This is a genomic window from Shewanella frigidimarina, assembly GCF_003797125.1.
Classification (GTDB): Bacteria; Pseudomonadota; Gammaproteobacteria; order Enterobacterales; family Shewanellaceae; genus Shewanella; species Shewanella frigidimarina.
In genome coordinates this window covers 230,685-271,416 of record NZ_RKKE01000005.1, presented here as the reverse complement: position 1 = coordinate 271,416, position 40,732 = coordinate 230,685, and the positions used below count along the sequence as shown (strand labels likewise).

Below are 40,732 nucleotides of genomic sequence, written 5' to 3'. Positions count from 1 at the left end.
CAAGTAAAAACCAGCTGGTCATGATATGACCCAGAGCTCTTCTCTTGTTAATTCAAGGGTGTGAAACTCATTTGGGTTGTATGGTTAAGTGACCAAGCGTATACGGTGGATGCCTTGGCAGTCAGAGGCGATGAAGGACGTAATAACTTGCGAAAAGCGTTGGCGAGCTAGTAATAAGCATTTGAGCTAACGATATCCGAATGGGGAAACCCACATGCATAAGCATGTATCACAACATGAATACATAGTGTTGTGAGGCAAACCCGGGGAACTGAAACATCTAAGTACCCGGAGGAAAAGAAATCAACCGAGATTCCCCTAGTAGCGGCGAGCGAACGGGGATTAGCCCTTAAGTCTATGGGGTGTTAGTGGAATGTGTTGGAAAGCACAGCGGCACAGGGTGATAGCCCCGTACATGAAAACTAACCATAGATGAAAACGAGTAAGGCGGGACACGTGACATCCTGTTTGAATATGGGGGGACCATCCTCCAAGGCTAAATACTCCTGACTGACCGATAGTGAACCAGTACCGTGAGGGAAAGGCGAAAAGAACCCCTGTGAGGGGAGTGAAATAGAACCTGAAACCGTATACGTACAAGCAGTGGGAGCGGTTCTTGAGACCGTGACTGCGTACCTTTTGTATAATGGGTCAGCGACTTACATTTTGTAGCGAGGTTAAGCGAATAGCGGAGCCGTAGGGAAACCGAGTGTTAACTGCGCGTTTAGTTGCAAGGTGTAGACCCGAAACCGAGTGATCTAGCCATGGGCAGGTTGAAGGTTGAGTAACATCAACTGGAGGACCGAACCGACTTATGTTGAAAAATGAGCGGATGACTTGTGGCTGGGGGTGAAAGGCCAATCAAACTCGGAGATATCTGGTTCTCCTCGAAAGCTATTTAGGTAGCGCCTCGAGCGAATACCATTGGGGGTAGAGCACTGTTAAGGCTAGGGGGTCATCCCGACTTACCAACCCTTTGCAAACTCCGAATACCAATGAGTACTACTCGGGAGACAGACAGCGGGTGCTAACGTCCGTTGTCAAAAGGGAAACAACCCAGACCGTCAGCTAAGGTCCCAAAGTGTATGTTAAGTGGGAAACGATGTGGGAAGGCTTAGACAGCTAGGATGTTGGCTTAGAAGCAGCCATCATTTAAAGAAAGCGTAATAGCTCACTAGTCGAGTCGGCCTGCGCGGAAGATTTAACGGGGCTAAACATACCACCGAAGCTACGGGTGCATTTCATTAGAAGTGCGCGGTAGAGGAGCGTTCTGTAAGCGGTTGAAGGTGAAGGGGTAACCCACACTGGACGTATCAGAAGTGCGAATGCTGACATGAGTAACGATAAAGGGAGTGAAAAACTCCCTCGCCGGAAGACCAAGGGTTCCTGTCCAACGTTAATCGGGGCAGGGTGAGTCGACCCCTAAGGTGAGGCCGAAAGGCGTAATCGATGGGAAACAGATTAATATTTCTGTACTTCCGCTAACTGCGATGGAGAGACGGAGAAGGCTAGGCTAGCGCGGCGTTGGTAGTCCGCGTTTAAGGTGGTAGGTTGATTTCTTAGGCAAATCCGGGAAATCGTACTTTAATGTACAGGCTGAGAGCTGATGACGAGTCACTACGGTGATGAAGTAGTTGATGCCATGCTTCCAGGAAAATCTTCTAAGCTTCAGGTTAGTGGGAATCGTACCCCAAACCGACACAGGTGGTCGGGTAGAGAATACCAAGGCGCTTGAGAGAACTCGGCTGAAGGAACTAGGCAAAATGGTACCGTAACTTCGGGAGAAGGTACGCTGCTGTTGGTGATGGGACTTGCTCCCTAAGCTGACGGCAGTCGCAGATACCAGGTGGCTGCAACTGTTTATCAAAAACACAGCACTGTGCAAAATCGCAAGATGACGTATACGGTGTGACGCCTGCCCGGTGCCGGAAGGTTAATTGATTGGGTTATCTTCGGAGAAGCTCATGATCGAAGCCCCGGTAAACGGCGGCCGTAACTATAACGGTCCTAAGGTAGCGAAATTCCTTGTCGGGTAAGTTCCGACCTGCACGAATGGCGTAATGATGGCCACGCTGTCTCCAGCCGAGACTCAGTGAAGTTGAAATTGCGGTGAAGATGCCGTATACCCGCGGCTAGACGGAAAGACCCCGTGAACCTTTACTATAGCTTGGCACTGAACATTGAACCTACATGTGTAGGATAGGTGGGAGACTTTGAAGCTTGGACGCTAGTCTGAGTGGAGTCAATCTTGAAATACCACCCTTGTAGTTTTGATGTTCTAACTCTGGCCCCTTATCGGGGTTGAGGACAGTGCCTGGTGGGTAGTTTGACTGGGGCGGTCTCCTCCCAAAGAGTAACGGAGGAGCACGAAGGTTGGCTAAGTACGGTCGGACATCGTACGGTTAGTGCAATGGCATAAGCCAGCTTAACTGCGAGACATACACGTCGAGCAGGTACGAAAGTAGGTCATAGTGATCCGGTGGTTCTGAATGGAAGGGCCATCGCTCAACGGATAAAAGGTACTCCGGGGATAACAGGCTGATACCGCCCAAGAGTTCATATCGACGGCGGTGTTTGGCACCTCGATGTCGGCTCATCACATCCTGGGGCTGAAGTCGGTCCCAAGGGTATGGCTGTTCGCCATTTAAAGTGGTACGCGAGCTGGGTTCAGAACGTCGTGAGACAGTTCGGTCCCTATCTGCCGTGGGCGTTGGATGATTGAAGGGAGCTGCTCCTAGTACGAGAGGACCGGAGTGGACGAACCGCTGGTGTTCGGGTTGTCATGCCAATGGCATTGCCCGGTAGCTACGTTCGGAATCGATAACCGCTGAAAGCATCTAAGCGGGAAGCGAGCCCTAAGATGAGTCATCCCTAGAGCTTTAAGCTCTCTAAAGGGCCGTAGGAGACTACTACGTTGATAGGCAAGGTGTGTAAGCGTTGTGAGGCGTTGAGCTAACTTGTACTAATGACCCGTGAGGCTTAACCATACAACCCAGATGGGTTTTACTGACCTTAGTGTTAGAATGAGGCGCTTAAACAGTGTGAACTCAAGACTCTTAATAAGAGTAAAAGCAATCAGCTTTCCGAATTATTATTTAATGCTTAATGAAGAATTAGTGCGTTAGATAAACAAATTTGTCTGGAAACCATAGAGCTGTGGCACCACCTGATCCCATTCCGAACTCAGAAGTGAAACACAGTATCGCCGATGGTAGTGTGGGGTCTCCCCATGCGAGAGTAGGTCATTTCCAGGCGCCTAATTATCTCGTTAAGAGATGCTCGAAAGAGCAAGTCTCCTAGTTATGACATACTAGCGACTTAAAAAGCATTTAGCATCGTGCGCAAGCAATTTGCTAAAGGAGCGGTAGTTCAGTTGGTTAGAATACCGGCCTGTCACGCCGGGGGTCGCGGGTTCGAGTCCCGTCCGCTCCGCCAATTACATAGGAGCCTCGTCTAACGACGAGGCTTTTTTGTATCTGAAGCTTACCAATCTTGCCCGAACAGATATCAACAGCCACAAGCGCTGCATTAATTTAGTTGGTCCAACAACGTTCCCGGTATTGCTTTGCATTCATCCAATCTATTTGGACGGTAGACTCTCAATAAACAGAAAGTGACCAGTCACGCCGGGGTTTAGGTCCACTCTTATTATCATTGTCTGCTTTGTCATGACATCAAAGTCTCGTCTAACGACGAGGCTTTTTTTGTATCTGAGATTTACGTGTTATACCAATCTCATTAAATATCTGCTCAGTTCAGAGTCTCTCAGGTTTTTCAATTCAAGGCGCATTGATGTAGAAATGATTGTTCTCTTTTAAATCGATGCAAAACAGAAGTGGAATACCTGAGAGACTCCATTCTGGCGGGTTTCAAAGTCCTTTATCTTTCGTTAGATGTTTTCAAAATACGACGGAATGGTCTATTTTATTCCATAACAAACCATCCATGGCGGTCAGATGCTGGAGGTAGAGTAACGCAGGAGTTTATTACCGAGAATCACTATTCGCTTCAATCATCTGCCTTGCCTACAGCACTTTAACTCCCGCTGAAAGATCACATATTTAATAGGATTGGTATTAACTCCAAATTGATATATATAGCTAAAAGCAGAGTGTTAGTTAAGTTAGATTAAAAGTTTATCGAGTTTGTGTGCTATTTATTATGGGTGTGGATTGTTTAGATAATAAGTAGCTTGCTTGCCTGAGCCGAGGGTTCATTGTTTATTGCTGTAGCTAGTTTGTATGGAATATTAATTGGTTACTATTTAAGCAGAGGAAAAGAGTTGAATGTTACGCTTGCTCGGTATTAGTACTGCAGATAGCGAATAAGATATTAATTGTTATCTGCAGTTATTGCCATGCAGGTTACTTTTATCTGCATGGCATGAGTTTGTTAGTAATCGCTTAGACGTTCTACGATAAAGTCGACAAAACCTGTTCGGTTAATATTAAACAATACTTTTGCATTATGTGGTTTACCGGTTAATTGATAACGATCAACTACAGTCATTCCCTGTGTATATTCACCTTTAGTTTCAACGCCCACCCAACAATCAACTGCAGTAAACAGTGATGGATTAAGTAACCATGCAATGGTGCAAGGATCATGTAGTGGTGCACCAGTGAACCCCCATTTAGGGTCACGGTGATAAATCATAAAGAAGTCGAGTAGTTCAGCAACACATTGCGCAATAGGATTATTAATGCCCCTAATTCGCTCGATATCCTCATCCATTATCTGAGCTTCGTGGGTAACATCTAGTCCACACATTACTATTGGTAAGCCTGATTTGAATACCATATCAGCGGCTTCTGGGTCGACAAAAATATTAAATTCAGCAGCTGGTGTCCAGTTACCTACTCCTGCCGCTCCGCCCATCAGTACTATGCTATCTATGTTTGAATGTAACTCAGGATGAGCAGCTAGAAAAAGTGCAATATTAGTTAACGGTCCCGTTGGAACAAGTGTAACGGGCTGCCTACTGTTACGCACTTTATCGGCCATCAGTTCAATAGCCGTTTGCTCTACAGGTGCAAAGGCTGGATCGGGTAATTTTGGTCCATCCAGACCACTCTCGCCGTGTACATTGTCTGCAATGATCAGTTCACGAGCTAAAGGCTTAGGGGCGCCACTTGTAACGGGTATATCATGTCGACCCAATAGTGTTAGTACACGTAAAGCATTGTTTAACGTTTTGTCTGGTGTTTGGTTGCCTGCACTGGTAGTAACAGCTAACACATCAAGCTTTGCTGAACTAAGTGCTAAAATAAGTGAGATGGCATCGTCATGACCGGGATCACAGTCGAGAATTACAGGACGTTTCATGGGTAATTTCCTTATTCTATAAGAGGGTATAATGTACCACTATGACTGTTGTAGGCTTAATGCTTAAGAACTAAAAATGTGATCTAATATACAATGGCATAGTGGTTGAAGAAATGCTCGAGGGTAACTTGCCTTAGCTTGGCGACTATTTCAATTATTCTCGATATCAATAATGTAATTAAACATGTCGTTATGAGTGCATTCTTGTAAAATAGAGTGCTTTTTATTTAGTGGGTAAAGTTATGGATTGTCGTTTGGGTTGTGGTGCCTGCTGCATTGCGCCTTCTATCACCAGTGCAATACCAGGCATGCCGATGGGGAAACCTGCTGGGGTGCGTTGTATTCAATTAAACGCTGATAATCTTTGTATGATTTTTGGTCAGCCAGAACGTCCAGATGTTTGTGCTGAGTTTAGTGCAAGTATTGATGTGTGCGGCACGACAAATGAACAAGCTTTATGGTTGATCACTGATTTGGAGTCTTCAACATGCTAATCTGCGCTTATTACTTACCTTGGATATTTTAGATCATGCAATTAACCCGATATACAGATTTTGGTATTCGCATTTTGATGTATCTTGCAGTGCAATCTGAACGCGAAAGTTTATTTCGAATAGCTGAAGTCACCAGTGTTTTTGACCTTTCTTCAAACCACGTAGCCAAGATTATCCATCAATTGGGTAAAATGGGATATTTGCAAACTGTCAGAGGTAAAAGCGGTGGTTTTAGATTGGCAAAAGCTGCTGATGAGGTGTTAATTGGACAATTGGTCCGTGATTTAGAGCATTCATTATCTCCTATTGACTGTGAATCTCCTTATTGCCGATTTACGCCAATATGCCGATTAAAAGGCGTGTTGGGTCAGGCTGTTACGGCTTATCTTGCTGTGCTTGATCAATATACTTTAGCTGATATTGTATCCAATAAGTCTGATATTTTATCTACACTACCAGACTTATCTATTTCAGTGTTGCAGTTGGATTAGGATGACTTGCTACTGCCACATTCACGTCATCAAATAATTGAGATGTTGGTACTAATGTGATGTCATTATCGTTTAAACGAGCTAAATTAGCGTTTAAAAATCGAATGGTTTCTGGGTAAGGATGCGCAATAACAACCAGCTTACCTTGTTGTTTCGACAGCGTAATCATTTGTTGGAATTGCCGTTCAAGTGCACGCTCACCAATGTCGTTATCTAAAAATATATGTCTTCTCAGTGATGGCACTCCTAGCTGCATAGCTTTGCTGCTGGCTTTGGTGTATTTAGTGGTAAAGCTATCGACAAAAAATAACTGCTGTTGTTTTAAACTTTGCATTACCCATAACATCGGTTCATCCATTTGAGTCAGTAAACTGCCCATATGATTATTCGCCCCTTTAGCAAATGGGATATTAGAGAACGCGCTTTGTAACTGTTGTTTAATTTGTGCCTCATTCATGTCATTGGTTAATCCTCCTGGTCCTAACGCTTTGCCATTTAAGGCTTGCATTGGCAGGTGTAACATTATTTCATGACCTTTATGATAACCATCTTGCGCAAGTTTTTGTCCTAGCGGAGTATGAGGTAATACCGATAAAGTGATCGAGCTTGGTAATGACAATGCTGCTTCGTCAGTTAGGCGATAACCAATATCGTCAATGATAATGGCTAATTTAGTCGCTGTAGCGGGCATGATGCTACATAGGCATAGTAGGAGTAATAGTAGGTTTCGCACGAATTTAGCTTACTTGGTTGTGTGAGTTTTATTGTTCAATGATATCTACATAATGGCGTGATTATAAACACAGTTATTGTCGTTGATATAGTGTTAATTAATCGGGCCGTTTACCGCTTTCTTTGGCAAGGCATAGCGCTATACCCTGTAATACGTTTAACCATTAAATATCAGTGGTGAGTGTTTTGCTATTAACGACAATAATAGGCTGGATCGACTGCCTTACCTTTATTGCGAATTTCGAAATAAAGCCCTGGTTCACTTTGTCCCCCAGAACGACCAACAAGCGCAATCGACTCGCCAGTTTTCACCATATCTCCAGGTTGTCTTAATAGTGTTTGGGCGTGACCGTAGAGGCTCATATAACCCTTGCCGTGATCAATAACTAACACCATACCAAAACCACGTAACCAGTCGGCATAAATAACTTTTCCTGATGCCACTGCATTAATATTTTGTCCTTCAGGTGCGGAAAGCACTGTCCCTTTCCAAACAATTTGTCCTGAGCGGTTGCTACCAAATCGTTTGCTCACTCTGCCGTTAGTTGGCCATTTTAATTTGGCTTTTTGACTGACTAATCCATCCATTGTTGGATTGGCTTTTGCGGCAAGCATTGCTTGTTGCACTATACGTTTTAAACTTGCCTCTTCTATTTGCAGTTGCTCTAATTCTGCCCCTTTGCTAGATAAGGTTCTTTGTAGTTGAGTCAATGTTTGTTGGCGTTGGCCTTGCTCTTTGGTTAATTGCAGCGCTTGTTGCTTTTGATCTATCACTAAAGCATTGAGTTTTTGCTTTGCTGTTACTTGCTGTTGCTTAACTTTATTAAGATCAATGCTAGTTTGCTTGAGTTGTTGAATAGCTTTTATGCGGGCATTGTTGAGAAATTGATAATACGCCAGCATGCGCTCAACAGTGGCGGGGTTTTGCTGGTTAAGCATCATCTTAGTGTAGTCATGATTACCCGCTAAATAAGCGCTAGATAACTGCTTTGATAAGGTGTCTTGCTGACTTGTTTTTAGCTTGGCTAAATCAATCTGCTGTTTATCTAAAGCGTTAATTTTGACGTTAACTTCAGCCAACGAATTTTGTGATTGATTGACTTTTTTAGCAGCTTTTGCAATCGCTTGCTCGTCACTTTTTAGTAACGCAATAAGCTTCTCGCGTTGCCTTGAGGTGTCTTTGAGCGAATTTTGTTGTTGGTTTATTTGTGCTTGAATAGACTTCAAAGCCGACTGGCGTGAAGACAAATCAGCACTATTTGCCGTAAATGAAAAGATTAGAAAGCCAGCAACAATGCTGGCTTTAATAAATAAACGAGTTATCACGAGTTAATGTTTACTCTTTAAGGTCAATGATACAGCGTCCACTCATTTCTTTCGGGATGCTTTGGCCCATCAAGGTTAACATAGTTGGCGCAATATCGCTCAAGCGTCCACCATCTTTTATTACGGCATCACGACCGACATAAACGAACGGTACCAAGTTACTGGTGTGAGCTGTAAATGCTTGTCCGTTAGAAGGATCTTTCATTTTTTCGGCATTACCATGATCGGCAGTAATCAAGCATTCGCCATCCACTTTAGCTAATGCTTCAACGACACGACCAATACATGCATCAACCGCTTCACAAGCTTTAACTGCGGCATCAAAGTTACCGCTATGGCCGACCATATCACCATTTGGATAGTTACAAATGATCACATCATATTTTGTAGATTCTATCGCCGCGACCAATTTATCGGTTAATTCAGTCGAGCTCATTTCAGGTTGCAGATCATATGTAGCGACCTTAGGCGACTGAATTAAAATACGATCTTCCCCTTCGAATGGCTCTTCTTTACCGCCATTGAAAAAGAATGTCACATGGGCATATTTTTCAGTTTCTGAAATACGCAGCTGGGTTTTATCCAAGTTTTGCAGGGTTTCACCTAAAGTATTCACTAAATCACTTGATGGATAGGCTACCGGAGCATTAATGTCTGCAGCGTAGTCAGTTAACATCACAAAGTTGATTTTTGGTGTTTTATTACGTTTAAAACCGTCAAAATCTGGATTCACGAAAGTGCGAGTGATTTGGCGAGCACGATCTGCACGGAAATTCATAAATATCAGTGAATCATTATCGCTTAATACGGCAGCTTCGCCTTGCGCATCAACAATTGCAGATGCTGCAACAAACTCATCGTTTTCATCACGAGCATATGCCGCTTCAAGCGCTTCTGGTGCAGAAGCATAAGTAAACTTTCCTTTAGCTTCGGTAATTAATTCGTAGGCTTGCGATACGCGATCCCAACGATTATCACGATCCATGGCAAAGTAACGACCGATAATTGATGCTGTTCGGCCATGACCTAATGAGGCAAATAGCTCATCAAAATGAACCAAGCTATTTTTAGCGCTACGGGGTGGCGTATCACGGCCATCTAGAAAGGCATGTAAATACACTTTCGTTGCGCCGCGTTCAACAGCCATACGGCACATAGCTTCAATGTGCTCTTCATGGCTGTGTACACCACCGGCAGATAATAGTCCCATAATGTGCACCGCACTGTTTGCGGCAATGGCTTTGTCTACAGCATCGCAAAGTGCAGCGTTTTGTTCAAACTCATGGTCTGCAATTGCTTTACTGATGCGGGTGAGTTCTTGATAAACAATTCGGCCAGAACCAATATTGATATGGCCAACTTCAGAGTTACCCATTTGACCATCGGGTAATCCGACGTCAATACCAGAACCTGAAATAAGACTGTGAGGGTATTGTGCATTGAGCTTATCTAAGACAGGAGTGTTTGCATGAAAAACCGCGTTATCTTGCGTGTCTTCACTGTAACCCCAACCATCAAGGATAAGTAATGCGAGTGGACGTTTTTTAGCCATTTGCAAGTACCTTATTAAGTTAAAATAGAAGTGTTATAAAATTTCAATTGTATGAATATTACTACTTATCGATAGTGTGCAAAAGGCATATAGGTTTGAAGATATAACTAAAGCAGCTGATAACGAGGGGCGAGTCACGAATAACTCGGCGTAAACCGTTTATTTTAGGTGTTTCTTTAATGAAAACTGCCGAGCAAAACGATATACTCGAGGCCATCTCATCTTAGTCATCGTCAGAGAAATCAGTAATTATGCAAGAATATATGGAATTTTTTAAAGCGAACCCAATGTTAAGCTTAGCGTGGGTCGGCTTGTTTGTAGCACTTGTTGTTAGTGTCATTAAATCTGGTACATCAAAAGTGAAGAATGTCAGTCATCAAGAGCTAACACTCATGGTGAATAAGCAAGATGCCAAACTCGTTGATGTGCGTGGCAAAGAAGAATTTAAGAAAGGCCATATTGTTGATTCACTCAATGTGACCTTATCAGAAATTAAAAATAATCAAGTCACTAGCCTTGAAAAGTTTAAAACCAGCCCCATTATATTAGTATGTAACTCAGGTATGACATCAGGCCAAGCAGCTCAACTTCTTACTAAACAAGGATTTGAAAACGTGTTTAACCTTAAAGGTGGCATGGGCGAATGGCAAGGTGCTAATTTACCAGTCGTTAAAAGCAAGCGTTAATATCGTTGCTTAATGGTATTCAGTGTTAACGAATTTGGGTATGAGTTAACACGGTTTATTATCAAGATCCTGTTCGTTATTATTTATCGAGCTGGATCAACTTTACGGGATAGCACTAATGCTAGATTAATTCTTTATGCATTGAGTGAAAGCCCAACACAATTAGCTTCACAGAAAAGCTAAATAACATTGATAGGTAGGAAATTATGGCTGAAGTAGCAAACAACGAAGCACAAGCACCACAGTTCAACATTCAGCGTATTTATACAAAGGATTTGTCTTTTGAAACGCCAAACAGCCCAGCTGTTTTCCAGAAAGAATGGAACCCAGAAGTAAAATTAGATTTAGATACTCGCAGCAACAAATTGTCTGATGACACATATGAAGTGATTTTATCACTGACAGTTACCGCTAAAAATGGCGAAGACACTGCATTTTTATGTGAAGTTCAGCAAGCGGGTATTTTCTCGATTGTTGGTTTAACTGAGCAACAACTTGCCCATTCTTTAGGTGCATATTGCCCTAACGTATTGTTCCCATACGCACGTGAATTAGTTGGCAACTTAGTTGGCCGTGGTACTTTCCCACAACTAAACCTTGCTCCAGTGAATTTTGATGCTCTATTTGCTCAGTACGTTCAACAGCGTCAAGCTGCTGCAACTGAAGAAGCAACTGCATAATTTATGAATAACGCTGCCGAAATTACGGTATTAGGGGCGGGGTCTTATGGCACCGCCCTTGCTATTTCTTTAGCCAGCAACGGCCATAAGACATTGCTTTGGGGTCACGATCCTAAAAGCATGCAAGTGTTAGCGGAAAGCCGCAGTAATGAACGTTTTTTGCCTGGCATTCAGTTTCCTGATTGTTTATCAATCGAAGCTGATTTAGGCAAAGCCTTAGCCGCTAGCAAGAATATTTTGGTTGTTGTACCAAGCCATGTATTTGGTGACGTGCTTAAGCAAGCAAAACCATTATTGCGTGACGACGCACGTATTGTGTGGGCGACCAAGGGCTTAGAGCCTGAAACTGGCCGTTTATTACAAGATGTTGCTCGTGAGCAATTAGGTGAACATTATCCACTCGCTGTGTTGTCTGGGCCTACGTTTGCCAAAGAATTAGCCGCTGGTTTACCTACCGCTATTTCGGTTGCGGGTACATGCCCACAGTTTACCCATGACTTGGTCGAATTGCTTCATAGTCCAAAACGCTTGCGTGTATACGCAAATGACGACTTTATCGGCATACAATTAGGCGGAGCGGTTAAAAACGTGATTGCCATTGGTGCAGGTATGTCCGACGGTATTGGTTTTGGTGCAAATGCACGCACCGCACTCATTACTCGTGGTTTAGTGGAACTGAGTCGCTTAGGTGAAGCTATCGGCGCCGATGCATCTACTTTTATCGGTATGGCTGGTTTAGGTGACTTGGTACTAACCTGTACCGATAATCAGTCGCGTAACCGTCGTTTTGGTTTGGCTTTAGGTCAAGGCAAAGACGTGATCACCGCCCAAGAAGAAATCGGTCAAGTAGTCGAAGGTTATCGAAACACTAAAGAAGTGTTTACCTTAGCCAAACGCCTAGGGGTAGAAATGCCGATCACCGAGCAAATTTACCAAGTGTTATACCAAGGTAAAGCACCCGTTGAAGCAGCAAAAGAGTTACTCAGTCGAGACAAAAAATCTGAAACACTGAAAAAATAGTGCAACAGAGCGGCTAAGTTAACCGTGAGTAGATACCAAAAAGGATGCTAAAATAGCATCCTTTTTTGCATTTAATATTTATCAATTAAATACAAAACAACCCATTTAAAGTGTGGAGTAAAACGTGAAACATCATGACGTAATTATTATCGGCGCCGGCGCGGCAGGATTAATGTGTGCTGCAACCGCGGGCTATCGAGGTCGTGATGTATTGGTGCTAGACAACGCCAAACAAGCGGGCAAAAAAATTCTTATCAGTGGTGGCGGACGTTGTAACTTTACCAACCAAAAGGTTGAGCCGCACCAGTTTATTTGTGGCAATCCACACTTTGTAAAATCAGCATTAGCTCGCTATCGTTCAAGCGATTTTATTGAGCTGGTTGAACGTCATGGTATTGAATACCATGAGCGCGAGCATGGGCAGTTATTCTGTAATGACTCAGCCAAAGAAATCGTCACCATGTTAATGACTGAATGCGAATGGGCCGGCGCTAAAGTAAAGCTGCGTACTGAAATGCTATCTGTTACTAAAACAGATACAGGATTTAATTTAACTACCTCAAATGGCGACTTTAGCTGCGAGTCGTTAGTGATAGCGACTGGCGGTTTGTCCATGCCCAAATTAGGTGCTACGCCTTATGGCTATAAGCTGGCAGAGCAATTTGGTTTAACTGTGTTATCTACCAGTGCTGGTTTAGTTCCATTTACGTGGCATGCCGAACAAAAAGTGCGCTTTGAGCCGTTATCGGGTATTGCTGTGCCAACAACCATTACCGCCCAAGATGGTACTCAATTTAGCGAAGCGTTATTGTTTACTCATCGAGGTCTATCAGGCCCAGCAGTACTGCAAATTTCTAATTACTGGCAGCCAGGTGAAGCAATTTCTATCGATTTATTACCGGGTGAAAACGCGTTAGATAAAATTGAATTTGCACTAAAACATCATCCAAAGCAAAGCCTACGCAATACCTTAAGCCAGTGGTTACCTAAGCGTTTGGTTGAAACACTATTTGACGAGTCTCAACTCGATAAAGCATTAAACCAACTCGGCCACGGCGAGCGAGAAAAACTAGCTAACGACTTAAACGACTGGTCTATTACCATGAATGGCACCGAAGGTTACCGCACCGCAGAAGTCACTTTAGGCGGCGTTGACACCAATGAATTATCATCTAAAACCATGCAAGCTAATAAGGTCTCTGGATTGTACTTTATTGGTGAAGTAATGGACGTAAGTGGTTGGTTAGGTGGATTTAATTTTCAATGGGCTTGGTCATCTGGTGTCGCAGCTGGATTGGTTGTTTAATTGTGTGTAGAGACAATAAAGTTTGCCCGTAAGCACTCATTACCCGTAGCGGCTAACTCGTTGTTTTTAATAATTCTACAAGCTGGACTGAGGCCGACGCTAAAACGAAAAACTGATCAAAAGAGCGCCCTTACGGGTAAACTCTTTGTGATGATTTCGATCCTAAGAGCATTTTTATTGTTCTGCACAAGATCTATCGCTCAAAAATTACTTAATCTCTTATCCTGTAACATACTTTTTTTACTTAATCGTGTAAGTTAATCATGTAAATCAATTGTGAATTTTTTTGAGTCTTTAATCAGCAGGCTCTCACAATTGTCGTTAGCTTAGTGAGGGGTTGTTGGAAATGTTAAAGTTGAACGTTATTTTTTATTCTGCGCTATTGGCTTGCTTTGCTACATCTATAGCTACTGCCGATGAATCAAATTCTTTCGATCTAAGTCTGCAAGAGTTGCTGAATGTTGAGGTGACTTCGGTATCAAAACAAAAGCAGCCTTTATCGAATTCACCCGCTGCAATCTATGTCATCACAAGCGAACATATACGTAATTCTGGTGCTACTTCTATTCCGCAAGTACTTCGAGATGTACCAGGGCTGCATGTAGGGCAGATTGACTCTCAAAAGTGGGCCATCAGTAGCCGTGGTTTTAATGGGCGCTACAACAACAAATTACTGGTATTGATGGATGGCCGAACCCTTTATTCTCCAATATTTTCAGGTGTCTACTGGGAGGTTCAGGATACTCTGATGGCTGATATTGAGCGCATTGAAGTTATACGCGGGCCCAGCGCGGCAATGTGGGGCGCCAATGCAGTAAACGGTGTGATTAATATTATTACCAAACACAGTGCTGATACATCTGGTGGTTATGCAGAATTGGGGGCTGGCGATTATGAGCAAGGATTTGCAGGTTTTCGTTATGGTTCCACATTATCAGATAATGCAACATCAAGAGTGTACGTAAAAGGCCATAGCAGAGACTCGCTTGAGTATAATTCGCAAGATCTCGATAGCGGTCTTGCGGAGCAATTAGCCACTGTTGATAAAGACAACGATTGGATGCATCTTCAAGTGGGAGGCCGCGTTGATATGGAGCTTGATACGGGCACAAGCCTTATGTTGAGCAGTGATGTGTACCGCACTGAAATGCAGCAGACCTCTTATTACCCTTCATTAGTTGGTCCGTCATATCGTGACTTTAATAGTAATGACATCAGCAGCGATGGCTTTAATTTATTATCAAAACTCACCAAAGCGTTATCACCAACCTCTCAATACAGCCTTCAAGCTTACTACGATTATGCAAAAAGAGATGATGATTGGTATGGTTTTAGTAGTGAAACGGTTGATGTTGATTTTCAGCATCAGCTACTTGTTGGACAAAATCATAATATTATCTGGGGACTCGGTTACCGCTTTATTCAAGATGATTTCGACCAAAGCACTATTATTGTAAGTAGCGAGTCAGAATCAACTCGAACCAATTTGTGGAGCGCATTTATTCGTGATGAAATTACGTTAGTTGATGATGAGTTGTGGTTGACGTTAGCATCACGTTTCGAACACTATGACTACACAGGCTTTGAGGTTCAACCGAATGCTCGCCTGATGTGGCAGTTGAATAAAAAAAACAATCTGTGGGCCTCTGTTGCACGCGCAATCAGAACACCGTCGCGGATAGAAAATAATCTATCGGTGAACTCACAAATCATACCGCCTTCAGTTCAGTCACCATTGGTTAGTATATGGGTGGCTGGTAACGAGGATTATAAATCTGAAGTCATCATTTCGTATGAGGTGGGTTATCGATTTACGCCAGCGAAAAAATGGTCATTTGATTCAACAATTTTTTATAACGATTATGACCAATTGCGCAATGCTCCAGCCGGTGCAACAGATTTCAGCACATTTCCCAATTACATTTCGCAATACTTAACATTCAGTAATGATCTTGATGGATATAACTATGGATTCGAGCTCTCATCTCAGTGGGCTGCAACTGATACTATCCAATTCAAAGTAAATTATAGTTTTACTCAAAATGAATTTGGTGTCAGTCAAAGTCAAAATACTGATGCCCCAGAGCATATGATATCGACAATGATGGATTGGAGCATTAGCGATAATGTTGATTTTAATCTAGTTTGGCGTGTTATTGATGAAGCTTACGTATTGAATATCAATGACCTTAGTACTAAGGAAATTGATAGCTATAGCGGAGTTGATTTAGGACTGCACTGGAAGGTTAAGCCTGATGTCATGTTATCAGCATTCGGGAAAAATTTACTTCATCCTGCAAACCTTGAGTTTGAAGGAGAAAGTTACCAACTCCCTTATCGTGTGGGACCAAGTTATTATATTAAAGCTACTTTGACCTTTTAGGGTAGCAACATTGAAAAACTCAAATTTAAGTCGACAGTTACTGTATTCATTATTGGTCGTGGGAGCTATTTTGCTTCCGCGAGTCTCTATGGCGCAGAACGCATTCGAGTTAAAAGCGGCATTAACCTATAATTTTGCTAAGTTTACTCAGTGGCCTGAAGCGCGTCTTAATACCTCATCTGCATGGAAAATATGTTTTTTCGGAAATCAATATCACGACAGTTTCATGGGACTTTCCGATAAAACGCTGGGAACTCAGTCTGTGATGGCCATTGAGTTATCTGGAATAAGCCAAATCGATCAGTGCGATGTTGTATTTGTAGACACTAACTCTAGGGAGTTAACCCATAGATTGTTAGTGGCTGTCGATAATAAGGCTATTTTAACGGTTTCGGATATCACAGGTTTTGCAATGCAAGGCGGGATGATTGAAATCGTCGAGCAAGATAAGCGATTGTATTTTAAAGTTAATATGCAAGTGGTAGCAAAATCTGGATTAACTATCAGCTCTCAAGTATTGAAATTGGCACTTGAGGTTAAGCGATGAAAGTAATGAATTTGTCATCGAAGTTTATCGTTTAACATAATGCTTAGCGATATTATCGCGAGTAATAGTCTATCAGCAATTATGTTTAATCCTTTCGAGGTAGTCAAAAGAGGTTAACTTGCTAATGATATTACTGGATTGGCCGATAGTCATATTTATGTCATCAAAAATTAACAGAAGATTAAAATTGAGATGTTTGACGATTCATTTTTGGTAGGTTGTTGATAAAATGTTAATGGATTTACCATTGAACATACTTTAAACTTAATCGAATAAGTTGTTTGTGTGATTTAATTTTTTGAAAAATAAATTGGCATTGCTATCTTTGGCTTGGTGAAGGAATTATTGAAAATGTTAAAGCTGAAAATGACTTTTTATTCTGCATTATTTGTTTTTTCTGCGAGTTCTACAGCTATAGCCGCTGATTCAGACTCTTTAGATCTCAGTCTACAAGAGTTAATGAATGTTGAAGTGACTTCTGTATCAAAACAAAAGCAGCCTCTATCCAATTCACCAGCAGCAATTTATGTTGTTACAAGCGAGAGTATTCGTCGCTCTGGTGCGACCTCAATTCCACAAGCGCTTCGCGATGTGCCAGGGCTGCATGTAGCACAGATTGACTCACAAAAGTGGGCCATTGGAAGTCGTGGTTTTAATGGGCGCTACAATAACAAATTATTGGTATTGATGGATGGCCGAACCCTTTATTCTCCAGCATTCTCAGGTGTCTATTGGGAAGTGCAAGACACGCTTATGGCTGACATTGAGCGTATCGAAGTCATCCGTGGTCCAAGTGCTGCTTTGTGGGGGGCGAATGCGGTTAATGGTGTGATTAACATTATCACTAAACACAGTGCCGACACATTAGGAGGCTATGGAGAGCTAGGTGCTGGAGATTATGAGCAAGGCTTTGCTGGTTTTCGTTATGGATCAACATTGTCTGACAAGGTCACGTCGAGAGTATATTTGAAAGGCCATGAAAGAGATTCGTTTGAGCTTGACCTAAATGATCTTGAGAGTGACTTACTGGTACCATTTGCCGATGCAGGCAAAGATAATAGCTGGCAGCATCTGCAATTAGGTGGGCGCATTGATATTCAGCTAGAGACAGACACAAGTCTCACGTTAAGCAGTGACTTTTACACATCTAAAATGCAGCAAGCACCTAATATTGCATCAACAGAAGCGCCGCTATATCGAAATTATTATACTGACGAAGTCAAAAGTGATGGCTTTAACTTGTTATCAAAGTACACCAAAGCATTATCGGCAACCTCTGAATATAGTGTGCAAACTTATTACGATTATGCCAACAGAGATGAAAATTTGTATGGTTTAAGCAGTGAAACCTTTGATGTTGATTTTCAGCATCAGCTAATTATTGGGCAAAATCATAATGTGGTTTGGGGATTAGGATACCGTTATATACAAGATGAGCTCGGATCCAGCCCTATTTTAGAAAGTAGTGAGGCTTCCTCGACAAATACTGATTTGTGGAGTGCGTTCATCAGTGACGAAATTATGCTAGTTAAAGACGAGTTGTGGCTTACTCTGGCTTCGCGTTTTGAACAAAATGACTATACAGGTTTTGAAGTTCAACCCAATATTCGTCTTAGGTGGCAGTTAGATACAAGAAACAGCGTATGGACTTCTATTGCTCGAGCAGTGCGAACCCCATCAAGATTAGAAAACAATATATCTGCAAATGCCCTTAATATACCGCCTTCTGACGTGGCCCCGCTGGTTAAGGTATGGGTGTCGGGTAACGACAATTTTGAATCCGAAGAAATGGTCTCATACGAGATAGGATATCGTTTTATTCCGGCAAGCCAATGGTCTTTTGATACTACCGTATTTTATAACGATTATGGCAAACTGCGCAGCGTGTCAGAGTCTGACAGTACAATTGATTTCAGTACATTCCCTAATTATATTTCGCAATATGTCTTATTTGGCAATAGTTTGGATGGGTATAATTATGGGGTTGAATTATCTTCGCTGTGGGTTGCAACGAATGCGCTTCAGTTAAGAGCCAATTACAGCTTTATCCAAAGCGAATTTGGTGGCAGTTTAAATCAGAATACTGATGCACCTGAGCATATGTTGTCGACAATAATTGATTGGAATATTACCGATGATATAGATGTTAACTTCGTATGGCGTTTTATCGATAACACTAACGTGATAAGCCAAAACGGCACAAGTATGAAGACAATTCCTAGCTACCATAGTGTGGATATTGGGCTACGCTGGATGGTTACGCCGGATGTCTCATTATCGGCGTTCGGGAAAAATTTGCTTCATCCTACCCACCTTGAATATGAAGGAGAAAGCTTACAATTTCCTTATCGGGTGGGACCAAGTTACTTTGTTAAAGCGACGTTAAGCTTTTAAGGTCGCCACAATGAAAAAAGCTAATTTGAGTCGACAGATACTGTATTTATTATTGGTTGTATTTGTGCTGCTTCCGCGTTCATCTATGGCTATATCCCAGGACTCGTTTGATTTAAAAGCGGCGTTTACCTATAACTTCGCGAAATTTACCCAGTGGCCAGAATCGCGACTTAATACACCATCTGCGTGGAAAATATGTTTCTTTGGAAATCAATATCGCGATAGTTTTATGGGGCTTGCGAAGAAAAAATTGGTGACTCAATCAATCACGGCTATTCAGCTATCAGAAACAAGTCAAATCGAACAGTGTGATGTGGTATTTATCGATGCTAACTCTAGGGATTTAACTCGTCGTTTGTTTTTGGCTGTCGATAATAAACCTATTTTAACGGTTTCAGATATCTCGGGATTTGCGGTGCAAGGAGGCATGATTGAAATCGTTGAAAAAGATAAACGATTGTTTTTCAATATTAATATTAAAGTGTTAGAGGCTTCAGGGTTGGATATCAGTTCACAAGTATTGAAATTGGCACTTGAGGTTAAACGATGAAAATAATGAATTTTGCATCAATTCGAACAAAATTGATTTTTTCAATGCTAGCGATCGCTATTCTTGTCATTGTCATTATCTCAGCATCATTAATCACTAAGCAATATGCAGTGACTAAAGAGAAAGCTGAGCAAGGTTTAGCTGTGCTAAGTGATATTGTGGCGAGCAATAGTCTGTCAGCGGTTATTTTTAATGATCCATCGTCAGCCGAAAAGACTTTATCCGCGCTCATTGCTCAGCCAGATATCATCCACGCGACTATTTATGATCCTGCAGGTAATCCATTTGCTGCTTACCAAGGCCATGGGGTTTATCAAGGCGTTATTGATCAGCAGGAATTATTGAATCTTATTTCTTCGAAGAAAAAGCTGACGCAATTTAACAATGATGGAGTGCACTCATATACCCCTTTGCTTTTTGAAGGTGAGGTGGTGGGCTTGTTACATATTACGGATAATATGAACGCACTCACTAAGCAACTGGATGATTATTTAGTGTTGGTTACTTCAGCCAGCATATTGGCTTTTACGGCGAGTTTATTGGTGATGTTTTGGTTGCAATCTTTATTCACCAAACCACTTAATACGCTTTTGGAAGTTATAGAACATATCTCAAATAAAAAAGACTATACGCAACGAGTCAACCTCAAATCGAATGATGAATTTTCTCAGCTGGCGCACAGCTTTAATGTGATGATCGGCGAGGTTGATGCCCGAGGAAGGCAATTAGAAACGATTAATCATGAACTCGAAAATCGTGTTTCAGAGCGCACGTTTGAACTGCAACAAACCCTTGAAATTGCCAAAAAAGCCAGTCAGGCAAAGTCTGAGTTTTTAGCGGTGATGAGTCATGAGATTAGAACGCCACTGAATGGTATTGTTGGTTTTTCTGATTTACTGACTTCTTTTAAATTAAATAAAGAAGTGTCTAACACGGTACAGATGATCAACGAGTCTGCGCAAACATTATTGGTGTTGCTGAATGAAGTGCTGGATTTCTCGAAAGCCGATGCCAATAAAATGGATTTAGACATCAAAACGTTTAATTTACCTGATCTTGTCACCTCCACATGTCATTCGCATAAAGTGTCGGCAGGGAAAAAGGGTCTTGATTTTGAGGTGGTCATATCGCCATTGAACCACGAAAATTACTTGGGTGACGCTGTCAGAGTACGGCAAATTATTAATAACTTTGTCTCAAACGCGATAAAATTTACCCGCCAAGGTGCTATTTCTATAGCGGTGAGTGAGCACATGGAGGCGTCTGATACTTATATTACCTTTACAGTTAAAGATACCGGTATTGGCATTGCGGCATCCAAATTAGAGAGCATTTTCACCCCCTTTATGCAAGCCGATAGTACGATTACCCGTGAGTTTGGTGGAACGGGTTTAGGTTTGGCTATTTGCCAACAGTTAGTCGTATTGATGAATGGCCGTTATGGTGTTGAAAGTACTTTAGACGAAGGCAGTCGTTTTTGGTTTAGCATTCCCCTTGTGCCACAAGACAACTCAATATCAACAGCTACTGTAGACGTTGAGCCAGATTATCATGTTCAGGCAGTATTCCGACAATCTATAGTGTTAGTTGCAGAAGATAATGTGGTCAATCAGTTGGTGGTAAAAAGCTTGTTAGAGTCTTTAGGGCATCAATGTGAAATTGTAAATAATGGTCAAGAAGCCATCGCCAGAGCCAGCGAGAAAAAGTTTGATCTCATCTTTATGGATTACCATATGCCGGTAGTTGATGGGATCGTTGCAACTCAAGCGATAACTGACTTAGGTCAGAGTTGCATTAATTATGAAACCCCTATCATCGCACTTACTGCCGACATTCAACCGAATGTTAAAAGGCTATTCCGTAACGCAGGCGCTAAAGATACGCTGTTAAAACCTTTTACTCGTCAGAATCTATCAGAATGCATGAATAGATGGGTTTTTGAGTCTGAGAGTCCTGTTGCCGTGGTCGAGGAAGTTCAGAGCGAGGAATCGTTAGTATTTGTTGATGGGCCCCTTGATGACATTCAACAAATTTCGCCTGATGACTCAAGTGATCTGGTGAAAAGTATAGCGGATTTGTATTTAGAAAATGCACCAGTATTAATTAATAATGTCATTAAAGGGTTAATAGACAAGGATGCCGATCAAGTCTTTAAATCAGCACACTCACTAAAGTCCAGTTCGGCCAATGTAGGGGCGATAAAAATTCAGACGTTAGCGAGTCAAATTGAGTTGTTTGCACGTAGTGGTAAGTTGAGCGATGCCAATCATCTCTCAGACACATTATTGCCTGTGTTTGAACAAACTAAAGAGGCAATATTGCTAAAGTTAGAGAGGCTTGTCTAATGTCGTTAAATACACTTCAAGATGTGGTATTAATCGTTGATGATGATCCCGTCATTCGAATTCTGATGCGTCGGGCACTAAGCCATTCTGTTGGAAATATTATTGAGGCCAGCAGTGGCGAAGAGGCAATACAGCTTTTTTCCGAACATACACCAGATTTAATATTGCTCGATGTGTCGATGGACAAAATGAATGGCTTTGAATGCTGTTCAGTGATCCGTTCATTACCCGAAGGGGATAATGTCGCCATTATTATGGTGACAGCATTAGATCAACCTCAAGACATTCAAAAAGCCTTCGATGTGGGTGCGACAGACTTTATGACTAAGCCGGTTAAGTGGCCGTTGCTCAGCCACCGCATTCATTATGTGCTTAAAGCCAATAAAACAATCAAAGAGCTAACCAAAAGTAAAAACAAACTTGCCAGAGCACAAAGCATCGCCCACTTGGGCTCATGGGAGTGGGACTTTACATCCGATAAGTTAGACTGCTCTGACGAAGTTTATCGTATGTTGGGGATGCAACCTCAAGAGATAGACATTACGTTTTCTAAATTGCTAGAAATCATCCACCCAGATGATCGTGAATTTTTAAAATTAACGGTTAAAACAGCGTTAAAGCATCGGCAACCCTATGATATTGAATATCGTGTGTTACATGGTAGTGGTGAGATTATTACCCTACATGACCGAACAGATATCACTTATGATTTTGGTGAACCGCGAATTAATGGCACCTTGCATGATATTTCAAGCCGCAAAAAATCAGAGCAAGAAATCGCTTATTATGCCTTTTACGATACGTTAACGGATCTACCGAACAGGCGTAAATTTCTGTTGCAGTTAGACTCTGCAATTGCTTCAGCCAAACGTCACTCAACAAAATTAGCATTACTATTCATTGATTTAGATCATTTCAAAAGAATAAATGATACCTTGGGACACAAAGCCGGTGATGAGTTGCTATGCGAAACGGCTACACGGATAAAAAGTTCTGTACGTATTTCAGATGAGCTGAGTGTCGGCAGCCGGGTTGATTATGAAAATGAACATCTTGCCCGTTTGGGCGGCGATGAATTCACTTTACTTTTATGTGAGTTAGAAGCGTTTGATAATGTCGCTATTATTGCTCAGCGAGTGCTTGATGCGCTTTCGAAACCCTTTGTTATTCAGGGGCAACAAACATTTATTTCGGCCAGCATCGGTATTTCTTTTTATCCCGACGACGGTGAAACCGGCGATATTTTACTGCAGCATGCAGATACTGCCATGTATGAAGTGAAACACAACGGCAAAAACGGTTACCAACTTTTTTCACATGAAATGCATAAATCATTAATGGATAGGCTCAAAATTGAAGTCGAACTGCGAGAGGCTATAAGGTTAGGAGATCAGTTTGTACTTTATTACCAACCACAAATTGACTCAGCAAATGACAACATTGTTGGATACGAAGCATTATTGCGCTGGAACCATCCAACAAGAGGCTTGTTAGCACCGATAGATTTTCTCGCGATTGCTGAAAGTAGCGGCTTGATTATCCCTATTGGAGAATGGGCTTTGCTTGAAGCTTGTAAAAAAGCGAAACAGATACATGCGACATTACCTCATTTTCAGCGCATGGCTGTCAACCTATCGGCATTGCAATTCAACCATGAAAATATTTTTGACCACGTGAAACGTGCACTTGTTGAAACCGGTTTACCACCAAACCTACTTGAGCTTGAAATTACAGAATCAGCCATCATCAGTAACGTCGATGAGGCGATTGCTTTGCTATTTATGTTAAAAAAACTAGGTGTGAAGTTAGCTATTGATGATTTTGGAACCGGCTACTCTTCATTAAACTACTTAAAGAGTTTCCCCATTGATACATTAAAAATTGATAAGTCGTTTGTAGATGGAATTGTGAGCAATCAAAAAGATGCCGCAATCGCTCGCACAATCGTGCAGTTAGCACTTAATTTAGAGCTTAGTACCATCGCTGAAGGTGTCGAGTATATAGAGCAGCATGAGTTACTTAAGGCTATGGGATGTACTAATTTACAAGGTTATTTGTATAGTAAACCCTTACCTCCGGAAATGGTTTAATTGTTATGTAATAGGCGCTCAAAATTGGCCATTAACGTAAATTGGTGGCAGTAAAAAGGGGCCGATTTAAATGAGCACGCCAAGAACTTTTTAATATCATTAATTCTTTAAGCCGATCAATTCATATTGAATCGGTCTTTTTTGTACCTTTACTTGTATATGTAAACTTTCATATATACACTTAGTCGTATGTTTTTACTTCTTGTTTATCCGTTATGAAAAAGAAAACTGTGTTGTTTCTATGTACTGGCAATTCGGCGCGTTCGCAAATGGCTGAGGCGTTGTTACGCAATAAAGCGGCTGATCAATTTGATGTGTTTAGTGCCGGGACATCGCCAGAGCAAGTCGATGTTCGAACTATTGAGGCTATTACTCGCTTCGGTATTGATGCGGGTGATTTAGTGTCTAAGCACCTACAGACTTTTGCCGGCAAAGACTTCGATTATGTTATTACCCTATGCGATAAAGCCAATAATGAATGTCGTAGTTATCCTGGCGCGGGTAAGCAACTGGCATGGGACTTTCCCGATCCTAAAAATCGCGCAGGCGAGCAACCATTTTTTTTGACTTTACGCGATATAAATAACCGCCTGACGATGTTTCTGTTAGTGGAGCAACAAACTACGGGTCTAAGGCCATTTGAGTTGGTGCCCGAAGCCGAAGCACCTGAATTCAAAGAAGTTGACCCCATTACATTTTATAAATGCCTTACCGATGACATTCGCTTAAAAACCTTAATGTTGACCCATTATCATGGTGAGCTGTGTGTATGCGAGTTAATGGCGGCGCTTGATGAAGAGAGCCAACCTAAAGTATCGCGCAATTTAGCCTTATTGAAAAAGGCCAATATTCTAAGCGACAGAAAACATGGCCAATGGGTGTTTTATCGTATCAATTCTAATTTACCTCTCTGGGCCAAATCAGTAATAGCAGAAACCACCGAAAACAACCTTGGGTTGATAATGCCGTCATTACAGCAATTACACACAATGCAAAATCGGCCAAATAAAGTGAGCTTTTGTAGTTAAATTGTTGTTTTAAAACGTGTTTTAAAAGTTGCTTTAATCGGTATTTATATATTTTCTAGTTGTGTGGAGTCATTTTTATGGGAATATTTGAACGGTTTCTATCGGTATGGGTTGGCTTAAGTATGTTGGCTGGGGTGTTGTTAGGTTTATGGCAACCCGGAGTATTTCAAGTTATTGCCAACCTTGAAATCGCCCACGTTAACTTGGTGGTTGCGGTGTTTATTTGGGTGATGATTTACCCAATGATGGTGCAAATTGATTTTTCTTCCATAAAAGATGTTGGCCGAAATCCCAAAGGATTATTGCTGACAGTAGTCATTAATTGGTTAATTAAACCCTTCACCATGGCAGCTTTAGGTTGGTTGTTTTTTAAGGTGCTATTTGCCGACTTGGTCGATCCTGCATCTGCCCAAGAGTATATCGCAGGCATGATTTTACTCGGTGTGGCCCCTTGTACCGCGATGGTGTTTGTGTGGTCGCAACTAACCAAAGGGGATGCGAACTACACCTTAGTGCAAGTGTCGGTTAATGATGTGATTATGATTTTTGCCTTTGCGCCTATTACTGCTTTTTTGTTGGGGGTGAGCGATATTCAGGTGCCATGGGAAACCCTGCTTATTTCGGTATTACTGTATGTGCTGTTGCCTCTAATTGCTGGAGTGACAACGCGTTACTTACTTAATCGCCGCCATGGATTGGTTGCTATTAACTCCTTTCTGGCTAACGTAAAGCCTTGGTCAATTATTGGTTTATTGGCCACTGTGGTATTGCTATTTGGATTTCAGGCCGAGGTAATAGTGTCGGATCCACAAACGATAGGCTTAATTGCTGTGCCGTTGATTATCCAAACTTACGGCATTTTTATCATCGCTTATATCGCGGCCAAATGGTTAAAACTGGCGCACAATATTGCTGCGCCAGCTTGTTTAATTGGCACATCTAACTTTTTTGAACTGGCAGTAGCCATGGCGATATCGCTTTTTGGTTTACATTCAGGTGCAGCCCTCGCCACAGTAGTGGGAGTGTTGGTTGAAGTGCCAGTGATGTTGTCGCTGGTGGCGATTGTTAACCGCACACAGCACTGGTTTAAGCATTAATGTGACCGCACTTTAAATTTATTGCAGCGCTAATATTTTACCGCTTTAAATGACTAACCGTTTAACCGAATACTTGACACTAATAATCAATCCTTACAACCAAGACTTAACATGAAGCAAAGCTTAGGACACCATTATGACGATAAAAATAGGCATTAACGGTTTTGGCCGTATGGGACGTTTATCCATGCGCGCGGCGTATGATTGGGACGATGTTGAAATTGTACATATTAACGATCCTGCTGGCGATGCCGCCACGCTGGCACATTTAATGACCTTTGATTCAGTCCATGGCCGCTGGCACCACGAGGCAACACATGACGGTGATGCTATTGTTATTAACGGTAAAGCCATTCCTTGCAGCCGTAATGTCGCTACCCAAGACACCGATTGGTCAAAATGCGATGTGGTGATTGAAGCCTCAGGCAAGATAAAAACCAAAGCCTTGCTACAAGCTTACTTAGATCAAGGTGTAAAACGGGTTGTGGTAACTGCACCAGTTAAAGAAGACGGCGTGCTTAATATTGTGATGGGTGTAAACGATGATTTATACGACAAAGCCATTCACCCAATCGTGACCGCAGCTTCTTGTACCACCAACTGCTTAGCGCCTGTAGTAAAAGTGATCCATGAGAATATTGGCATTAAGCATGGCTCAATGACCACGATTCATGACATTACCAATACCCAAACTATTTTAGATGCACCGCATCAAGATTTACGTCGCGCCCGTGCGTGTGGCATTAGTTTGATACCAACTACTACTGGTTCTGCTACCGCGATTACTCATATATTCCCTGAGTTAAAAGGCAAGTTAAATGGTCATGCGATACGTGTGCCGTTAGCCAATGCGTCACTCACCGATTGTGTATTTGAAGTGGCTCGTGGAACGACTGCAGAAGAAGTAAACCAGTTATTGAAGCAAGCTGCTGATAGTGAGCTTAAGGGCATTATGGGTTATGAAGAGCGTCCATTAGTGTCGGTAGATTATAAAACCGACCCGCGCTCAAGCATTATCGATGCCTTGTCGACCATGGTGGTGAATGACACCCAAGTTAAACTGTATGTGTGGTACGACAACGAGTGGGGATATGCCAATCGTACCGCAGAGCTCGCCCGCAAAGTCGGCTTAGCAGATAAGGAATAAGCTTCATGGGGCTGGATTCATTGCGTTCCTTATCACCATCGATAAAGCAGTATTTACTGATCACTGGTAATTACTGGGCGTTTACGTTAACCGATGGCGCTTTGCGTATGCTGGTGGTGTTGTATTTCCATCAATTGGGTTACAGCCCGTTAAATATTGCGATGTTGTTTTTGTTTTATGAGATTTTTGGCGTAGTGACTAATCTTGTTGGTGGTTGGTTAGGCGCAAGGCTTGGCCTAAATAACACCATGAACATTGGCTTAGGCCTGCAAATAGTGGCGTTAGCTATGCTTACCGTATCCACAGAAATGTTGACTGTCGTTTATGTTATGGCGGCGCAGGCCTTATCGGGTATCGCTAAAGATTTAAATAAAATGAGTGCCAAAAGTGCTATTAAAACCCTAGTGCCAGCAGATGCTGAAGGCAAGCTTTATCAATGGGTGGCGTTGTTAACGGGCTCAAAAAATGCCTTAAAAGGGATTGGTTTCTTTTTAGGCGGCGTATTGCTCACAAGCTTAGGATTTAGAGGCGCCATTATCTTAATGGCTTCACTATTAGGCATTGTATGGTTATGTAGTTTAGTGGCCTTAAAAGATGATTTGGGCAAAGCTAAAAACAAACCTAAATTCAAAGATATTTTTTCTAAAAGTCAGTCGATTAACATCCTTTCGGCGGCGCGGATGTTTTTATTTGGCGCTAGGGATGTATGGTTTGTGGTGGCACTACCGGTATTTTTAGCCACAACCTTTGGTTGGGATCATTGGTGGGTTGGCAGCTTTATGGCTAGCTGGGTGATTGGTTATGGTGTGGTGCAATCCGTTGCACCTTATTTCACCGGTAAACGACAAGGAAAAGTACCCAGTGGCCGAGCAGCATTTGCATGGGCAACTTACTTACTACTCATTCCCGCCGCGATTGCAGTGGCGTTACATGCAGATTTTTATGTGCTGGAAAGTGTCGTTATCGGCTTATTAGTGTTTGGCGCGGTGTTTGCGATTAACTCGTCATTGCATAGCTACTTAATTGTTAGCTATGCCGGCAGTGATGGTGTGTCACTGGATGTGGGCTTTTACTATATGGCCAATGCCATGGGAAGGTTAATCGGTACGGTACTGTCTGGTTGGGTGTATCAAGCTTATGGTTTAGAAGCCTGCTTATGGATATCCAGTGGCTTTATAGCTCTTGCTGCTTTAATTTCACTTAAGTTGCCTCATAAAGGGTAATCCATTACAGCCACTAGATGCATTTTTGTTTACTTATCGATATTTCACTACGGTGGCGTGGTAACCTGAAACTCTTACCGTATCATCGGTAAAAATTGCCTGCTCGTCTATGGCTTCCTCATTACTGATTTTCTTACCTTAAATTTAAAATATCTAAAAATCATGGTCTTATAACGTTTTGTTAAAGTTGGCACGATGTTGGCTTTAACTAATACATAGTCGTGGTGTGAATCGTTCGTTTTTACGATAGAGATAAGATATTTGTATCAATCGTCAGCGTAAATTCAACGCACATCACAATGTAAACCGTACACCAAGGAGGTTTTTATGTTGGGCTGGACATTAATGTTTTTAGTGATAGCCGTTATAGCGGGTCTATTGGGGTTTACCGGTATTGCAGGTGCAGCAGCAGGCATCGCGAAAATTATTTTCTTTATTTTTATTGTGTTGCTAGTGATTTCGTTAGTAGCCAATGCGATTAGAGGCAAAGCTCCCCGAGGATAGTATTTACCTCATCTCTTAATCAGAGTTGAGGTTACTTAAACAAGTTTATTCGATTACAACCATCATCCAGGAGATGAATATGAAATTATTAAAATTACTGACAATGGCAAGTTTAATGGTGTTTTTAACGGCCGGTTTATCAGCATGTTCAGATAACAAAGCTGAAAACGCAGGTGAGAAAGTGGATGAAATGATGCAAGATGCCGGTAATGCAGTTGAAGATACATGTGAAGATGTTAAAGAAGGTATGAAAGCAGAAGATCCAGACTGTTAAGCATTGTATCAATCACATTAACTATTTTATTTGTTTAAGTCGTTAAGTGTTACAACTCAAAATGCATTGTTATAGGTAGAGTCATTCCATTTAAACCAATGTAAGTCGAAGTGGAATTTTTGACTGACAGCGACGAAATAACCAGATAGTTATTATGATAAGTATTAGCCTAAGCAGCACACATGTGCTGCTTTTTTACAACAGGAGGACCACAATGCTAACCCGTATTCATATTAAATATTATTATACTGTTGGCGCATTATTGGCTTTGTGCTTATGTGTGGCGCTTCCTTATGTGTTACTTAAGGTTATTTTTGCTTGGGTTGCATTATCTTTGGGGCTGGTGAGTTCAGCTTATTGGTTTAATAGCGCAGGCATTTTCCGAAAAAGCCAAGATGGCAGTATTCCTTGGTATATCAGTTGGAGTTTTGTTCCCTTTTTAATGGGGTGCCAGCTGTATAACGCCTGGGCAAGGAAGCACGACAAAGTGCCCGTAATCCAAAAAATAGATAAGCAGTTGTATTTAGCCTGCCGATTGTTTCCCAGTGATATTGACCGACTTAAGCATGAAAAAATTGATGCGATTTTGGATGTTACTGCCGAATTTGACGCATTAGAGTGGACCTTGATGGATGAAAATATTGGCTATTTAAATATTCCTATCTTAGATCACAGTGTGCCGACCGTCGCGCAATTAAATCAAGCCATTAATTGGTTACACACTCAAGTCAGTAATGGTAAAAATGTAGTAGTGCATTGCGCGCTAGGCCGGGGGCGTTCGGTGTTGGTATTAGCGGCTTATTTAGTCTGCCGTGAGAGAAATCGTAATGTTAATGATGTGCTTAAATCCATCAATAGTATCCGCCAAACGGCACGGTTAAATAAATGGCAGTTGGCCGCTATAGAAAAAATGCATAGTCAGCAACAAATCAATATTCACAAACGCGCTTGGTTAATTGTTAATCCGGTGTCTGGTGGTGGTAAGTGGCATGATGAAGCAGAGCATATTACCCAAACCTTGACGGATTACTTTCAGCTTGAAGTGCTGTATACCGCCAAAGATAAGTCTGCAGTGCAGTTAGCCGAACAAGCCAAGCAAGAAGGCGCAGATATCATTGTGGCCTGTGGTGGCGATGGTACGGTTAACGAGGTGGCATCAGTGATTGTTGATACCGATATTTTCTTAGGTATTATTCCGATGGGAACCACCAATGCACTAAGTCATACTTTGTTTGGCGCCGTCAGTAAATTGGTGCCGGTACCGCAAGCGCTTGATATTTTGATTCAAGGTTATTCACAACGTGTTGATACAGCTACATGTAATGATGAGTTGATGTTGTTGCTGGTGGGACTTGGCTTTGAGCAGAAAATGATAGAAAAGGCTGACCGTGACCAAAAAAATGCGTTAGGGCAACTGGCTTACCTTAATGGATTGTGGGAGGCGATAGACGAAAATAAGCCGTTGTCGATAAGAGTACAGATTGATGGTGGCGATATTCAAGTGATTAACACCACCAGTTTAGTGATTGCTAATGCTGCGCCTTTTACCAGTTTATTAGCACTAGGTAATGGTGAGCCCAATATTAGCGATGGCTTGTTAGATATTACCTGGATTGAGTCGAGCGAGACATCGCCACAACAATTATTGAGTATGACCGAGTTGCTATTTGCAGGCTTAACTGGAGAACGTGAAGATAATCAACAGAGTCAAATTCATCATGAGCAAGCAAAAAAAATCTACTTAAACACAGATTCGTCTTGCCAATATGTGATCGATGGTGAGTTATTTGAGTCGGAAGATTTGTGTATTAAAGTCAAACCCAGGTCATTAAATGTGCTTGTGCCAGAAGCGAGCAAACACGTTTAATGGATGGGCGTTTAATGACGCTATGGTTCGTCTGAACCGGTTTGGTCTTCGTATTTACTGAGTTTGTTGTAAAGGGTTTTGACGCTAATACCTAGCTGTTTGGCAGTATCATTTTTATTGCCCAATGAGTTGTCGAGCGCTTGATAAATAGCTACTTTTTCAAGTTCATCTAGGCGCATACCAGCAGGTATTTGTACGTCGTCAGCTAAAGGCTCTGTTGATGGTTCCAGAGGTGTCACCGTGATATGACTCGGTAAAATAGTATCTTCTGCCAAAATATATGCACGTTCTATTGCGTGTTTTAATTCGCGGACATTTCCGGGCCATTTTTGTTGTTGGATAAGTTTAATCGCATCATCTGAAAAGGTTTTAGTCAGTTTTTCAGCAGTATTTCGGTAGGCTAAAAAATGTTGTGCTAGGCCACTGATGTCATTGCTACGATCGCGTAATGGTGGCACTAGGATAGGGAAATGCGCTAAACGAAAATATAAATCTTCGCGGAAACGCCCAGTATCAATAGCGTCAGCTGGATCGCGATTTGTGGCAGCAACAATGCGAACATTAGCTTTTTTAAGTTGTTGTGAGCCGACAGAGCGATATTCATTGTTTTCGAGTACGCGTAACAATTTTACTTGATGTTCCAATGGCATTTCAGTGACTTCATCAAGAAATAAGGTACCGCCTTCTGCTTGCTCGAATACACCACGGTGATCACGATGAGCACCGGTAAAAGCGCCTTTTACATGGCCAAACAGCTCACTGTCGACCAATTCAGGGCTTAATGCACCACAGTTAATGGCGATAAATGGTTGGTTGATTCGGTGACTGGCTAGGTGAATCGTGTTGGCTACAAGCTCTTTACCCGCACCGCTTTCACCGACAATAAGTACGTTGCTTTCGGTTACGGCAACTTTGCGAATAGTACGATACAACTTGTGCATTGCCCGCGATGAGCCAACCAACAAACCGTATTGGTCTAGTTCACTAGAAAATGGCTGTTGTTGTTTCGTCGATTGTGACTGCAAGTCTTGGGCAAAGTCTTCTAAGGTGTCGTTGATTGCGTCGGCATCGTAAGGCTGACGAAAATGATAACCAGCGCTTTTTGACATTAAGTAATCTAAGTTAGGATTCGGTTTACCTTCGCTTAAGAAGATGAACTCAATATCAGACATTAACGCACTGTCAGTTAACTCTGCGTATTCTAGTTGGCTTAATTGCGATAATTCAATAATAGCAACGTCTATCGAGTTACTGTGCAGTTGGTCTAACCAGGGCTGGTCAACTGAACTAGCAATCTTATTAAAGTGCTGACAACTCGGCAAGGCAAGGAGTCGTGCTTCACCTTCTTGACGACGGTGTAAGTGATAAAAAAGTGTTGGACGTGGCATACCGATTCACTCCCTGTGGTGTTAAGTCTAATGTTTACCAGTGATGTCGTGTTGACAATCACAAGTGATCATTCCGTGTAATTAGGTAATTAACTCAGACCCGGACAAATTATAATAACTTTAACTATTAGAAGGTTAATTAATTTTTGCCCATGTACATGGGGTGTTCATGGTTTAGTTTTTGCTTAATAAGGTGTGCTGTACCCGTATATGTTACACAACCCATCCAACAAAGTGCCAGTAAAATTATCGAATGCAGGAGGATTTACATTGAAATCATTTACTCGAGACGAACAGGCTGAGTCCGATGTATGGCTATTGCATGAGGCTATTGATTTATGCCAGGAAGGACAACAATTTTATGTCCAAGCCACATTAGGGGCCGACGATTACAACATCAAACGAATTTTTATCCATATGGCCGACATTCGAAAATGCATGCTGGATCGTTTAACTCCTTTGTTTAGCGTGGTGCGTTCAAGCCAAGCAAGGCCGATAGATAGCCAAACTTACCATCAACAATCCTCACATCGACACTATGCTAAGGCCGAACAAGTTATACAACAGCAGCCGTTACCCCAAGCGATAGCGGTATTGGTTGAAACCGAACAACAGGTCTTGGCTCACTTAAAGCAAACGGCTAGAAAAACTAAAAACCAGCGTGTTGCTAGCCAACTTGCCGAAGGTATTGCTTGGTTGCAAATGAGCTGTGACACCATGAAGAACCTCTCCGTTGCTCATACCTAGTCATATGCACGCACTAAAAAAGCGCATGATAATCAATATTGTCATGCGCTTTTTTATTGTTCGGGGTGTTGTTAATTAGTGGCTAACGCGTGTTTTTCTGACTGGTAACATAATGGTTTTGTATCTATTGAATTAGCCATAGTCTCAATATCTAGAGAGTTTATTGAATGAGAGATCAGGTTGATTTTGGCGAATCTACATTGAGATCCATTAACACCCATTGCGACGATGAAAAATTTACCTAGTGTCGGTAAAAAAGTCCGATATCGTTGTCCATAAAGTTTATTAAAATAAACACTAAAACCAGTTATTGTAACTTTAACAGTTGGTTATGAAAGTTGGCATGGTTCACGCATTGTATTCCTTGAGATTAACAACGGAGGAAAACTTTATGAACAAGACCACATTATCTGTAGTAATGAGCATTATGTTAGGTTCAATGGCATTCGGTGCAAATGCAGCACAAGATTGGCAAGATGATGCAAAAGATGCGTGGATCGATGGTAAAGCTGAAACCACACTTTTGTTAAATACTAACCTTAATTCATTCGATATTAATACCGACGTACATGATGGCAACGTGACCCTAACGGGTAAAGTTAACAGTAGTGTTGATAAGGCACTTGCCGAAGAGTTAGTTAAAAGCTTAGATGGTGTTAAAGACGTTAACAATGAGCTTTCGGTGATGAAGCAGCACAATGATAAAGACAGCAAGGATTTAAGTGAATCACTAACCGATTCGAAAGTCGCTACCGTAGTGAAAACGCGATTACTATTCTCCGCTGACGTGTCGGGCACCGATATTAACGTTGATGTCGCACATGGTGTAGTGACCTTAAAAGGTACTGTGTCGAGCGATGCAGAACGTGATTTAGCATTAACCATCGCTAAAAATACCGATGACGTTAAAGATGTAGTCGATGAGTTACGTGTAACAGGATAATTTATTCGGTTATACTAAAAACCAGCCTTCGGGCTGGTTTTTTTATGCCTAAATAAGTATGTGAAGTGGTGACTTAAGGATGCTCTTTTCTATGACCAACCATATGATAAAACCGCTGTTAAATGTCATGTCGTGGCTAGTGTTGACAAGTGTATTGCTACTATCTGGCTGTGGCAATGTATTGTGCCAAGCGCAAACTGATAAAGAAGTGGATCCCCTCAAGCAATATGAAGCTCAAAAACGTTGTGAACAGCTAGTCGATGAGCATATGGATAATAGCTATTCTGATCGGCGTGATGAAAATATGCAGTTATTGAAAGAGTCGATAGCCAATAATACCCATAGTGGTTAACCCCGTTTTATTCAGGGTGGTACAAGCAGTATTTACCCATATATTGGCTGTTTTTTCTGTTCCATCTTGGGTAGATTTTTTGCTTATAAGAAATCTGGCCGATAGTCATTACGTTATGTTGAAAAGCCTGCGTGGTTACCGCTGCATTTAATGCCGTGGTGCTGATAGAACATGGTTTTTCAAAGTCCACTACTGAGCTTAAGTTTTGTCGGAAACATATTTTGGTTGCGTATATAGATGATGGATTGATCCAGAAATAGAGCTTTGATGGGACAATTTTGTTGAATCATCTAAAGATAAAAGCGCATGTTTTAGCTTATCAGTAACTAAAATTAGCCGACTGGTCTATTCTTGTTTATCCTATCACTAAAAAATGGAGGTTAAATGAATAAAAGTGCAGCGAGTAGACAGTCAATATGCGTCGTAGGTGAAAAGCTTTTTGCGTTACACGGTTATAGCGCAGTAGGTATTAAATTAATTCTCGACGAAGTGGGTATTCCTAAAGGTTCTTTTTATCATTACTTTGCCAGTAAAGAAGCGTTTGCTGCAGCTGTGGCTGAACATTATTTCCAGCAGCGCATTCAACCTATCGCTATCGATCCAGGCGTGAATTTTAAAGCCAATTTATCTACTGTGCTAAATGGATATCATCAACTGATTGAAGAGCTGTTTAGTGGCAGTGAACCGCGTGGCTGCTTGATGGGTAACTTAATGGTTGAGGTCAGTAGCCAGTCGCCGTTACTGCATCAAACCTTGAATCAGCTTTATGATCAATGGATCGTCTTATTGAGTGCACTTATTCAGCAAGGGCAACAACAAGGACATATTCGTGCGGACTTACCGGCATCAACATTGGCGAGTGTTTTTTGGTCAAACTGGCAAGGAACTATGCTACGCTGCCAAATTAAAGTCGATAAAATGGCGGCTAAACGGGCTTTAGTGCAGTGCATGCAAATGATGACTCGTTAACACTAAGCGGTGCAGCGGTTATTTTGATTGTGTATTACGAACAAAGAATTTATATTTCGGATGATTTTTCGGGGTTTGGAGTGGGTTGAATTGGCTAAAAGATTATTGTTTAGTTGTTTAGTGCTGTTGTTGTCTGCGTGTGCGTCTTCTCCTGCTGTGGTTGTCGCACCTAAGCCCGTGGTGGTTCCTCCCATGCTTAAGCCAGAACCTCCCAAGTGGAGTGAGTCAAACCTATTGAGTTTTCATAACCAATGGAAAGGCACTCCATATCGTTTAGGTGGCCTGAGTAGAAATGGCGTAGATTGTTCAGGGTTTGTGTATTTAGCCTACCTGAATATTGTTGGCGACAAGTTGCCTCGTACTGTGAACTCTCAACGTATTTTAGGTAAAGAAGTACCGCGTAATCAGTTACAGACTGGCGATTTAGTTTTTTTTAAAACCAATCGAACCGTTCGTCATGTCGGTATTTACATGGGCAATGACCGATTTTTACATGCCTCGACTAAAAAAGGGGTAAAAATTTCGAGTTTAAATAATATCTATTGGAAGCCTCGTTTTTGGTTTGCAAAACGCTTAAAAAAACCAACAGTTGAACAAAATATGTCGATCGCCAGCCTGGTTGAGCATGTTCAGCAGCAAGACGATTTATAATTTGGTAACAGTCTAACTCGCTGGGGCGGTTTTTCGCTTCAACGCTAGGCCAACATCTGAGTTTTTTCATCGACTTGCATCGATACATTCATGTTATGTATAGCTATATAGGCTAAAACCACGACGTAAACGGACCCGTTATGCCAGACTCCAAGCATTGGACCTTAAAAAGTATTGCCAAAGAATTAGGTGTGTCGAATGCGACGGTATCTAATGCGTTTAATCGTCCAGATCAGCTGTCGGAAAAACGCCGTATAGACATTCTAGCTGCCTGTAACGAGCTAGGATATTTTGGACCCAATAAAGCCGCGCAATCTTTAAGGCGTGGCAAATTTGATACAGTAGCATTGGTATTATCGGACAGTATTGAATACATGGTGTCAGATCCTGTGGCCAGTAAGTTTATGAAAGGTGTTGCGGCCGTTTTTGAGCAACATAAAATTAATTTACTGTTGTTTTCTGGCAGCTCTGACAATGTGAATAGCGTAAATGATTTTGTCGATGGCTTTATTTGTTATGGTCGTCCTCGCAATCGTTTATTGGCTGAGCAATTAAAAAAAATCCGTAAAAAAGTAGTCACAGTCGACTTTAATATTCATCGCAGTGCTTCGGTGAGTATCGACAATAAAGCCGGTGCCTATGAAGTGGCTAAATTGGCGATTCGATCTGAGCAAGATCACGTCGCAATCCTTGGATTACGCTTGCTCGATACTCACTTAACCTGCCGCGTGTATGATATTCATTCTATGGAAATCGATACCTCAGTAGCGCATCAGCGTTTGCAAGGCTATTTGGATGCCATTGGTGATACTGGGGTTAAGCTTGGTGATGATCGCATTTGGAATATTCCTGAAAGTAATGCCGACTTTGCTGCCATAGCAGCCAAAGAAGCGCTTAATTGTGTACCGCGTCCTAATGTATTTTTGTGCATGAGTGACCTAATAGCCTTGAGTTTAATGCGCGAGGCAATCCAACAAGGTTTGCGGATCCCTGAAGATATTCGTGTGGTGGGTTTTGATGGTATTGATGAAGGCTCACGAGCTATCCCGCCGCTGACAACTGTGTTCCAGCATTCAGAACAAAAAGGTCGTAAAGCTGCAGAAATGTTTATTGCTGATGCTCATCATGCTGAAGTGTTAGGTTATGAACTTTCACGTGGTGGCAGTTGTTGATGTAATATTGATGACCGGACGATTCTTGATACAAACAGTTCGATACAAACAGCTCGAGACTATCATATCGATACCAACAAGGCGCCTAATTAGGCGCCTTGTTTACGTTTAAGCTTAAAACACACGTAGATTATCCGCTGTGTTTAGCCAGTAAATCAGTCAGTACAATGTGAGTCGATTGCTGAGATTCAACGATGTTGATATGGGCTTCTTTGGTGGCAAAATTAACGCTTAACTTGGCTGAACTGTCGCCATGCACCCAACAAAGATCTAACTGATTAGCCTGGTTTGTCATGGTGAACTCACCATTAAAGGCATCGACTTTATTGCGTAGAGTGATCAGCTCACATAGCGCTTTAACAACCGGTTTTTGCATGGCTGTTTGAATGTCGCTTACCTGTAGATAAGGGCGGTTAATGTCGCGACCTACTTGAGTTTGATTCAGTAACTCCATGGCATTAGGCACTGCCAGTAAACCGGTGTAATACACCTGCGGAATACCGGGAGCAAAAAACTGCACGCTTCGAGCGATTAAATAATCAATGTCATTTTGGCCAAGCGCGTCGTAGTAGGTGCAATTAACTTGGTATAGGTCGACATTGCTGGCTGCTGCGCCCGTTGCTTGCAGGCTTTCACCTTTGCTATTGCTATGGATGCGATTAACTAAGTTATCAATTTCTGCAGCTGTTAATAAACCTGCTTTATTGCCGACCGGGCCAGCGTCAATAATGCCAATACCGTCATGGGTGTCTAATACCGTGACACAGTTGCGTGGGGCAATGGATAGCCAATGGCTTAATGCACTGACATCTTGGCTAAATAAGCTGTGGAGAATCAATGGCGGCAGCGCAAAGTCGTACACCATGTCTACGCGCTTAGCAATATCGAGCTGGGTCATGTAATGCGAGTGAATTTCGGCAAGGGTGGTCATGCCTAGGCTGTTGGCTTTTTTGGCTAACTCATCGACAAATTCAAATGATTCTTCAATCATAAAACAGCTAGTGCCTGGTTTTTTAATGGCATAACCCGCAGCGTCAAGACGAATAAGATCGACTTTGCTTTCATGAAAACGCGTTAGCACCTTGTTTAAATGTGCCTGACCTGCAGCGGTATGCACATTAATATCAATTTGATTTGAGGTAAAAGTCGTCCAAAACTCGGCTTGTGTACCGTCGGCGAGTTTATAGGTGGTGAAACAACTCCCCGGACGTGGGCGATAAATTTTAGCTTGGTTTTCTGCGCTTAAACCGTCTGGAAATACGCTATCTTTGGTTAAAAATAAATCCCAATAAACAGAGCTTTTACCGTTGGCAAGCACGTCTTGAAACTCGGTAGACTCTGCAGACATGTGGTTAACGATTAAGTCGGCCATGATGTCGTATTGTTGGCCAATCTGCTTTACGTCATTCCAATCACCAAGACGTTCATCTACTTTTGCATGGTCTATAGGGTCAAAGCCTGCATCGCTGCCGTCAATCGGATAGTAAAAAGGTAACAGATGTACGCCACCAAAGAGATCATGCAGTTCTGTGTCTAGAACCTGTTTGAGTCCTTTTAAGTCTGAGTGCGCTATACGATCTACGTAAGTGATCAGCTGAACATTATTTTTCATGTTGGTGACTCTTAAAGTAAGTATTTAAAAAAAACTTAATCGATTAAGTTGTATATTTAACCAATATGAAACATTATTCAAGGGCTTTGTTTAAATATTGAATTCGTTTTCTGTGGGAGAAGACGAATGTGTCGCCATAAATAGACTGTGTGACCACAAAGAAAACATATAACAATAAGGTGGGAAGTATGGTTAACCATATGAAGGATAATGAGAATAACGGTAATAGTAGGATAAGAATACTCACGTATTTAATGTTTTTTATGTTCGCGATGACTTCTGATGCGGTGGGAGTGATTATTCCTGAGCTGATTAACACATTTGATTTATCGATGTCTCAAGCGAGTGCATTTCATTACATGCCAATGCTATTTATCGCATTAAGTGGGCTATTTTTGGGTTTTCTGGCGGATAAGTTAGGCCGAAAAATAACAATTTTAATTGGCTTACTGCTGTTTGCGCTAGCCAGTTTTATGTTCGCATTAGGTGAGTCATTTTATTATTTTCTGTGTTTGTTAGCGTTAGTGGGTATTGCTATTGGGGTGTTCAAAACGGGTGCGCTAGGATTAATTGGTGATATTTCAACAAACTCAAAACAACACTCAAGCACCATGAACACCGTCGAAGGCTATTTCGGTGTGGGTGCTATGGTCGGTCCGGCGATTGTCAGTTATTTATTGATAACAGGCGTGTCGTGGAAATATCTGTATTTTGGCGCTGGGGTGTTTTGTTTAATATTATGTTGGTTAGCTTATAAAGCTGACTATCCGCAACTTAAGCGCTCATCCACTCAAGATATTAATCTAGCCAGTACGTTTAGAATGATGAGAAACCCTTACGCATTAGGCTACTCTTTAGCGATTGGGCTTTATGTTGCTACTGAAGTGGCCATTTATGTATGGATGCCGACATTGTTACTAAACTATGAAGGTGAGTTAGCATTAATCGCGACCTATGCATTAACAATCTTTTTCACATTGCGGGCATTGGGACGTTTCTTGGGCGGTTGGATCCTCAATCGATACAGTTGGCAGCAGGTGATGTTTTGGTTCAGCCTAGCGATTAGTCTTTGTTACCTAGGTGCAATGATGTATGGCATATCTGCGGCAGTTATTTTATTGCCATTATCAGGCTTGTTTATGTCAATGATGTATCCGACATTAAATTCTAAAGGGATCAGTTGTTTCCCTGTTGACCAACATGGTTCGGTTGCTGGGGTTATTTTATTCTTTACTGCGCTTTCTGCTGCATTAGGTCCATTGTTGATGGGAGTGGTAGGCGACATATTTGGTCATGTTAAATACGGGTTTTATTTAGCAACCGGCTTTGCATTTATGTTGTGCTTATTGGCAGCCTACAATCTGCTTCGTGATCCGTCAGGGCATTTGTTGACCGCTGACGCTAAATAATGAACCTCTGCGATTATAAATATTTAATCTAATAAACATCTACTTAGGCGATTTTTTAATCCTGTTAACGATAATTGAACATAAATTGTACTTGCAATTTACTATTTAGTTGCTAACTTGTAACTTAATCGATTAAGTTGGGGCTTGAATTTAATTTTAACCTTAACCTTTTGACTCGCTACTGAGCTAGTTTGGGGGCTTAGTTCGATTGATGAATATATTACTGATGTTGTTATGGGGAGATAAGACAACATCAATACACTCTATGTGGGGACATAAAAATGATAATAAGCACATCTAAAAAATTTGTATTGAGTACGCTAGCGGTGATGGTTAGTTCGAGCTTGTGGGCTGCTGAAGCAGATACTGTGGAAACCAAGAAAGACGCCATTGGCCTTGAGCGCATTACGGTAACGGGTGTGGCACGT

Annotated in this window: 33 protein-coding genes, 1 tRNA gene and 2 rRNA genes (1 of these 36 running past the window's edge); 30 read left to right on the top strand and 6 right to left on the bottom strand. The window is 41.8% G+C overall.

The genetic code is table 11. The annotated features are described in order from the left end of the window. The first annotated feature begins 82 nt into the window (after window positions 1-82). From EGC86_RS16125 to EGC86_RS16115, 3 genes are all read left to right on the top strand, one after another. A 23S ribosomal RNA gene (locus EGC86_RS16125) occupies window positions 83-2,987 on the top strand. A 151-nt stretch (window positions 2,988-3,138) separates the two neighbouring features. After that, window positions 3,139-3,254, top strand: a 5S ribosomal RNA gene (gene rrf, locus EGC86_RS16120). A gap of 104 nt (window positions 3,255-3,358) precedes the next feature. Continuing rightward, window positions 3,359-3,435, top strand: a tRNA-Asp gene (locus EGC86_RS16115). A 957-nt stretch (window positions 3,436-4,392) separates the two neighbouring features. On the opposite strand, the gene rihA is transcribed toward EGC86_RS16115, so the two are convergent. Then, window positions 4,393-5,325 (bottom strand): pyrimidine-specific ribonucleoside hydrolase RihA, encoded by a 933-nt coding sequence (rihA, locus tag EGC86_RS16110; RefSeq protein WP_123778220.1) that lies wholly within the window; start codon window positions 5,323-5,325, stop codon window positions 4,393-4,395. A gap of 242 nt (window positions 5,326-5,567) precedes the next feature. Here rihA and EGC86_RS16105 point away from each other — a divergent pair, with 242 nt between their 5' ends. Together EGC86_RS16105 and EGC86_RS16100 are read left to right on the top strand one after the other, a co-directional pair. Next, window positions 5,568-5,819, top strand: coding sequence for a YkgJ family cysteine cluster protein (locus tag EGC86_RS16105; RefSeq protein ID WP_011639430.1), 252 nt, complete (start codon window positions 5,568-5,570; stop codon window positions 5,817-5,819). A gap of 35 nt (window positions 5,820-5,854) precedes the next feature. Further along, on the top strand, window positions 5,855-6,310 hold the full coding sequence (locus EGC86_RS16100; protein ID WP_123778219.1) for an Rrf2 family transcriptional regulator: 456 nt from the start codon (window positions 5,855-5,857) through the stop codon (window positions 6,308-6,310). Here EGC86_RS16100 and EGC86_RS16095 read toward each other — a convergent pair. The 3 genes from EGC86_RS16095 to gpmM form a co-directional block, all read right to left on the bottom strand. After that, entirely contained in the window at window positions 6,285-7,043 is a 759-nt protein-coding gene (locus EGC86_RS16095; RefSeq protein ID WP_425376046.1) for a divergent polysaccharide deacetylase family protein, read from the bottom strand. The genes EGC86_RS16100 and EGC86_RS16095 overlap by 26 nt on opposite strands. A 191-nt stretch (window positions 7,044-7,234) precedes the next feature. Then, complete coding sequence (locus EGC86_RS16090; RefSeq protein ID WP_102036886.1) at window positions 7,235-8,368, bottom strand: murein hydrolase activator EnvC family protein; 1,134 nt, start codon at window positions 8,366-8,368, stop codon at window positions 7,235-7,237. A gap of 10 nt (window positions 8,369-8,378) precedes the next feature. After that, the gene (gpmM, locus tag EGC86_RS16085; protein WP_123778217.1) at window positions 8,379-9,920 is read right to left on the bottom strand and encodes a 2,3-bisphosphoglycerate-independent phosphoglycerate mutase; all 1,542 of its coding nucleotides are present in this window, start codon (window positions 9,918-9,920) and stop codon (window positions 8,379-8,381) included. Between the two features lie 251 nt (window positions 9,921-10,171). On the opposite strand from gpmM, the gene EGC86_RS16080 reads away from it, so the two are divergent. The 17 genes from EGC86_RS16080 to EGC86_RS16000 all read left to right on the top strand — a co-directional run bounded on the left by EGC86_RS16080 (window position 10,172) and on the right by EGC86_RS16000 (window position 31,061). Then, window positions 10,172-10,606 (top strand): rhodanese-like domain-containing protein, encoded by a 435-nt coding sequence (locus EGC86_RS16080; RefSeq protein ID WP_011639425.1) that lies wholly within the window; start codon window positions 10,172-10,174, stop codon window positions 10,604-10,606. 206 nt (window positions 10,607-10,812) lie between these two features. Beyond that, window positions 10,813-11,286 (top strand): protein-export chaperone SecB, encoded by a 474-nt coding sequence (gene secB, locus EGC86_RS16075; RefSeq protein WP_011639424.1) that lies wholly within the window; start codon window positions 10,813-10,815, stop codon window positions 11,284-11,286. Between the two features lie 3 nt (window positions 11,287-11,289). After that, on the top strand, window positions 11,290-12,306 hold the full coding sequence (gene gpsA, locus EGC86_RS16070; RefSeq protein ID WP_011639423.1) for an NAD(P)H-dependent glycerol-3-phosphate dehydrogenase: 1,017 nt from the start codon (window positions 11,290-11,292) through the stop codon (window positions 12,304-12,306). A gap of 124 nt (window positions 12,307-12,430) precedes the next feature. After that, entirely contained in the window at window positions 12,431-13,612 is a 1,182-nt protein-coding gene (locus EGC86_RS16065; RefSeq protein ID WP_123778216.1) for a BaiN/RdsA family NAD(P)/FAD-dependent oxidoreductase, read from the top strand. 346 nt (window positions 13,613-13,958) lie between these two features. Further along, on the top strand, window positions 13,959-15,995 hold the full coding sequence (locus EGC86_RS16060) for a TonB-dependent receptor plug domain-containing protein (RefSeq protein ID WP_123778215.1): 2,037 nt from the start codon (window positions 13,959-13,961) through the stop codon (window positions 15,993-15,995). 10 nt (window positions 15,996-16,005) lie between these two features. Next, window positions 16,006-16,542 carry a YfiR family protein gene (locus tag EGC86_RS16055; protein ID WP_011639416.1) on the top strand — a complete coding sequence of 179 codons (537 nt, stop codon included), beginning with the start codon at window positions 16,006-16,008 and terminating at the stop codon, window positions 16,540-16,542. Between the two features lie 351 nt (window positions 16,543-16,893). Beyond that, window positions 16,894-18,936, top strand: a complete 2,043-nt coding sequence (locus EGC86_RS16050) for a TonB-dependent receptor plug domain-containing protein (protein ID WP_123778214.1) — start codon at window positions 16,894-16,896, stop codon at window positions 18,934-18,936. Window positions 18,937-18,946: 10 nt separating this feature from the next. After that, on the top strand, window positions 18,947-19,486 hold the full coding sequence (locus EGC86_RS16045; RefSeq protein ID WP_123778213.1) for a YfiR family protein: 540 nt from the start codon (window positions 18,947-18,949) through the stop codon (window positions 19,484-19,486). Between the two features lie 5 nt (window positions 19,487-19,491). Further along, window positions 19,492-21,831, top strand: coding sequence for an ATP-binding protein (locus tag EGC86_RS16040; RefSeq protein ID WP_165872434.1), 2,340 nt, complete (start codon window positions 19,492-19,494; stop codon window positions 21,829-21,831). Beyond that, on the top strand, window positions 21,831-23,921 hold the full coding sequence (locus EGC86_RS16035; RefSeq protein WP_123778211.1) for a two-component system response regulator: 2,091 nt from the start codon (window positions 21,831-21,833) through the stop codon (window positions 23,919-23,921). Before EGC86_RS16040 ends, EGC86_RS16035 begins: the two co-directional genes overlap by 1 nt. Window positions 23,922-24,136: 215 nt before the next feature. Beyond that, window positions 24,137-24,949, top strand: a complete 813-nt coding sequence (locus EGC86_RS16030) for a metalloregulator ArsR/SmtB family transcription factor (protein WP_123778210.1) — start codon at window positions 24,137-24,139, stop codon at window positions 24,947-24,949. A 77-nt stretch (window positions 24,950-25,026) separates the two neighbouring features. Further along, window positions 25,027-26,046: an ACR3 family arsenite efflux transporter gene (gene arsB, locus EGC86_RS16025; RefSeq protein WP_123778209.1), complete on the top strand. Its 1,020-nt coding sequence runs from the start codon at window positions 25,027-25,029 to the stop codon at window positions 26,044-26,046. A gap of 136 nt (window positions 26,047-26,182) precedes the next feature. Then, entirely contained in the window at window positions 26,183-27,193 is a 1,011-nt protein-coding gene (locus EGC86_RS16020) for an ArsJ-associated glyceraldehyde-3-phosphate dehydrogenase (protein WP_011639409.1), read from the top strand. A 5-nt stretch (window positions 27,194-27,198) separates the two neighbouring features. Continuing rightward, the gene (gene arsJ, locus EGC86_RS16015; protein WP_123778208.1) at window positions 27,199-28,416 is read left to right on the top strand and encodes an organoarsenical effux MFS transporter ArsJ; all 1,218 of its coding nucleotides are present in this window, start codon (window positions 27,199-27,201) and stop codon (window positions 28,414-28,416) included. 327 nt (window positions 28,417-28,743) lie between these two features. Beyond that, entirely contained in the window at window positions 28,744-28,920 is a 177-nt protein-coding gene (locus tag EGC86_RS16010) for a DUF1328 family protein (RefSeq protein WP_101088664.1), read from the top strand. A gap of 79 nt (window positions 28,921-28,999) precedes the next feature. After that, entirely contained in the window at window positions 29,000-29,194 is a 195-nt protein-coding gene (locus EGC86_RS16005) for a hypothetical protein (RefSeq protein ID WP_123778207.1), read from the top strand. 214 nt (window positions 29,195-29,408) lie between these two features. Further along, complete coding sequence (locus tag EGC86_RS16000; RefSeq protein WP_123778206.1) at window positions 29,409-31,061, top strand: diacylglycerol kinase family protein; 1,653 nt, start codon at window positions 29,409-29,411, stop codon at window positions 31,059-31,061. Window positions 31,062-31,081: 20 nt separating this feature from the next. On the opposite strand, the gene EGC86_RS15995 is transcribed toward EGC86_RS16000, so the two are convergent. Then, window positions 31,082-32,449, bottom strand: coding sequence for a sigma-54 interaction domain-containing protein (locus tag EGC86_RS15995; RefSeq protein WP_123778205.1), 1,368 nt, complete (start codon window positions 32,447-32,449; stop codon window positions 31,082-31,084). A 270-nt stretch (window positions 32,450-32,719) separates the two neighbouring features. Here EGC86_RS15995 and EGC86_RS15990 point away from each other — a divergent pair, with 270 nt between their 5' ends. From EGC86_RS15990 to EGC86_RS15965, 6 genes are all read left to right on the top strand, one after another. Continuing rightward, window positions 32,720-33,196, top strand: coding sequence for a glutamyl-tRNA reductase (locus tag EGC86_RS15990; protein WP_123778204.1), 477 nt, complete (start codon window positions 32,720-32,722; stop codon window positions 33,194-33,196). A 391-nt stretch (window positions 33,197-33,587) separates the two neighbouring features. After that, on the top strand, window positions 33,588-34,139 hold the full coding sequence (locus EGC86_RS15985; RefSeq protein ID WP_123778203.1) for a BON domain-containing protein: 552 nt from the start codon (window positions 33,588-33,590) through the stop codon (window positions 34,137-34,139). 91 nt (window positions 34,140-34,230) lie between these two features. Further along, entirely contained in the window at window positions 34,231-34,491 is a 261-nt protein-coding gene (locus tag EGC86_RS15980; protein ID WP_123778202.1) for a hypothetical protein, read from the top strand. A 384-nt stretch (window positions 34,492-34,875) separates the two neighbouring features. Next, window positions 34,876-35,460, top strand: coding sequence for a TetR/AcrR family transcriptional regulator (locus EGC86_RS15975; RefSeq protein WP_123778201.1), 585 nt, complete (start codon window positions 34,876-34,878; stop codon window positions 35,458-35,460). Between the two features lie 60 nt (window positions 35,461-35,520). After that, on the top strand, window positions 35,521-36,111 hold the full coding sequence (locus tag EGC86_RS15970; RefSeq protein WP_123778200.1) for a C40 family peptidase: 591 nt from the start codon (window positions 35,521-35,523) through the stop codon (window positions 36,109-36,111). 140 nt (window positions 36,112-36,251) lie between these two features. After that, window positions 36,252-37,283, top strand: a complete 1,032-nt coding sequence (locus EGC86_RS15965) for a LacI family DNA-binding transcriptional regulator (RefSeq protein WP_123778199.1) — start codon at window positions 36,252-36,254, stop codon at window positions 37,281-37,283. Window positions 37,284-37,413: 130 nt separating this feature from the next. On the opposite strand, the gene gtfA is transcribed toward EGC86_RS15965, so the two are convergent. Continuing rightward, window positions 37,414-38,895, bottom strand: a complete 1,482-nt coding sequence (gene gtfA, locus EGC86_RS15960) for a sucrose phosphorylase (RefSeq protein WP_123778198.1) — start codon at window positions 38,893-38,895, stop codon at window positions 37,414-37,416. A gap of 188 nt (window positions 38,896-39,083) precedes the next feature. Between gtfA and EGC86_RS15955 the strand changes: the two genes are divergently transcribed. Together EGC86_RS15955 and EGC86_RS15950 are read left to right on the top strand one after the other, a co-directional pair. Further along, window positions 39,084-40,304 carry an MFS transporter gene (locus EGC86_RS15955; RefSeq protein WP_123778197.1) on the top strand — a complete coding sequence of 407 codons (1,221 nt, stop codon included), beginning with the start codon at window positions 39,084-39,086 and terminating at the stop codon, window positions 40,302-40,304. Between the two features lie 281 nt (window positions 40,305-40,585). Then, window positions 40,586-40,732 carry the beginning of a TonB-dependent siderophore receptor gene (locus tag EGC86_RS15950; protein ID WP_123778196.1) on the top strand. 2,250 nt of this gene lie beyond the right edge of the window, so the window shows 147 of its 2,397 coding nt (coding positions 1-147); it begins with the start codon at window positions 40,586-40,588; the stop codon falls past the right edge of the window.

What these genes read in the sequence shown, in the direction of transcription:
- EGC86_RS16040 (WP_165872434.1), top strand. Translation starts at nt 19,492, where the DNA reads ATGAATTTTGCATCAATTCGAACAAAATTGATTTTTTCAATGCTAGCG.
- EGC86_RS16045 (WP_123778213.1), top strand. Translation starts at nt 18,947, where the DNA reads ATGAAAAAAGCTAATTTGAGTCGACAGATACTGTATTTATTATTGGTT.
- gtfA (WP_123778198.1), bottom strand. Translation starts at nt 38,895, where the DNA reads ATGAAAAATAATGTTCAGCTGATCACTTACGTAGATCGTATAGCGCAC.
- gpsA (WP_011639423.1), top strand. Translation starts at nt 11,290, where the DNA reads ATGAATAACGCTGCCGAAATTACGGTATTAGGGGCGGGGTCTTATGGC.
- EGC86_RS16060 (WP_123778215.1), top strand. Translation starts at nt 13,959, where the DNA reads ATGTTAAAGTTGAACGTTATTTTTTATTCTGCGCTATTGGCTTGCTTT.
- EGC86_RS16100 (WP_123778219.1), top strand. Translation starts at nt 5,855, where the DNA reads ATGCAATTAACCCGATATACAGATTTTGGTATTCGCATTTTGATGTAT.
- arsB (WP_123778209.1), top strand. Translation starts at nt 25,027, where the DNA reads ATGGGAATATTTGAACGGTTTCTATCGGTATGGGTTGGCTTAAGTATG.
- EGC86_RS15965 (WP_123778199.1), top strand. Translation starts at nt 36,252, where the DNA reads ATGCCAGACTCCAAGCATTGGACCTTAAAAAGTATTGCCAAAGAATTA.
- EGC86_RS16010 (WP_101088664.1), top strand. Translation starts at nt 28,744, where the DNA reads ATGTTGGGCTGGACATTAATGTTTTTAGTGATAGCCGTTATAGCGGGT.
- EGC86_RS16105 (WP_011639430.1), top strand. Translation starts at nt 5,568, where the DNA reads ATGGATTGTCGTTTGGGTTGTGGTGCCTGCTGCATTGCGCCTTCTATC.
- EGC86_RS16035 (WP_123778211.1), top strand. Translation starts at nt 21,831, where the DNA reads ATGTCGTTAAATACACTTCAAGATGTGGTATTAATCGTTGATGATGAT.
- gpmM (WP_123778217.1), bottom strand. Translation starts at nt 9,920, where the DNA reads ATGGCTAAAAAACGTCCACTCGCATTACTTATCCTTGATGGTTGGGGT.
- EGC86_RS16050 (WP_123778214.1), top strand. Translation starts at nt 16,894, where the DNA reads ATGTTAAAGCTGAAAATGACTTTTTATTCTGCATTATTTGTTTTTTCT.
- EGC86_RS15970 (WP_123778200.1), top strand. Translation starts at nt 35,521, where the DNA reads ATGATTTTTCGGGGTTTGGAGTGGGTTGAATTGGCTAAAAGATTATTG.
- rihA (WP_123778220.1), bottom strand. Translation starts at nt 5,325, where the DNA reads ATGAAACGTCCTGTAATTCTCGACTGTGATCCCGGTCATGACGATGCC.
- EGC86_RS15980 (WP_123778202.1), top strand. Translation starts at nt 34,231, where the DNA reads ATGACCAACCATATGATAAAACCGCTGTTAAATGTCATGTCGTGGCTA.
- EGC86_RS16030 (WP_123778210.1), top strand. Translation starts at nt 24,137, where the DNA reads ATGAAAAAGAAAACTGTGTTGTTTCTATGTACTGGCAATTCGGCGCGT.
- EGC86_RS16020 (WP_011639409.1), top strand. Translation starts at nt 26,183, where the DNA reads ATGACGATAAAAATAGGCATTAACGGTTTTGGCCGTATGGGACGTTTA.
- EGC86_RS16005 (WP_123778207.1), top strand. Translation starts at nt 29,000, where the DNA reads ATGAAATTATTAAAATTACTGACAATGGCAAGTTTAATGGTGTTTTTA.
- EGC86_RS15985 (WP_123778203.1), top strand. Translation starts at nt 33,588, where the DNA reads ATGAACAAGACCACATTATCTGTAGTAATGAGCATTATGTTAGGTTCA.
- EGC86_RS15975 (WP_123778201.1), top strand. Translation starts at nt 34,876, where the DNA reads ATGAATAAAAGTGCAGCGAGTAGACAGTCAATATGCGTCGTAGGTGAA.
- EGC86_RS15995 (WP_123778205.1), bottom strand. Translation starts at nt 32,449, where the DNA reads ATGCCACGTCCAACACTTTTTTATCACTTACACCGTCGTCAAGAAGGT.
- EGC86_RS16080 (WP_011639425.1), top strand. Translation starts at nt 10,172, where the DNA reads ATGCAAGAATATATGGAATTTTTTAAAGCGAACCCAATGTTAAGCTTA.
- secB (WP_011639424.1), top strand. Translation starts at nt 10,813, where the DNA reads ATGGCTGAAGTAGCAAACAACGAAGCACAAGCACCACAGTTCAACATT.
- EGC86_RS16000 (WP_123778206.1), top strand. Translation starts at nt 29,409, where the DNA reads ATGCTAACCCGTATTCATATTAAATATTATTATACTGTTGGCGCATTA.
- EGC86_RS15955 (WP_123778197.1), top strand. Translation starts at nt 39,084, where the DNA reads ATGGTTAACCATATGAAGGATAATGAGAATAACGGTAATAGTAGGATA.
- arsJ (WP_123778208.1), top strand. Translation starts at nt 27,199, where the DNA reads ATGGGGCTGGATTCATTGCGTTCCTTATCACCATCGATAAAGCAGTAT.